We start from the raw sequence: 55,522 nt of genomic DNA, 5'->3' as shown, positions 1-55,522 counted from the left end.
TCGGCGGGGACTGGGTCGAAGACGTTGTCATGGTCGTGATTCCTTCCGGTAGGCGCCATTCCAGCCGAGGCGCGGGGCCACCTTCGTGGCGATGAGTTCGATCGAGTGCAGCGTCGCCGCCTGGTCCGGGTCGATCGGATGAACCTGGAAGATCAGATCGGTCGACTGCTGCGCAGCCGGGTCGGCCGCGAGCAGGTCGGTGACCTCGTCCGGGGTGCCGACGACGGAATCGCGCAGAATGTCCTCGGCGCTCTCGCTGCCGTCGGCGAGGCCGAGCCGCTCCAGGTATCCACGGAAGCGCAGCGCACCGCGCCGGGCGAGCTCGAGGGCCACCTCGTGGTCGTCCGCGACGAAGACGCTGCGCGAGACGCCGATCCGCGGCTTCGCACCCGCCGGGAGCGCCTCCCGGTACGCCTCGATCAACGGCTGCTGGACCTCCCCGAGGGTCGCGCCCTCGAGACCCGGTTCCCTCGGCTGGGTTCGAGACAGCAGGAGACCGTCTCCGGATTCGCCGGCACGGACGGCCCCCGAGACCGAGAAGGTCGCCTGCCAGCGACGCTCGAGCAGCCCGGTCGCCCGCGGGTAGAGCCGCTTGTCGTCGACGATCTCGGATCCCGACAGCGCGGCCGTCAGGCGACTGATCTTGTTGTCGTACAAGGCCCGTCGGTCCGCGTCCGCCTGAGCGAACAACGCGAACGCGCTCGCCGACCCGCCGGTGCCGAGACCCAGTTCGAGCCGGCCACCGGACAGCGCGTCGAGCACCGCCGCGTCCTCGGCGACCCGGACCGGGTCCTCCAGGCCGAGCGTGACGATGGCCGTGCCGAGGCGGATGACGCTCAGCCTGGCCGCCGCGTGCGCCAGGAACACGAACGGTGACGGCAGGCCGCCCTCGGCGGGATCGACGTGATGCTGGGCCACCCAGCCGACGTCGAAACCCAGTTCCTCGGCGAGGACGAACTGTGCCAGTGCGTCACGATAGAGCTCGCCCGCGTCCCGACCCTCGTCACCGACCAGTCGGGTGAACCACCCGAGCCGCTTGTCCTCGGTCACGTCATGCCACCTTTCCCAAATATGCTTCGCGAACTGCGGGATTTCCCAACAGGTCAGAGGCCTTGCCGTGCAGCACGATCTGGCCGCCCACCAGGACGTTGCCGGTGTGCGCGATGGACAGCGCGAGCTCGGCCTGCTGCTCGACGATGAGGATCGCGAGCCCGAACCGCTCGTTGAGCCGGACGATCTCGTCGAGTACCCGGTCGACGAACAGCGGGGACAGCCCCATCGTCGGTTCGTCCATGCAGATCAACCGCGGCCGGCTCATCAGTGCACGCGCGAACGCCAGCATCTGCTGCTCGCCGCCGGAAAGCGTCCCCGCGTGCTGTCCGCGCCGCTCCGCCAGCCGCGGGAAGTGATCGAACAGCTCGGCGGCCCGTTCCGCCAGCACCGAGCGCCGCTCGCGATGCACGTAGCCACCGACGTACAGGTTCTCCTCGACCGTCATCTCCGGAAACACCCGGCGCGCTTCGGGAACCGAGGCCAGTCCGGCCTTGATCCGGCCCGCGGGAGCCACCGCGGTGGCGTCCTCCCCGTCGATCAGCACCCGCCCCGTCGCGGGGGTCAGCAGCCCGAGGGCGGTCTTCATCGTTGTCGACTTACCGGAGGCGTTCCCCCCGAGCAGGGACACGATCTCGCCCGGCCGGACCCGGATGGACACCTCGTCGAGCGCGCGCGAGCGCCCGTAGTACACGCTCACCCCGTCGAGTTCGAGGATCGGGGCCGCGTTCTCATCGACCGCCATCGGAGTCCACCTGTCCTCCCCCGCCGACCGTCGCGGGCCGCAGGCGACGCCTCCCGAGATAGGCCTCGATCACTCGCTCATCGGCCTGCACCTGTTCCGGGGTCCCGACCGCGATGATCGAGCCCTCGTCCATGACGATCACGCGATCGGAGAGCTGGTTGACGAGCTCGAGCTTGTGCTCGACCAGGATGATGGTCTGGCCGTTCGCCTTGAGCTCGGCCAGTTGACGTCCGACCTCGGCGGTTTCGCTCTGATTCATGCCCGCCGCCGGCTCGTCGAGCAGCAGCAGGACCGGGTCGAGGGCGAGGGCGCGCGCGATCTCGGTCCGCCTCCGGTTCGCGTACGACAGGGTGTAGGCCGGGTCCCCGGCGCGCGGCGAGAGCCGTTCCCCGAATCTCGCCAACCCGGAATCCACCTCGGCGCGCAGGATTTCCCGCTCGGCACGCACCTTCCGGGTCGGCAGCAGCGCCAGTGCCAACTCCGCGAGAATCGGCACCCAGCGGAGCACGGGATACCGGACCAGGGAACGGATCGGTCGCGCGGCCCCGAGGGTGGTGTGCAGCCCCACCTCTATGTTCTCGGCAACGGTGAGATTTCCGAAGACCCGGCCGTTCTGGAAGGTCCTCGCGATCCCCGCCTCGGCCGCGTCCTCCGGGGAACCGTTCCGTACCGCGCTGCCGCGCAGCAAGATCCGGCCGGAATCGGGGCGGAGGACGCCCGACACCAGGTTGATCGTGGTGCTCTTTCCCGACCCGTTGGGCCCGATGATGGAGACGAACTCACCCCTGTTGACCTCGAAGTCGATCCCGTCGACTGCCCGCACTCCACCGAAGGATCGGCGCAGTCCCGTCACCGACAGGATCTGCTCAGGCTGCTGCGCTGACACGGTCCCTCCTCGTCCAGATTCCCTGTGGCCTGAAACGGATGATCAACAGCAGGATCACCCCGTAGAGCAGAATGCGGACCTCCGGCGCCAGCCGGAACAGCTCCGGGACGCCGATCAGGACCACCGAACCGAGGATCGCGCCGTAGGGCGACCCGGTCCCGCCGAGCACGATGATGGTGACCACGAGTAGCGAGAGCCCCAGGTTGAACACCGTCGGATCGATGTACGAGTACTGGTGCCCGAGCAGAGCTCCGCCGATGCCGGAGAAGACCGCGCTGATCGCGAAGGCGAGCGCCTTGTAGTCGCGCACCCGGACGCCAGACGATCTCGCCGCCACCTCATCGGAGCCGACCGACCTGAGCACCGTGCCGAGGTGTGACCGCTGGATCGCGACCACCGCCGCCACGGTCACGGCCAGGAATACCAGATCGAGGCGGAACAAGTCGGCGGCCGTGGAGAACTCGTATCCGAAGATCCGCGGCGCCGGGATCCCGAACAGTCCGTAGCTGCCGCGGGTCACCGATTCCCAGTTGCGGATGATCCCGACCGTGACGACACCGATCCCGAGCGTGGCGATGGCCACGTAGTGGCCGTTGAGCGTCCACAGCGGAGCCGCAAGCACCGAGGACACGATCGCCGCGGTCAGCGCGGCCGCCGCCACCGCCGCGAGGAAGGGCCATTCGTAGCTGATCGTGAGGATGGCCGAGGTGTACGCCCCGATCGCGATCGGCCCGGCCTGGCCGATGGTGAGCTGGCCGGCCGAACCCGCCACCAGCGTCATCGAGACCGCGATGATGGCGTAGGCGATGATCTGGGTCCCGACCACGAGGCCGTAGCTGTTGGAGACCAGCGGCACCCCGAGCCCGACCACCACCAAGACGGCCGCCGCCTGCCACCACTGCACCCGGATCTGTCGACCCGCCCCGAGGAAGGTGCCGGTCAGCGGTTCACTCGCGATGGACGGCGCCCTCCCCAGCAGTCCCCCCGGTTTCAACACGAGGAGGGCGATGAGCACCCCGAAGGTGATCAGGTCTCGGTATCCGTCCCCGAACTGGTAGATCCCCACTGCCTCGACGATGCCGAGCACGAAGCCCCCGAGAACCGCACCGGGAATCGAGCCCAGCCCGCCGATCGTCGCCGCGACGAATCCGCTCATCCCCGCGATCGTGCCGCTGGTCGGTGAGATGTTCGAGTTGTACAGTCCGACAAAGATTCCCGCCAGACCACCGAGGCCCGATGCGATGATGAACGCCAGGTTCTGTACGCGAGGAACCGGGATCCCCATCTGGAGGGCGGCATCGGGGTCCTGCGCCGTCGCCCGGATCGCCAACCCGTACCGTCCGTACTTGAGAAAGCCGGCGAGGGCGGCCATGACCACGATCGTGATGGCGAGCATCACGACGTCCGAGGTCCCGAACCGCACGCCGCCGATCTGCCAGTTGTTGGTCGGCAGCACCGCAGGGAACGGTCGCGTCTCGGGTCCGAAGACCATCTGGACGAGATTCTCGATGATCATGCCCGCGGCGACGGTGGCCAGGAGGGCCGCCACCGCCGGACCACGACTCAACGGGCGCACCGCGACGATGTTGATGACGAATCCGAGCAGACCCGAGACGGCGACCACCACCACGATGGTCGTCCACAGTGACAGCCCGAGTTCGGCGATCAGCCACCAAGCGAAGATCGATCCGAACGCGAACACCGCGCCGTGGGCGAAATTGATCACGTTGGTCACGCCGAAGATCAGGGTGATCCCGACGGCGATCAGCGCATAGGCGTTGCCGTGGATCAGTCCGGCTATGAGGGTGTCGATCATGTGGTGGGTACGAACTTCCCGTTCTGGAGCACCAGCTCGCGGGGCGAGACCCCGTCGGGACGGCGAGACTTCTGGTCGAAGGTGAACTGGCCCAATCCGATTCCGTTGAACTCGGATTCCTTCAGGCCCTTCAGGACACCCTCCCGCGTCGCACCACCGTGGTTCGCGGCGTCGACGAGGACCTTCAGTGCGTCATAGGCGTAGACGTTGAAGTCACCGGGATCGACCCCGAACTTCGCCCGGAACTTGCCGACGAAGTCCTGGATCCGGGGATCGGTGTCCGCCGGGCTGAAGATCCCGTTCACGATGTCGCCCTCTGCCGCGGGGCCGGCCAGCTTGATGAACTGTGGCGTGTTCTGGCCCCCGAAGAACTGCTTGTCGAACCCGACGTCCCTGAGCTGCTTGACCACCAGGGCGCCGTCGGGTCCGTAGCCGAGGTGCACGAATGCCTCCGGCGCCGCCTCACGACCCTTGATCAGGATCGGCTTGACGTCGGTGGAGTCAGGGAGGATCGGCGAGGAGTAGACGATCTCGACACCCTTCTCGGCCGCGAACTGCGAGAAGTACTTGAATGCCTGCTTACCCCAGTCGGTTTCGAGATAGACGACGGAGACCTTCTTCGCCTTGCGGGAAACCCACTCGGCATTGCGCTCCTGGAAGACGTCGAGCGTGATCGATGGACTCCACGAGTACTCGCCCCCGTTGGTGAACTCGACCGCGGAGTTGGTGAATCCGTACTGCACCAACTTGCCCCGGTTGTACACCGGGGAGGCGGCGATCGAGGCGGGCGAGGAGAAGTCGCCGAGCTCGGCGATCACCGTCTGGTCGTCGACGAACTTCGTCGCGATCGGGACGGTCTGCTTCGGGTCGGACTGCGAATCCTCCCATTTGAGCTCGACCTTGCGCCCGTCGACGCCGCCGTTCTGGTTGATCTCCTCCAGCGCCAGGTCGAAGCCCTGCTGCCAGAGACGCCCGTATTCCGCCGACGGCCCCGTCTTGGGGCCCGACACACCGAAATAGACGGTGCCGGCGGTGGCCGCCTCCGAATCGCTGCATGCGGCGGTCAAACCGAGTAGCGACACCGAGGCGACCATTCCCGCCACTAGCCTGCGGGTGCGTCCTCGGACGGCTGGATGGGTACTCATTCTGCGAATTCCTCCGGGTGTTCATCCACGCGAGCTCGCCGCGACAGACGGGAAGCCTTCACCCGCGACCTCGTTGTCGCGGACAAAGGGGAATGGACGTTGAAATAGAGAGACGGGGAATGCGAAATACACCGATCGCCGATACCGGCCCTTCATACGACGAGGGGTCGACGTCGATATCCGTCTCTTTGAATTCTCTACTTGCCTGCGCGATGCAACGGCAGCGCTCGACTCGAATACCGATCAGTTCTCAGACTGATCGGCTTCTACACTCCATGGTGATCATCAACGTGTTCGGCTTTCACAACAGTAGGGGCGCTTGCCGTATCCGCATGGATACAGCCCGGTCCTCACCCGGGGCACCCCACCGCTCCGCGAGGGTTGCCGATCAGCAAGCCGGGGCTGTCAGCTGATACTCATGACCGTTGGGAGAGAAGGTATCCGGGCCTCCACCAGGTGTCAACCGTTCGGTTGGGCTGGCAGGCCGCCACGGCCCGCGCCGGCCTTCCCGCGACCATCCAGCCCTGCACATTTACAATTCCGAAACGGTTCACAATAATTCGGATCACCGTGAAAACAATGGACCCGAACACAATTCAGTAGTGTCGGACCGTGAACGAATCCAGACCGGCGCCGGTCAACCTGAACGTATCCGACGCCCGAATACTCGTCATCGGCGCGAGCAGCGGCATCGGCCTCGCGGCCGCCGCGATGGCATACCGGGCGGGGGCCTCCGTCGTCGGCGTCGCCAGGGGTGAGGCGAGCCTGAAACGGTCCTTCACCACGATCGGCGGACCGGACGCCGCCCGCTTGGTCCCGATCGCGGCGGATGCCCGCGACCCGGCCGGGCTGGAGTCGATCTTCACCCACGCGGGCCCGGTCGATCACGTGCTGCTGACGGCGGGATTCGCCGCGACCGGCCCCGCACGGACCACCCCGTGGCCGGCCCTCGAGTCGGCGTACCGCGACCGCCTCGCGACCGCATATGCCGTCGCACAACGCGCGGCACCCACCCTGGCGGCCGGGGGTTCGCTCGTCTTCACCTCCGGCGGATTCGCGATCCGGCCTGCGGCCGACACCAGCGTCGTCGCGGCCGGGCTGGCCGCACTCGAGACGTTCGTCAGGGGGCTCGCGCTCGAGTTGGCGCCGAGAAATCGCGTCAATGCCATCCGGCCGGGGCGGATCGACACCCCGATGCTGCGCGGCGCCCTCGCCCGCACCGCAGGCGGCCCCGTCGACGACGAATCGGTTGCGGCCGCGGGACGTTCCATCCCGCTCGGGCGAATCGGCGACGCCCGCGAGGCCGCTCACGCGGCGCTGTTCCTGATGGCGAACTCGTACATCACCGGTGTCACACTCGGCGTCGACGGCGGCCAGGGCCTGCGCTAGCAGCCGATCGCACGCTTGCCGAGCTCGATGATCGAGGCCCGAAGGGTGGCCTCGTCCACCGCCTCGGCTCCACCGGTCACCATCGTCAGCAGGTGCGGCACGGTGGACGGCCATGCGGCGATCCCGATCAGTGTGAACAGCGAGATCGCGGTGCGGACGTCCGCCTCGCGGCCGAGCAGGCCCGAGAGGCTCTGCACCTTGTCGAGGTACACCTGGCTGCGCGCCTCGACGCTCGGCAGATCCTCCTCCCGGTAGTGCAACGACTCCCACATCAACAGCCGCAGCAGATCCGGGCGCGCGCGATGGAAGTCGAACACCGCGCCGATGTACTCCTCGATGTCGGTCTCGGGTGTGAGCGGATGCGCCTGACCGAGCTCGGTGAGCGCCTCCATGATCACCGCGTCGAACAGCTTTTCCTTGCTCCCGAAGTACCCGTAGATGCGTTCCTTGTTGACGCCTGCCCGCTCGGCGATCCGGTTGACCCGTCCGCCCGCGATGCCGTTCTCCGCGAACTCAGAGCGCGCCGCGTCCAGGAGTTTTCGTCGCGTCGATGATCCGTCGGCTTGCCCATCCATGCGCGAATCCTATCCGCAACACTTCCGGGTTTCCCGAACCCTTGTGCGCCAACCAACTGGTTGGTAGAAGTAGGGCCTGCCCACACAATGGAAGGACCTTCGATGACCAACGCCCTGCACATCAACGCCTCCGCGCGCGGCAAATCGAGCGACTCGCGCGGCATCGCCACGACGTTCCTGGACGCCCTTGCCGCCCAGGACCCAACGCTCACCGTCGACACGCTCGACCTGTTCGAGGAGCGGCTGCCCGACTTCGGCACCGCCGCCGCGGGCGCGAAGCTCGCCGTCTTCACCGGCCAGGAGCAGACGCTCGAACAGCGTCGGGCCTGGGAGCAGGCCCGAGAGGTCTTCGACCGATTCGCGGCGGCGGACCTCTACGTGCTGAGCATCCCGATCTGGAACTCCGGAATCCCGTACATCCTCAAGCAGTGGATCGATCTCGTCACTCAGCCGGGGTGGGCGTTCGAGTTCGATCCGACGCAGGGGTACACCGGTCTGCTCGCGGGCAAGCGAGCCGTCACCGTCTACACCAGCGGCGTCCACAGCCCCGGCGTCCCCCTGGAGTTCGGAGCCGATTTCGCGACCCCGTTCGTCGAGGACTGGCTGCGCTTCGTCGGCATCGAGTCGGTCTCCGAGATTCGCTACGCCCCGACGGTTCTGACCTCCGACCCCGGGGCCGGCCTTGCCCTCGCGCAGGAGCGGGCGCGTGAGCTCGCAGCTGCCTTCTGATCTCGCGGCGGCGCCCGCCGCCGCGACGGCGGAACCACACTGGGCGCCGACGGGACGAACGGTCGGCCTGATCTGTCTTGCCGGTGTCCTCGTCGTCGGGCAGCTGTATGTCGTTCTCCCACTCCTCGACGCCCTGGCGCGGGAGTGGGAGGCGGCGCGCTCGGCCGTGACGTGGACGACGACGTGCTTCGGGCTGGCCTACGCGCTGGGCTTTCTCGTCACGGGTCCGTTCTCCGACCGCTGGGGCAGGCGCCCGGTGATCGTCGGCGGGCTGCTGGCGACCTCGGTGACGACCCTGCTCGTGGCACTCGCCCCGAGCCTCGAACTCGGGCTGACGGCCCGGATCGCGCAGGGTGCGACCGCCTCCCTGTTCGCCCCGGCCGCCTTCGCCTACCTCGCCGAGCACATCGAGCCGCGGCGGCGGGTACTCGCGCTGACCTGCCTGACCAGTTCCTTCCTCGCGGCAGGCGTGCTCGCCCAGGTGGCATCGCAGGCGGCCGCGGCCGCATGGGGCCCGAGCGCGATCTTCCTGCTGAGCAGCGTGGGATTCGTGCTGGTCGGCGCGGCAGCCTGGTTCGTGCTCCAGCCGCGGGCACCCTCCCCAGACCCGCGGACGAACGAGCCGTCCGGCCTCCGCGCCTCGTTCCGGCCGTTCGCCGGTCTGCTGCGGAACCCGGTGTTGGCCTTGCTGTTCACCAGCTGCATCAGCGTGCTCGGCGTGTTCGTCGGCCTCTACACCGGGATCCAGCTCAGCCCCCCGGACGGCATCGGCGACGGGGCGATGCTGGCGCTTCGGGCCAGCGCCCTGCCCGCGATGATCGCGGTGCCGCTGCTGGCGGGCCGGCTGGCCGGGGTGGCCCCGACGACCCGGGTCGTCGCGGCCCTGCTCGCCGCGGCGATCACCGCCGCGGCCACGATCGCGCCGTTCGGGGGCGTGTGGGTCGCACTGTGCCTGTTGCTGTTCGTGGCGGCGATCGCGGTCGCCGCTCCCGCGCTGGTTCAGGCCATCGCGGAACGGTCGGGACCCGCCCGCGGCGCTGCCACCTCGTTGTACACGTTCACCCTGTTCCTCGGCGCGAGCACCGGTCCCCAGTTGGCCAATCTGCTCGCCGGGGCCGGCTACTGGGCGGTCGCGGGCGCGATGTCCGCGGTGGCCCTCGTTGGCGCAGGCCTCGCCTACGCGTCGGCAAGAGTCGGCTGAGAACGACCGAAGCCCAGAGCCCCTGTCCCGTTGCGGGACAGGGGCTCTGGTGTGAGCGCCGGATTCATTCCCTTGTGGTGAAATCCTCGAAGCCGGGGACCGGGATCTTCAGTTGCGCATGGATGTCGCCACCGAGCCCGAACTGACCGATCGCACCCCCGTAGTTCTGCTGGTAGCTCTGCCACAGCACCACGACGCTGACGATGCGGTTGGCGCCGGGGCTGTCCGCGGGCGGGAACGCGTTCGGCAGTGAGGCCCGGTACGTCGCGCGTCCCTCCGGATCGGTGACGAACACGTTCGGCACACCCAACGGCCCCGGTCGCGTGGGCGCGGCCGGGTCGAGGTCCCGCTGGCGCAGCGACATCACGGTGTACAGCGACTCCGGGATCAGGCCCGAGAACTCGAAGTCGAACTCGCCGTGCCTGCCGTCAGCGCTGACTCCGACCCGCACGGTGCCTCGCGCCCGCAGCCAGTTCCCGAGGGTGACCGGTTCGGTCAGGCGCCTGCCGTCCTCGTGCCGCAGATCCGGGATCGGCGTCTCGTGGAAGGCGTAGCTGGGCCGCCGGACCTTCGCGGCCTCCGGCACTTGGTCGGGCGCGAAGACGATCGGATAGTTGTTGGCGGGCAACGGTAGCGGCAGGGTGTGCAGCACCGTCGCCTCGTCCTCCGCCGACAGCTGCGCCCCGAGCTCGCGCACGATCGCGTACGGCTCCACGCCCCCGAACACCGGAACCGGGGTGCCCGCATCGACGATCGCGCTCCCCCACTCCCGCGTCACGGAGCCGTCACCCGCGTCCCGGGCGATCCACCCGACCACGATGAAATTGCCCTCGTCGTCGACCGCCTCGCTGGGCGGATAGAGCGGGCCCTGCGTGGTGGGGGTGAGCTCGTAGACCCTGGATCCGACCGAAACCTGTTTCGTCACAGGATCCCTCGCTGCGCGAGCCCGGCGGAGGCGGAGCCCGCGAGCGGGCCGGCTCCGGCGAGGCCGGTGGTCTCGCTCCCGAGTGACCGCCACCGATCCCGGGCAGCGCGCGCCAGGAGCACCTGGTCGTCGCCGCGCAGTCCCGGGTGCCCGACCGCCTCGAGGAAGGCGAGATCGCTCTCGTGGTCGCCGTATCCGTAGCTGTTCTCGGCGTCGACCCCGAGTTCGGCCTGCACCGAGGTGACCGCCTCCGCCTTCGCCTGCCCGATCATCGGCCGCTCGACCTCGCCGGTGAGCACTCCCCCCTGGTCGGTGACCGGGCGGCTCGCCACGATCCGGTCGGCACCGACGGCCTCTCCGATCGGAACGAGGGCGGGCGCAAACGAACCCGAGAGCAGCACGATCGCGGCTCCGGCCTCGCGATGGGCGTGCAGTGCGGCCAGGGTGGCCGCGTAGTACGGCGCGTTGGTGGATTCGAACTCCCGGTACCACCGGCGGCCCGATTCCTCGAGCTCGACGAGCGGCACTCCTCGGAACGTACGGTAGTAGCTCCGGTTCACCTCCTCCCTGGGGGCACCCTCGTCCGACTGCCGCCGCAGCGCGCCGAGCAGCCTCGCGTACTCGCTTCCGTCGTCACCGCGTTCCCAGAGCCAGTGTTCGAGGAAGGCGAACATGCTCTTGACGGTGATCAGCGTCTCGTCGACGTCGAAGAAGGCGACCTGCCCGGGCCGTGGGCCGGTGCCCGTCACGCGGTGGCCCCGAGGAAGGCCTCGATCGCCTTCGCCGCCTTGCGCCGCTCGATCTGGCTGATCGTCGAGTTCTCCAGCGCGGCAAACGAGATCGTCGCGGTCGCGACGCTGCGGCCGAACTGGGTCACCTCGATGTCGATCGTGAACTGCAGCTTGGCCGGGTCCTGGATCGACACGGCGCCGAACCGGGCCTGCAGCGAGGCGGGCAACGGGAACAGGAAGGTCTTGAACGAGAGGTCGATCGAGTTCCAGACCACGTAGTAGTGCCGTTCGGGCCAGCGGTTGCCGTACTCGAGCTCGAACGCCCCGAGGAACAGCTGCCGCGCCGCCTCGACGATCACCAGCCCCTGGACGTGCTCACCGGTCTGGTGGTCGATGAGCAGCTCGTTGTCCCCGTCGATCCGGAGGTCGGAGGTGAAGCTCCCGTCCTCGGCACGCGTCAGGTTGGCGATGAGGACGTTCGTCTCCTGGTACTTGTGCACGTGATGGCGTGGCGCCGGGGCGTCGATGTCGCCGAGCAGGCGAACCTCCGCGGCCGGGGCATGGATCGACGCGACGTGCTCGACGTATTCTTTGTCGTGCCGCTTGATCCCCTGCCCGAGCCGGATGGTCAGGTCGGGGTCGATGTTCCGGAACGCGCCGCCGCGCAGCGCGGAGACGAGACCCGACACTGTGTGGACGCGTGTGCCATCGGCGAAGCCGCGGAATCGATCGGCGACGACGACCAGATCCGTGAGCGGGACCTCGGCGACGGCCTCGGCGACCGGGAGCTGCGACGAGAGAGCCGGGGCGAGCTGTACTGCGGACATGGGTATCCCCTTCGAGGACTGAATTGAGCGCTTATGGCGTCGGATGACCGCCATCCGGTCGTCACCCGGAGCACCCCGCCGCACTGGAGGGTTGCCGATCAGCGAGCCGGGGCTTGACGCTGATACTCATGACCGTGGACAGAAAATTAGGTCCACCCGAATCGCCCGTCAACCCAACCAACCGATTGGTTGCTGTGAGGTGAGGCTCAAGTTTGCGATCGGGTAAGGGCGTCGGACGGCGTGCCTGGTCGGGCCGCTACGACACCGGACCCGCCCTGGCCGCCGCGACGGCCTCACCACCTCCGACGGCCGGTAGCGGCAGCCGGACACCGACGGTTACCACCACGTCCCAGCCCTCGACCCGGCAGTCGCGGACCACCGCCCGCATCCGCGCGGCGATCGTGGTCGCCGACGCGCACGCCGCCTCGGCGCCTCGCTCGAGGGCGGCCGCGGCCGCGAGCGCCGCCAGGTCCGCCGCCGACTGGGCCCGGTGCCGGGCCGACACCGCCGAGCCGAGGTGGATCACCAGGGCCGCCACCGCGATCAGCGCGAACATCGCCCAGCAGGCGAGAACGGTCGCGGAGCCGCGCTCGTCCCTCACCTTCCCGCTCCGGTCGCCGCGGGAGGCGGCGAAGCGACGACGGAGGCCTCGGCGACACCCGAGTCCTCCATCGCGGCAACCGCTTCCGCCGAGATGTCGAGCGCGGGCAGCAGTGGCACCGCGGCCTCGACCACCGCGGTGGCGAACCCGTCGACCTCCCGCACCGTGATGCGCGCACCGCGAGGAGCCACCCGCTGCGCCGCGAGGACCGCCTCAGCCCGATCGCCGCGCGCGACGAGCCGGGCCGCCTCCCGCGCGGCGTCCACGCAGCGAACATGCGCGGACACCGCGAGGAAGGAACCCAGGCACAACACCACGACCACCGTGATCGAGGCGATCGCGATCGCGGCCTCCACCGTCACCGCCCCGGCCTCGTTCACACCGCGGTGTTCAGCGCCTTGTCGATGATCCCGGTCAGCGCCGTCACGATGGAGTCGCCCGTCACCACCGAGTACAGCACTGCCCCGAATGCCGCCGCAGCGATTGTCCCGATCGCGTACTCCGCGGTCGACATGCCCTCCTCCGCGGCAGCGGCGAGCAGCAATCGGGTACGCAGCACACCAATCCCCTTGGTCACCATGATGTTCCCCCTTCTCGATCACCGCCGCGGCGTCTCCGCGGCTGGTCCTCTCGGTCCTTCGGCTGCGCGGACTCACAGCACACCCCCGCTCAGCACCCGGGTGGCCAGGCCGACCACAACCGGGACGATTCCGAGGCAGAGGAACGCGGGCAGGAAGCACAGCCCGAGTGGACCGCTGATCAGCACACCCGCCCGTTCCGCCGCGGCCACCGCCCGGTCCTCGAGCGCGAGCCTGCGCTGCGCCGCCAACTCGGTCACCGCAGCCGCGAAGGCCGCGCCGGACCGCGAGGAGCGACGAGCCATCCGCGCGAGCCCGTCGGTCTCCGAGTGCGCCGCCGCACGCTCCCAGGCGATCTCGGGCTCTGCGCCGAGGGTGAGCAGGTTCGCGGCCGAGTCGAGCGCGCTGCCCAGCGGCTCCGGAGCGGACACCGCGACCGCCTCCGCCGCCACGGCGACGGGCATTCCCGCCTGCAGGCACGCCGCCAAGAGGTCGAATCCGGCCGCGATCGCCATGGGATCGGTGACCTCGCGATGCCGCGCGCGCTGCGCCCGCCCCCGCGACGCCGCCGCCGGTCCCCGGAGTCGCGCCGCCGCCGAACCGGCACCGGGAGCGGCGAGCGCGGCGGCCGCGAACAGCACCGCAGCCCCCGCGCTCATCGGGTCACCCGCCCGGTGATGCGGTCGGTCCAGAGCAGGCCGGCGCAGGCGAACACCGTGCCGAGTACCAGCAGCATCCCCCCGAGACCGCCGGACAGCAGCACCCGCAGCGGGCTCGCGCCCATCAGCTGGCCCAGCGCGATCCCCAGCAACGGCAGGCAGGCGAGCACCGCCGCCGTGGCCCTGGCTCCCGCCAGCCCGGCCTCCACCCGGTCCCGGAACCTGATGCGCCCCACCAGGTCCGCGCGGACCGCATCGAGCAGGTCCGCCAGCGCGACACCGTACCGGTCGGCCACCCGCCATGCCGCCGCCACCCGCGCCAACTCGACGTCGATCGCGCTCCCTTGAGCCTGCAATCCGTCGGCGGCACTGCCACCGAGCCGCGCGCGGGCCGCGGCGGTCCGGAACGCATCCGCCGCCGCACCGCTCGATTCCCCGGCCGCGGTGGTGCAGGCGTTCGCCGGATGTGCCCCCACCCGCAGCTCCCCCGTCGCCGCCTCCAGGCAGCCGAGCAGCCCGCGCAGGTCCGCGTCACGCGCGCACTCGCGGCGACGGCGAGCGCGGCGATAGGCCGTCGTCAACGCGAGCGCGGCGCCCGCACATCCCGCCGTCGGCGCGTAGATCATCACGGCCGCAATCAATCCGAGCGCCACCGCCGCCCGCAACCGGGCATGCCCCCACGGCCCCGCGACGCGACGCGGCGGGCTCAGTCTCGTCATCGACCTGGTGGTGGGCGCGACGATGAGCGCGAGCGCTGCGGCCGTCGACGCCGCGATCACCACGCCCCCACCCCGACGCCGCGTCGCTCGAGCAGGTCCGCGAGACGGTCCGCGCCCGGACAACTCCCCGCCGCCGGGGTCCACGCGGGCAGCACGCCGACCTGCCCGCCCTCGTCCCGGTCCAGCACACCGATCTGGGCGAGCCTGCGCCTGCCGTCCGCCGCACGGTGCACGTGCAGCACCACCTGCACCGCCGCCGCGAGCTGGCTGTGCAGGGCGGCACGATCCAGGCCGCCGAGCGCCGCCAACGCCTCCAAGCGGGCAGGCACCTCCTCCGGCGAGTTCGCGTGCACGGTGCCCGCCCCGCCGTCATGACCGGTGTTCAACGCGGTGAGCAGGTCCACCACCTCGCCACCGCGCACCTCGCCGACCACGATGCGATCAGGCCGCATCCGGAGCGCCTGCCGCACCAATTGCCGGACGGTCACCTCGCCGACCCCCTCGACGTTCGGGGCGCGGGCGACCAGCCGCACCACGTGCGGGTGGGTCGGCGCCAGCTCGGCCGCGTCCTCCACACAGACGATCCGTTCACGTCGGTCGACCTGCGCCAGCAGCGCCGCGAGCAGGGTGGTCTTACCGGCGCCCGTCCCGCCGACGACCAGGAACGCGAGTCGGGCGGCGACGATCCGCACCAGCAGTTCACGGGCCTCGGCGGGCACCGTGCCGCCCGAGCAGAGGGCGTCGAGTCCCTGTGTCGCGGGGCGCAGCACCCGCAGCGACACGCAGGTCCCGCCCTGCGCGAGCGGCGCGAGCACCGCGTGCAGCCGAACGCCGAAGCCGGACCCCGCCGCCGCGGGGAGGCGGCCGTCCACCCAGGGCTGGGCGTCGTCGAGCCGCCTCCCCGCCGCCAGCGCGAGGCGCTGTGCGAGCCGCCGCACCGCGGCCTCGTCGGCGAACCGGACCGGTGCGCGCTCCAGGCCTGAGCCCCGGTCCACCCAGACCTGGTCCGGCGCGGTGACCAGGACGTCGGAGACATCCGGCTGTGCGAGAAGCGGTTCCAGTGCTCCTGCACCGGTCAGTTCGGTCTGCAGGACCTGCAGCGCGTCGAGCAGGTCCGTGTCCCCGAGCACCCCGGAGGCCTCCGCCCGGATCGCCGCGGCCACCATCGCCGGGCTGGGCTGCGCCGACGTCCTCGACAACCGCTCCCGAACCCGGTCCAGGAGTTCGGGCGAGACCAGGGAGCTCATCCGGCCCGCCCCCCGGTACCCGTCCCGAGCACCTCGAGGATCGCGCCCGCACCCGCGGCCAACGGCGATCGCCTTCGCAGCCTCAGGCCGCCGCGCTCCAGGGCGGCCGACAGCCGCGGCTGCGGCCTCATCACCGCGAGCACGGGAAGCCCGAGTAGCTCGGCGACATCCCTGCCACGCAGCCCGCCGGGCGCCGGACCTCGCACCACCACACCCACATTCGGATTCCTGGTGCGCGCCGCGGCCACCACGGATTCGGCGGCAGCCGCCGACCGCACCTGGGCGGGCACGACGACCGCCACCAGGTCGGCCAGATCGAACACCGCGGCGGCCAGGTCGCCGAGCCCCCGTCCCACGTCGCACACCACGAGATCACCGGCACCGCAGCCTGATTCGATCATCGCCCGCATCGCCGCCGCGGACGGCCGTCCGGCCTCGCCGCCGCGCCCGCAGGACAGCACCGCCACCCCGGCGCCCGCACCGGGCAGGGCGTCGTGCAGGGCGGCCGCCGACACCCGGCCGCCCTCGACGACCACCGCGGGCCAGCGCAGCCCCGGCCGATCCTCCAGACCGAGCAGCAGGTCGAGGCCGCCGCCGTGCGGATCGGCATCCACCAACAGCGAGCGGCTCCCGGCCCGACGTGCGGGGCCGGTCAGGGCGATCGCCGCGGCCAGCGTGGATGCCCCGGCGCCCCCACAGCCGCCGACCACGGCGATCACCGAGCCGCCTGCGACGGTGCGGTCGCGCCGCTGCGCAAGCGCTTGGACCAGGGCGGGTTCGTCGGCAGGCAGGACGAGAACGGACTCCGCCCCCACCGCCGCGGCGGCCTGCCATTCGGGCAGGCCGGGCGGGCCCTGGCACACCACATGGACGGCCGACCTGCGCGGCAACGCGTCGGCGGCGCAGGCTAGGGCGGCGGCGGGATCCAGCGCGATCGACGCGGCGCCGTCCCATACCTGTCGGGGAATCGGGAGCACCCGCTCGTCGAGGGCGCGGTCGGCCGCGGCCGCGGCACGGCGCACGCTCAGGGACAGGCCGTCCTCGGCGAGGACCGCGAGGACCGGCCGGACATTCGACGGACGAGGGGCATCCGATGCATGTGGGGGTTCCATACCGACGAGCCTGCGCGACCGGACGGGACCGCAGGCCTGGGATCTCGCCGAATGTGGACAGAATCCGGCCTGGGGATGGATTCCGGTACCCGCGAACCGTTCCGGCGTCGATGTGCCATGCGGAACCGATCGCGCTGTGTGGGAGCGGAGGAGGCCCGAACGAGCCAGAAAATGGAGGAAGACCCCCGCCAGGGGGGGAGGAGGCGGGGGTCTTCAGAGTTCAGCCCCGGGGGGTCGGGCTGAACACACCCAGATCAAGTCCAGGTGATTTTGATACTACACCCGCCGCGATCCGAGTTTGCAAATTCGAATTTCCTGTCGGAGATCCGAAGGTGAACACTGAGAATCGTGCTCGGATCCACGATTCACCCGGGGGCTCTATCCTGGATTCCGTGACCGCAGAGGCGAACAGACAGCCCGGGAACGGCCGGGTCGCGGCGTTCTTCGACCTGGACAAGACCATCATCGCAAAGTCGAGCACGCTGGCGTTCAGCAAGCCCTTTTTCGACCAGGGCCTGATCAATCGACGCTCGGTACTCAAGAGCAGTTACGCCCAGTTCCTCTTCCTGCTCGCCGGCGCCGACCACGACCAGATGGAGCGGATGCGCACCCACCTGACCAATATGTGCGCAGGCTGGGACGTGGAGCAGGTCCGCGCGGTGGTCGCCGAGACGCTGCACGACATAGTGGACCCCCTCGTGTTCGCCGAGGCGGCCGATCTGATCGCCGACCACAAGCTGCGCGGCCACGATGTCATCGTGGTGTCGGCATCCGGCGAGGAGGTGGTGACGCCGATCGCGGACGCCCTCGGAGCCGACCACGCCGCGGCGACCCGGATGGAGGTCAAGGACGGGCGCTTCACCGGCGAGGTCGACTTCTACTGCTACGGCGAGGGCAAGGTCGACGCGATCCGCGAACTGGCGCGGCGGGAGAACTACGATCTCGATCGCAGTTTCGCCTACTCGGATTCGGTGACCGACCTGCCGATGCTCGCCGCGGTCGGCCACCCGACCGCCGTCAACCCGGACCGCGCCCTTCGGAAGGAAGCCGCCGGAAACGGTTGGCCCATACTGACTTTCTCCAACCCGGTGTCCCTCCGCGCCCGCCTCCAGCCACCGTCGAGGACGACCGTCGCGACGACCGCGGCGCTGAGCTTCGGGGCGCTCGCGGCGGGCGCGCTGACGTACGGATTGCTGCGTCGTCGGCGCTGACGGACCCCGAAGACTGGTATCAATCCAGGTGTCCGAACCCCTTGAAGCGAGTGCTGTCACAGGGTACAAAGGAGTTACGGATTGAACGGCAGGCCAAGGTCGCCCCGGAAGAGAAGGATCGGTCTCCCGGCCGCAAAATCCCAGCACGGACACCAGGCACCCACGCGGAGCCGCAAGCCACTATAAGGGCAGCAGCGTTGTGGGCCTGCGTGACTCGAACATTCGGCAGCGAGGACCTTGCACGAGTTGCAGAGGCGAACTGACGATGCTCGAGCCTACGCCGAGGCCGGACACACAACCCACCAAGCACGCTTGGTAACCCGGCGATCCGTGCTAGCGGGCGGCGAAGCCGACGAGAGTCGGCAGCGCCGCTCGCATTGCGTCCGGGGCCGTTGACGCACCGAGCCCAGTGCCGTTGCGCCGCAGACGAAGTCCGTCCCCGATCGGATCAGCCCGCGGCCGCCGCGTCCGCGATCGACGTGGCTTCCCTCGCCCCGGCTTCCATCGCGCCGCAGCACAGGATCACCCAGCTGCCGACACCCTCCGGGGTTCCCGACGCGAAGCCCTTGACACCGTCGCGATACGCCTGCTGCCGCCGCAGCCAACTCACCTCGGGCACACCCAGATTGTGGGGATCCAGCCCGGTCGATGCCGCCACCAGCCGGGACGCGGCCCTGGCGACGATGCCGTCGGCGGTGCCGAACGGGGCCAGCGACAACAACTCCCCGTGCACCACGGCCGCCAGGACCGGTGCGGGCGCCTTCGTTCCACCGGTCACCAACTGCGCGAGACCGTCGAGTCGCTCGGCCACCCCTTGGTCCGTCCGCGGTCGGCCCAACGTGGACTGGTCGGTGACGAGGTCGGCCGCCGCGAGCAGGTGCAGCCGGGCCAGCGCCTGGAGCGGCGCCCGCTGCCAGGTCGGCACCATGATGGTGAGCGCGTCCCCGTCGATGGCCTGAGCCACCCGCAGCGCGCCCGCCAGGATCGGATCACCCTCCTGGCCCTCGGCGGGCAGTTCGGTGCTGCCCCCGTCGATGGACGCCGACGCCCGGGCGGCCCGGATGGCGGCCTCGGCCGCCGTCGTCGGCCAGCCGCGGCGATTGGTCTTGTGCCGGTGCACGTCGCCGAGCGCATCGCGTGCCCGGTCGGCGGCCTCGCGCACGCCGGGTAGGTCCACCAGGGGCTGCAAGGGGTCGTTCACGCTGCTCAACGCTACCCGGCGCCGCTATCGCTCACCCCGCACCCTCGGGGTCGGCCTCCCCGAAGGCGACGCGGCCGTCCTCGTGCACCACAAGACCCGGGTTGTACGCGATCTCCCAGCGGTAACCGTCGGGATCGGTGAAGTACCCGCTGTACCCACCCCACGCCCGCCGGGCGCCCGCCACCAGGACCGTTCCTCCCGCTCGCGCCGCGGTCGCGAGGACGTCGTCGACCTCCCCCTGGCTGCCGACGTTGTGACCGAGCGTGATGGGGGCCCTGCCCTGCTCACCCGCGACAGGCGCCGTCGGGCCTGCCTCCCGAGCCATCTCGTCGACCGACCACAGCGAGAGCACGATGCCGGGCCCGACCTGGAGGAACAGCACCTCGCCCTCGACGTACAACGTCGGCATCCACCCCAGACCCCCGACGTAGAACGCGTGCGATCGAGCCGGATCGACGACGCCGAGGGTGAGCACGCTCAGATGCTGATCCATCCCCCCACTGAACCACGTGCGCGGGCTCGAGCCCGGCCGTTCCACGGCCTCAGACACCCGGCACGAGGTCGCGGCCGGGGATCGCCTCGAGCAGCTTCCTGGTGTAGTCGTGCTGTGGGTTGTCGAACACCTCCACCGTGGTGGCTGCCTCGACCACCCGGCCCTCGCTCATCACCACCACGTCGTCGGCGATCTGCCGCACCACCGCCAGATCGTGCGAGATGAACAGGTACGACAGGCCGAGTTGGGACTGCAGGTCGCCGAGCAGGTCCAGGATCTGCGCCTGCACGAGCACGTCAAGCGCGGAGACCGCCTCGTCGCAGACGAGCACCTCCGGTCGCAGGGCCAGCGCCCGCGCGATCGCCACCCGTTGCCGCTGGCCACCGGAGAGTTCGTTGGGGTACCGCCGCAGCACCGAGCTCGGCAGCGACACCCTCTCGAGCAGGTCGCGCACGATCAGCTCGCGCTCGCCCCTGTCCCCCACGCGGTGGGTGCGCAACGGCTCCTCGAGGGTGCGGTAGATCGAGTACATCGGGTCGAGCGACCCGTAGGGATTCTGGAAGATCGGCTGCACCTGGCGCCGGAACGCGAAGGTGGCCTTCGCGTCGAACTCCGCCAGGTCGCGACCCTCGAACGTGACGGTTCCCGAGGTCGGCTTCATCAGGCCCAGAACCATCTGCGCCACAGTCGATTTACCCGATCCGGACTCCCCGACGATCGCCGTCGTGGTGCCGCGTTCGAGACGGAAGGACACGGTGTCGACCGCCGCGAAGTCGGCGTGCCGCCACGGCGCGCCGCCCCGGATCCTGAACCTCTTGACCAGGTTCGAGGCCACCAGCACGTCACCGCCGACCGTCCCGGTCCCGTCGTCCGCCGCCGCCTGGCCTGCCACCGGGACCGCGCGCGACCGAGCCCGCGCGCGGGCCCTCACGGGCTCGAGTTGCTGCGAGGCCAGGGACGGCGCGGCGGACACCAGTTTCCTGGTGTACTCGTGTCGCGGATCGCGAAGGATCTGGCGGGCGGGCCCGGACTCGACGACCCGGCCGCGGTACATCACCACCAGATGCTCGGCCCGTTCCGCCGCCAGGCCCAGGTCGTGGGTGATCAGCAGCACCGCCGTGCCGAGTTCACCGGTGAGCCCGGCGAGATGGTCGAGGATCTGCCGCTGCACCGTCACGTCGAGGGCGGAGGTCGGCTCGTCCGCGATGAGCAGCTTCGGCCGGCAGGAGAGCCCGATGGCGATGAGCGCACGTTGGCACATACCGCCAGAGAACTCGTGCGGATACTGATCGACCCGACGTCCCGCGTCGGGCATGCCCGCCTCGGCCAGCAGCTCGACGGCCCGCGCCTTTGCCGCCTTCCCCTTCGCGATCCCGTTGGCCGCCAGTGTTTCCGCGATCTGAAAACCTATCTTCCACACGGGGTTCAAGTTCGACATCGGCTCCTGGGGGACCAGCCCGATGCCACGCCCGCGGAGCGTCACCATGTCCGCCTTCGTCGCCCCGACCAGGTCCCGGCCGTCGAAGCGGATCTGTCCCGAGGTGACCTTTCCGGTGCCAGGCAGCAGATCGATGATGGCGTGTGCCACGGTCGACTTGCCCGAGCCCGACTCCCCCACGATCGCCACGGTCTGGCCCGGGTAGGCGGTCAGGCTCACCCCGCGCACCGCGGGTACGGCGTGGCCGCCGGAGCGGAAGTCGACGCTCAGGTCGCGGAGTTCGAGCAGCGGGGGCGGATCGTCGATCATCGTTTCCTCGCTTTGGGATCCAGCGCATCACGCAGGGCGTCGCCGAGCATGATGAAGCCGAGGACCGTCACCGCAAGGGCCGCGGCGGGGTAGAAAATGATCCCCGAACCGGACCGCAGCCTGCTCTGCCCCGTGCTGATGTCCCCGCCCCACGACACCACGCTCGGCGGCAGCCCGATACCCAGGTAGGACAGCGTCGCCTCGGTGACGATGAAGACGCCGAGCCATATCGTCGTCACCACGATCACCGGGCCGATCGCGTTGGGGAGCACGTGCCGCAGCAGGGTGCGGAACCGGGAGACGCCCAACGCCGTCGCCGCGAGCACAAAGTCGTTGCCGCGCACCGAGATGACCGAGCCCCTTGCGATTCTGGCCACGTACGGCCAGGCGAACAGTGCCAGGATCAGCATCACCGTCCAGATGCTCCGGTTCCGGAACAGTTGCATCATCACGATCGCGGCGAGGATCAGCGGGATGCCGAAGAAGACGTCGGTGATCCGGGAGACGATCGCGTCGAGCCTGCCGCCGTAGAAGCCGGCGAGCGCACCGACGGTGCCTCCGATGAGCAGGAAGATCGCGGTCGCGCCGACGCCGGTGAGCACCGAGGCCCGCGCGCCGTACACGGTGCGGGCGAAGATATCGCAGCCCTGCAGGTCGAACCCGAACGGATGCCCGGATCCCGGGCCCCGCATGCTTTTCTCCCCCATACACATTCGGGGGTCCTGACCGGTGAACAGTCCGGGAACGGCAACGACAATGAGGACGAAGAGGATGAGCAGGGTCGAGACGAGGAACATCGGGTTGCGCCGCAGGCCGCGCCAGGCATCGCGCCACATGCTGGTCGGCGGTGAGGCCTCGTCGAGCCGATCGACGCCGAGCACCTCCACCTCATCCGGTCCGGCGACGAAGTAGCCCTGCCCCCCTCGCTCCTCCGGGGATGCGCGATCGGGTGCCGCGGGGAGGTCCGGATCAGGCATAGCGAATCCTCGGGTCGAGCGCGGCATACAGCAGATCCACGAGCAGGTTGGCGACCAGGAACACGACCACCAGCACCGTCACGAAGGACACAACGGTCGGGGCCTCGCCCCGGATCACCGCCTGGTAGATCGTGCCGCCGACGCCGTTGATGTTGAAGATGCCCTCGGTGACGATCGCGCCCGCCATCAGCGCTCCGAGATCGGCACCGAGGAAGGTGACCACCGGGATCAGCGAGTTGCGCAGGATGTGTACCGCCACCACGCGGCGACGACTCAATCCCTTGGCGGTGGCGGTACGGACGTGATCGGCGTCCTTGTTCTCCGCCACGGACGTCCTGGTCAGCCGCAGCACGTACGCGAAGGACACCAGGCCGAGCACGAAGGCGGGCACCAGGAGCCTCGAGAACCCGGCATCGGCACCGACGGTGACCGGGGCGATCCCCCACTTCACGCCGAGGAAGAACTGGGCGAGGAAGCCGATCACGAAGACGGGAACCGCGATGATGAGGAGGCTGAGCACCAGCAGGGTCGCGTCGAACGCCCTTCCCTTGCGCAGGCCGGCGATCACGCCGAAGAAGATGCCGAACACGGCCTCGATGACGATCGCCATGAACGCGAGCCTGATCGTGACCGGGAAGGCCCTGGCCAGCACGTCCCGCACCGGCTGGCCGGAGAACGAGGTGCCGAAGTCGAGGGTGAAGATGCCTTTGAGGTAGAGCAGGTATTGCACGACGAAGGGCCGGTCGAGGTGGTATCGCTCGCGAAGCTGGTCCGCCACCGCGGGGCTGAGCGGCTTGTCGCCCGCGAGCGCCTGGATGGGGTCGCCGGGGATCAGGAACACCATCGCGTAGATGAGCAGCGTCGCCCCGATGAACACGGGGATCATCTGCAGCAGTCTCCGCCCGATGTACCACCCCACCAGGTCACTTCCTTCCGGCCGTGCGGCACGGCGTCAGGACTTCTTGATCGCCTCGTACATGGGCAGGCCGTTCCAGCTGATCTGCACCTCGCTCACCGCCTCGGAGTGTCCGGCGGCCGCGATGTAGTCCCACAGCGGGAGCACGGGCAGGTCACGGAGCAGGATCTCCTGCGCCTGCCCGGCGAGCGCGAAGGACTCCTCCTGTCCGGCTGCGGCCTCGGCCCTGCGGACCAGGTCGTCGAACGCCGGGTTCGAGTAGTCCTCGTCGTTCGAGCCGGCACCGGTCACGAACTGCGGCTCGAGGAACTCGAGGATCGACGGGTAGTCGCCCTGCCAGCCCGACCGGAACGCCGACCCGATGGTCCGGTTCGTGATCTCGGTCCTGATCTGTTGAACGTCGGATACGGCGCGCCGACCGCGTCGATACCGAGCGTGTTCCTGATGCTGTTGGCGGCCGCGTCGACCCACGCCTGGTGTCCGCCGTCGGAGTTGTAGGCGATCTCGAACCGGCCGCTCCACGGGGAGATGGCGTCGGCCTGCGCCCACAGGGCCTTCGCGGCCCCCGCGTCGTACTCGAGCGCCGTGACGCCGGGCAGGTTCGCGTTGAACCCGGGCAGCGAGCTCGCCGTGAAATCGCGCGCCGGCGTGCGCAGGCCCTGGAATATCTGCTGGGTGATCTGCCCGCGGTCGATCGCCCGCGACAGTGCCTGCCTGCGCAGACCACCCTCCGGCCCGGCGAAGTGCGGCAGGTCTCCCGGGATGCCGATCTGCCCGTTCTGCGCGGTCGGGGCCTCGAGGGCGCGGCCACCGAGGTCGGCCCTGAAGGTGCTCAGTGCGCTCTCCGGGACGGTGTCGAGGACGTCGAGGTTGCCGGCCTGCAGATCCGCGTAGGCGGTGTCGAGCGAGCTGTAGAAGACGAAGCTGATGCCGCCGTTGTTCGGGGTCCGGTTGCCCCGGTAGTCGGGGTTCGGCACCAGGTCCAGCTTGACGTTGTGCTGCCACGCGTCGCCGTCCGCGAACTCGTAGGGGCCGTTTCCGACCGGCCGCTGACCGAATGCCGCCATGTCGAGGAACGCCACCTCGGGCAGCGGATAGAACGGTGTGAAGCCGAGCCGCAGCCGGAAGTCCGCGGTCGGCTGCTTGAGGTCGACGGTGAAGGTGGTGTCGTCGACGATCTTGAGCCCGGACATCGTCTGCGCGGTCGGCGGGCCGGCTGCGACCTCGTCGTAGCCGACGATCGGCTCGAAGAAACTGGACTGCAGCTGGGCGTTCGTCGAGAGGGCGCCGTAGTTCCAGGCGTCGACGAACGACTTCGCGGTGACCGCTGTCCCGTCGGTGAACGTCCAGCCGGGTTCGATCTTGATCACGAACGACTTCGAATCCGTGGTCTCGATCGACTGGGCCACCTCGTGCTGGATGTTCCCCCGCGCGTCGTAGGACTCCAGTCCGGCGAAGAGACGGTCGACGATGCGTCCGCCGCCGTTCTCGTTCGTGTTGGTCGGGATCAGCGGGTTCTGGGGTTCGCTGCCGTTGGCCGTGACCATGTCGCTGCCGCCGCCGGAGGTCGATGAGCACGCGGACAGCACCAGCGCCCCGGACAGCGCGAGCGCTGTCAGTGCGGTCAACCTGTGGAACTTCAAGAGTCGCCTCCTGTTCGTTCACACCGAGACGCCGACGTCGACCGCGCCGGGTGGGCGCGGCGCGCACGCGGCCGACCGTGGATGCCGCGAAGAGTAACCACCGGGCGTCCGGGTGTCTGGCGATTGTCTCGGTCGGGACCAAGTCGTCGGGCAATCGCAACGCCTCGGATACCTGGCGGAACGATCTGTCACCGCGCGATCGCGCGCGGCCTGTCCCCCCGTCAGGACCGTTCGTCGCCCACCTCGACCGTCGGTCGCGCGGAGACGACCGATCGCCGCAGATCCGAGGGTTGCAAGCGCCTGCAACGATGCGCCCACCGGGACATGTGACTACCCTCACAAAGGCGCGAACAGCGCCCAAGGATCACCGAAAGAGGGCACGGGCGACATGACCAGTACCGCCGATACCAACGCAGCCGAGCACGCGACGAGCTACCCGCCGAGCGCGGAGTTCGTCGCGACCGCGAATGCCGGGCCGGAACTCCAGGCCGCAGCGGATGCCGACCGGCTGGGGTTCTGGGCCGACCAGGCTTCGCGTCTGCACTGGCACGAGCCGTGGAGCCAGGTCCTGGACTGGTCCGACGCCCCGGTCGCCAAGTGGTTCGTCGGCGGCAAGCTCAATGTCGCGTACAACTGCGTCGACCGGCACGTCCAGGGCGGCCACGGCGACCAGGTCGCCATCCACTGGGAGGGCGAGCCGGGCGACAGCCGCGACGTCACCTACAACGACCTGCTCGCCGAGGTGAGCAGGGCCGCAAACACTTTCACCGAGCTCGGCCTCGTGGCAGGCGACCGCGTCGCCATCTACATGCCGATGGTGCCCGAGGCGATCGTCTCGATGCTGGCCTGCGCCCGGCTCGGCCTGACCCATTCGGTGGTCTTCGCCGGTTTCTCCGCGTCCGCGCTGCGGTCGCGGATCGACGACGCCGAGGCCAAGCTAGTCATCACCACCGACGGCCAGTGGCGCCGCGGCCAGGCCGCCCCCCTCAAGACCGCCGTGGACACCGCGGTCGACGGAGCGGAGTCCGTCCAGAACGTGCTGGTGGTCAAGCGCACCGACATCGACGTCGAGTGGACCGAGGGCCGCGACCTCTGGTGGCACGAGACGGTGGCCACGGCCTCGCCCGAGCACGAGGCACAGGCCTTCGACGCCGAGCACCCGCTGTTCATCCTCTACACCTCCGGCACCACGGGTAAGCCCAAGGGCATCATCCACACCTCCGGCGGCTACCTCACCCAGGCGTCGTACACCCACCACAACGTCTTCGACCACAAGGCGGGCAAGGACGTCTACTGGTGCACCGCCGACATCGGCTGGGTGACCGGACACAGCTACATCGTCTACGGGCCGCTGTCGAACCGGACCACGCAGGTGGTCTACGAGGGCACCCCGAACTCCCCTGACGAGCACCGGCACTTCAACATCATCGAAAAGTACGGCGTCAGTATCTATTACACGGCACCGACGCTGGTCCGTACCTTCATGAAGTGGGGCCGCGAGATCCCCGACGCGCACGACCTGTCCTCGCTGCGGTTGCTGGGCAGCGTCGGCGAACCGATCAACCCCGAGGCGTGGCGCTGGTTCCGTGACGTGATCGGCGGCGGGCGCTGCCCGATCGTGGACACCTGGTGGCAGACCGAGACCGGCGCCATCATGATCTCCCCGCTGCCCGGCGTCACGGCCACCAAGCCGGGCTCCGCGATGGCGCCGCTGCCGGGCATCTCCGCGAAGATCGTCGACGACGACGCCAAGCCGCTCGGCGCGGGAGGCAACGGCTACCTGGTGCTCGACCAGCCGTGGCCGTCGATGCTGCGCGGCATCTGGGGTGACATGGAGCGCTTCAAGGACACCTACTGGTCCCGGTACGCCGTGGAGGGCTGGTACTTCGCCGGGGACGGCGCCCGCTACGACGAGGACGGCGACCTCTGGGTGCTCGGCCGGGTGGACGACGTCATGAACGTCTCCGGCCACCGGATCTCCACCTCCGAGGTCGAGTCAGCGCTGGTCGGCCACCACAGCGTCGCCGAGGCCGCGGTGGTCGGCGCGGCCGACGAGACCACCGGCCAGGGCATCGTCGCCTTCGTGATCCTGCGGGAGGGGGCCGAGAACACGGGCGAGACCCTGATCGCCGAGCTCAAGGTCCAGGTGTCGACGGAGATCAGCCCGATCGCCCGGCCGCGCCAGATCACCATCGTCCCCGAGCTGCCGAAGACCAGGAGCGGCAAGATCATGCGGCGACTGCTCCGCGACGTCGCCGAGGGCCGCGATCTGGGTGACACCTCGACGCTGGTCGACCCCAAGGTGTTCGACGCGATCCGGGGCAAGTAGCCCTTCACCGCCTCACCACCGACGGTGCCCCCGTGCGACTTGTTCGCACGGGGGCACCGTCGTCTCCGGTGTGTGGCCCCGCCGGCGGCCGCCGCGCACCTTCCCGGCCGTGCCGGATTGGCCTACCATGGGTCCGTCAGCGATGGCCCACAGTCCCATTCATGACGAGTGCCGAGCCGAGTGACGCTCACGGGTTAGCCGCGGGTCCGAGCTCGAACGGAGACCGTCATGCCCGATCGGCATCGGCGAACGAGGTTCGCCGCCATACTCGTGCTGCTGCTCGCGGCGCTCATCGGCTCCCCCGCCGTCGCGCTGGGCGACCAGGACTCCCCCGAACGTCCCGTGCCGAGCCAGGAGCAACGCGCGGCCGCGCTCGTCACCCCGTCCGTCGTCCTGGTCAAGGCGGAGGCCAGGGGCTGGGTCCGCTTTCCCGACGGCCCGCCGATCAAGGTCGACCCATTCGTAACAGGCTGGCGCTGTAGCGGATTCGTCGTCAACCCGGATGGCTGGGTGGCCACGGCAGGCCACTGCGCCGAGGGCGCCCGCGAGGCACTCCTGCGTACCGCCGTCGACTGGGCGGTCCACGTGATCCCCACCCTCGATCCCGCGCTCGTGACCGAGACCGCCCAAGCGAACTGGCGGGTCGAGGGTGACGAGCCGGGCTCGCCCCCCTCGCTTGCCATGACCGTGATCGCCGGTGGGACCGCCGACGGCGAGGCACTGGGCGCGGAGGTCGCCGGCCTGGTGCCGCTCACCGAGGGGGACGTCGCGCTGCTCAAGGTCCAGCGGGGCGGCCTGGCCGCCGCGGAGCTGAGCACCGACACCGGCGTCGACCTCGGCACCCCGGTGGTGTCGGCCGGTTTCCCCGGCACCACCGACACCGCGGCCGAACCGACGCTGCGACCGGTGGTCGCGGGCGGCGAGATCAACGCCAAGAAGGCCACGGGGACGGTCCCCGTCTACCAGACCGACGCGGAGGTGTCCGAGGCCATGAGCGGAGGCCCCACCGCAGACCTCAAGGGAGTGGCGATCGGGGTGAACAGCGTCGGAATCCACGGGCAGACACAGCCGTTCGCCTTCGTCGCCCCGGCCCGCGGCCTCACGGACCTGATGCGGGAGAAGGGCGTCACCCCGGCACTCGGTCCGGCCGACACCGCCTACCGCGCGGGGGTCGAGCACTACTCCGACGGGAACTACACCGCCGCCATCGCCGACTTCGACCAGGTGCTGTCCCTCGCACCCGGCTATCCGGGGGCTGCGGACCTCCGGACCAGCGCCGAACAGGAGCGGGATCGGTACGGCGACGCGGCGCCGTCGGACTCGGGCCCCAACTGGTACCTGCTCGGCGCCCTTGCGGTGCTGCTCGCGGTGGGTGCGGGCGCGGTGGTGGTGATCCGGCGGGCGGATCAGGCCTAGAGCTCGGCCCCGCGCTGATCGAGCTCGGGCGCGTCCAGCGAGGCGTCCTTGGTCTCGCGCATCACCAGCAGCGCGATGAACGTCAGGGCGCTCGCCGCCAGCAGGTAGATGCCAACCCACCCGACGCCGTAGCTGGTCGCGAGCCAGGTCGCGATGAACGGCGCGACCGCCGCACCCAGGATGCTCGCCGTGTTGTAGGCGATGCCCGAGCCGGTGTAGCGCACATTGGTCGGGAACAGCTCCGGCAGCACCGCGCTCATCGGACCGAAGGTGAAGCCCATCAACACCATTCCGATGATGAGGAAGACCAGCATGCGGGCGTCGGTCATTTTCTCGGGGTCCAGGGTCACCGAGAAGGTCAGCCCGAAGACCATGATCGCGCCGGTGGTGACCAGCAGGGTGATGCGCCGCCCGTACCGGTCCGCGAGCCAGCCTGTGACGGGCACGCCCGCCGCGAAGAACAGCACGGCGATCAGCTGCAGCACAAGGAAATCCGAGTACTTGAAGCCGAGACCCGTGCCCCCGGCGGCAACGGTCTTGCCGGTGCCGTAGCTCAGCACCCAGGTGGTCATGATGTAGAAGAGGGTGTAGGTCGCGAGCATCACGAAGGTGCCGATGATCAGCTGGCGCCAGCTCGTCTTGAACACCGTGGCCAGCGGGGTCTTGACCTTCTCGCCGCGCTCGACCGCGCGCGCGAACACCGGGGTCTCCTCCAGCTTGAGCCGGACGTACAGGCCGATGATCACCATGATCGCGCTGAGCAGGAACGGGATTCGCCATCCCCAGGTCAGGAAGGCGCTGTCCAGATCGGGGTTGGCGTTGTCGTGGCCCATGAACAGGGTGATGATCAGGAACAGGCCGTTGGCCAGGAAGAACCCGATCGGCGCACCGAGCTGGGGCCACATCGCCGCCCATGCCCGCTTGCCGGACTTCGCCGTCTCGGTCGCGAGCAGCGCCGCGCCGGACCATTCGCCACCGAGCCCGAGGCCCTGGCAGAAGCGCATCAGGGCCAGCAACGCCGGGGCGATCAGCCCGACCGAGTGGTACGTCGGGAGCAGGCCGATGACGAACGTCGCGATGCCCATGGTGAGCAGCGATCCGACCAGGGTGGCCTTGCGGCCGATCCGGTCGCCGTAGTGGCCGAACACGATCGAGCCGAGCGGACGGGCGACGAACGCGAGACCGAACGTGGCCAGCGAGGCCAGCAACGCGGTGGTGCCGTTCCCCTTGGGGAAGAACAGGTGCGGGAAGACCGAGACGGCCGCTGTCGCATAGATGTAGAAGTCGTAGAACTCGATCGAGGTACCGATCATGCTGGCCACCACGATCCGACTGCGGGGCACCGCATCCTTCGCGGCGACCGCCTCGTCGACCAGCACGTCCGGGGCTTTGCTCATCCGATTCTCCTGCACACCTGTTCCACGGAATGGACATCCGCCGCCCAAACCTCAGGAAGCAGATCACCCCCGCCGTTTCCGGGGCAATCCAGCGCGAGGTGTTTGCGCCGAGCGGTATCAAGATCGCGTTAAGCTGCTAGCGGAGCGCCGGGAAGTCTGGTCGGCACATGGCACACCTGTACGCCCGCGACCATCTGGAGAAGCCTGACGTGATCCAACCGCTCCGCTCCGAACTGACCCGGTATCTGCGCACGGAGACCGTCGGCGGGTCGATCCTGCTCGTGGCGGCCGCCGTCGCCGTCATCTGGGCGAACTCCCCGTGGGCCGACGCATATACCGCCCTGCGGGACTGGCAGGTCGGGCCGAGCGCGATCCACCTGAACCTGAGCCTGAACACCTGGGCCCAGGACGGCCTGCTGGCGGTGTTCTTCTTCGTCGCCGGCCTCGAACTCAAACGCGAACTGGTCGTCGGCGAGCTGGCCGACCGCAAGAAGGCCCTGCTGCCGATCATCGCGGCGGTCGGCGGCGTGATCCTGCCCGCGCTGATCGCGCTCACGGTCGGCTGGGGCACCCCCGGCATCGAGCAGGCCTGGGCCATCCCGGTCGCCACCGACATCGCCTTCGCCCTCGGCGTGCTCGCGCTGACCGGATCGAGGATCCCGGCCAGCGCCAGGGTGTTCCTGCTCAGCCTCGCGGTCGTCGACGACCTGCTCGCCATCATCATCATCGCCGCGCTGTTCACCACCTCGATCGCGATGCTGTGGCTGCTCGGTGCGGTCGCCTGCCTGGCCGCCTACGCGTACGCGCAGCACCGGAGGATCACCACCCCGCTGCTGTACGTCCCGCTGGCGCTGCTCGCCTGGTACTCGATGCACGAGGCGGGCATCCACGCCACCCTCGCCGGCGTCGCCCTCGGCTTGCTGACCAGGGTGCGCAGGGACCCGGGCGAGGCGGAGGCCCCCGCGACCCGGCTCGAGCACCGGATCCAGCCGTTCTCCGCCGGGTTCTGCGTGCCGGTGTTCGCCCTGTTCGCCTCGGGGGTCCCGCTGGGCCGCGAGGTCCTCGAGTCGATGTTCACCGACCGCATCGCACTGGCGATCATCCTCGGCCTGCTCGTCGGCAAGACCGTCGGCATCTTCGGCGTCTCGTGGGTCGCGGTCCGGCTGGGCCTGGCCACGAAGCCGGGAAACCTCGGCTTCCGCGACATGTTCGCGCTGTCGGTGCTCGGCGCGATCGGGTTCACCGTTAGCCTTCTGGTGGCCGAACTCGCGCTCGAAGGAGCCGAGGCGGAGACGGCGAAGGCTGCGGTCCTGTTGACCTCGCTGACGGCGTCACTGATCGGCTCGGCGCTACTGTTGCGCCGGGGGCGCGTCCACCATGCGCGCGCCAACGCGGCCGGTTCCGCGACCGGTCAGAAACGACCACACTCCGGCGAGCCGGAGGACGACACACTCCGGCGAGCCGGACGACGACACACTGGAGGGGCGCAGACGTGAGCATCAGTGACCGCAACGGCGACAGGTACGACCGGCTGACCGGGGACGGGGTGCCGAACACCATCACGTCGATCCCGCTCACCGATGTCGATGCGCACGCCCCCGGCACCGCCAGCATCGGGAACCTGGTCAAGGACGCGACCACGCAGGTCTCCACCCTGGTCCGCGCCGAGGTGGCGCTCGCCAAGGCCGAGGTGACCAGCGAGGTCAAGAAGGGCCTGCAGGGCTCGCTGTTCTTCATCCTCGCCCTCACCGTCCTGCTGTTCAGCTCCTTCTTCTTTTTCTTCTTCCTCGCCGAGACCCTCGCCGTCTGGACGCCGCGCTGGCTCGCGTTCCTGATCGTGTTCCTGCTGATGGTGGTCGCCACCGCGGTGCTGGCGCTGTTCGGCTACCTGCGGGTCCGCAAGCTCCGGGCCCCGGAGAAGACCATCGACTCGCTCCGCCAGGCCGCGACGGTGCTGCCGAACGCCGCGGAATCGAGCTACAAGCACGGCGACTACACGCCGGGCGAGTACGCCCGCCGGACCGCCCCCTAGCGCCGGCGTCGAACCGAGAGCATCACCCTTCCCGTGACCTACCCGGATCCCTCCACAGTCCGATTCGACGGCCCGTGGCAGCACCGCGACGTGCACGCCAACGGCATCCGCTTCCATGCGGTCGATGCGGGCCCGTCCGACCCCGGCGCACCGCTGGTCGTCCTGCTGCACGGATTCGCCGACTTCTGGTGGTCCTGGCGCCACCAGCTGACGGCCCTCGCGGACGCCGGCTACCGCGCGGTCGCGTTGGACCTGCGCGGCTACGGGGACAGCGACAAGCCGCCGCGCGGATACGACGGCTGGACCCTGGCCGGTGACGTCGCCGGGCTGATCCGCGCCCTCGGCCACACCGAGGCCACGCTCGTCGGCCACGCCGACGGCGGCCTGGTGTGCTGGGCGACGGCGGTGCTGCATCCCCGGCTGGTCCGGTCGATCGCCCTCGTCAGCTCGCCGCATCCGATCGCGCTCAAGCGGTCAGTGCTGGCCGACAGGGCCCAGCGGTCCGCCTTCCTGCCCGCGTTCCTGCGCTGCCAGCTGCCGTGGCGGCCCGAGCGAGTGTTGACCAGGGACGACGGCGCCGAGGTCGAGCGGCTGTTGCGCGGGCGGTCCGGTCCGGAATGGCCGCAGACCGAGGAGTTCGCGGAGGTGGTCGAGCGCGCCAGGTCCGCGGTCCAGATCCCTGGCGCCGCGCACTGTTCGCTGGAATACCAGCGCTGGGCGTTCCGCAGCCAGTGGCGACCGGACGGCCGCCGGTTCATGAAGGCGATGAACCAGGTGATGACCATCCCGGTGCTGCAGATCCACGGGGACCAGGACCCCTACGTGCTGGCCGCCGCCCTGCGCCGGGACACCCGATGGGCCCCGGGGCGACGCCTGCACACCGTCGCGGGCGCAGGCCACTTCGCCCACCAGGAGCGACCCGCCGAGGTGACCGCCGCGCTGACGGAGTTCCTCACCCGCTGACGCCTGTGAGTCCTTCTGGCCCGCACGTGGGCCAAAAGGACTCACGGGCGGCGAAGCCGCTAGAGGATGCAGCCGCCCGTGTTGACCGCGCTGCTCGCCGCGGAGGCCGCAGACAGCTGGCGCGAGACCTCCTCGGCGGTGAGCACGAAGCCGGTGTCGCTGTTGTCGACGGCGGCGCCGAACACCACGCCGAGGACCCGACCCTGCTCGTCGACGAGCGGCCCGCCGGAATTGCCCTGGCGGATCGAACCGCGCACCGTGTACACCTCGCGCTCGACCTCGGCGGCGCGGTAGATGTCGGGGCCGGTCAGGTCCAGGGTCTCGCGCACCCGGGCCGCGCTGGCCGTGTACGGACCGCCACCCGGGTAACCGAGGACGATCGCGCTGTCCCCGCTCCCGGCCGGCTCGGGCGCGAACGGCAGCACCGGGGCCCGCAGGCCGGGCACCGCCAGAACCGCGACATCCACGGCCGGATCGAAGAGCACCACCTCGGCGTCGAGCGGCCCGTCCGCTGTGTCCACCGAGACCCCGGTCGTCCCCGCGACGACGTGCGCGTTGGTCATGACGCGCTCCGGCGACACCACGAAACCGGACCCCTCGAGCGCGCGCTGGCAGCTCGGTGCCACCCCGCGCACCCGCAGCACGCTGGTCTGCAGTCGCTGCGCCACGGGACTGCGCAGCACGCCGGGGTCGGGCGCGTCGACGACGGCGATCGGGGTGCGGCCGAACGGACCGATCACATCGGGCAGGCCTGAGGTGTCCAGCAGCGCCGAGAACTCGTCCGGCAGCCTGCGCATCCAGCTCGGGGCGTACTCGTCCACCTGCGTCAGGACCCGCGACCCGCGCACCGCGCTGGCGACCTCCGGTTGCGAGGACGCGGTCAGCGGGATGGCCAGCAGCCACGCGGCGACCAGGACGGCGGTGCATTGCAGGCCTGCGCCGATGACGCTGTCCACCGACCGCGCGACCGGGCTGTGCATGCCGCCCCTCGCGGCGCGGCCGAGCACCATGCCCGCGACCTCGCCGACGACCACCAGCACGACGATCAGGGTGATGCCCGCGAGCACGCGCATCCGACCCTCGTCGACGTGCACCAGCACGTGCGGCGCGATCAGGATCCCCGCGACCGCACCGAGCACAACGCCGAAGAAGGCGAGCGCGGACGCGACCGCCCCGTGCCGCCACCCTGACGTCGCCGCCAGGATGGCGATCGCGAGGATCGCGAGGTCGATCCAGGCTGAACCGGTCATCGGTCGTGTACCTCCACGATCCCCGCGTCCACCTCGGCCAGCGCGACCTCGAGGTCGCGGATGTCCGATCGGTCCCACTCGATCTCCCAGCCGGAGATCGCGATCAGCCCGGCCAGCACGCCCGCGGTGAAGCCCCACACGAGCATGTCGTCGACGAGGAACGCCGGGCCCTGGTAGCCGAGCCGGTGCCGGACCTGAAAACGGTTGTCCGGGTCGAGCAGGGTGCGCATCGGCACCCTGGCCACCCGCTCGGTCTCGGCGAGGTCCACCGCCCGGACCGGGGTCGGGCGGTCCCAGTACCCGATCACCGGCGTGACGTCGAAGCCCGAGGGCGGGACGAAAATTCCAGGGAGCACCGCGAGGGTGCGCACCCCGGCCGGGTCGAGCCCGGTCTCCTCTTCCGCCTCCCGCAGCGCGGTCCCGACGGGCCCGTCGTCCCCCGGATCGCTGGCGCCGCCGGGAAAGGCGATCTGGCCGCCGTGCTGGCGCAGGGTGGAGGCGCGCTGGAGCAGCAGCAGGTCGGCGTCCTCGGGCAGGCCACCGACCGCGATGGGATCGGCCTCGGGGGACCCGCCGAAGAGCACGAGCACCGCTGCCTCGCGCGCCGCCACGCCGCTCGGCGCCCGCCGCAGCAACACGGGGTTGACGGAGTTGGATTCCGACGGCGGCAGCGTCGAGACCCGACGCAGCCATTCTGGCGGCAGGTGGTTGGTCTCGCTCACGCGCTCACGCCCAGCTTCTCGCGCACCGCGTCGGCGATCTGGTCGGCGCTCTCGAACGGCACCGGCAGGACCCCGGCCACGGTGCCGTCGGCCCGGACCAACACGGTCACGGGCAGCACGTTCGGAGCCCCGACGGCCGCGGCGATCTTGCCCGTGCCGTCCTGGACCCCCGGCAGGTGCACGCCGAACTCGGTCAGGGCGGACAACGCATTCCCTTCCTTCGGGTCCTGGTGGACGGTCAGCACGGTGACGGCGTCTCCCGCGCGCTGCGAATACTCCTGCAGGGCGGGCAGTTCCCTTGCGCAGGGCCCACACCAGTAGGCCCAGAGGTTGACCAGCGCGGGCTTGCCAGCCAGCGCGGCACCGACGTCGATCCTGCCACCGTCGGAGAGGCACTCGAGCCCGATCCCGGCCAGCGGTCCGGCCGGGACCGCACCGGGCGTGGGAGCCGGGCAGGCGCTCAGGGCCGCTTCGGCGCGCACCCCGGCCAGCGCCTCGGGGGTGTCGCCCGCCGCCCGCTCCTGCGGCGCAGCGGTGGGGACGCCGTAGTCGGCGTAGCTGCGCGAGCCGGTCTCCTCCGAGTCGCCGCGCGGCCAGATCGCGACGATCAGGGCCGCCACCACCACGAGCGCGGCCAGGCTCCATCGGCCGGTGTTCGACAATCGCACGTTCAGCTCACCGACCCGCCAGCTCGAGCAGATGTTCGGTCTCGGGGCCCTTCACCAGCGCGGCCGCCGCCACCGGATCGGTGACTCCGATCCCGTAGGAGGGACAGTCCTTGGCCAGCAGGCACACCCCGCAGGCCGGCTTCTTCGCATGGCAGACCCGGCGGCCGTGGAAGATCACCCGGTGCGAGAGGTCGGTCCACTCCTTGCGCGGGATGAGTTCGCCGACCGCGCGCTCGACCTTCACCGGGTCCTCCTCCTGCGTCCACCCCCACCGCCGGACCAGCCTGCCGAAGTGGGTGTCGACGGTGATCCCCGGCACACCGAACGCGTTCCCGAGCACCACGTTGGCCGTCTTCCTGCCGAAGCCGGGCAGCGTCACCAAACTCTTCAGGTCGCCGGGGACCTCGCCGTCGAACCGTTCGAGCAACGCCTGCCCTAGCCCGATGATCGAGTTCGCCTTGTTCCGGTAGAAGCCGGTGCTCCTGATGTACTCCTCGAGCTCCGCTCGGTCCGCCTCGGCGTAGTCGCGGGCGGTGCGGTAGCGGGCGAATAGTGCTGGCGTCACCTGGTTAACCCGCACGTCAGTGCACTGTGCGGACAAAATGGTCGCCACCGACAGCTCGAGCGGTGTGGTGAAGTCGAGTTCGCAGTAGACGTGCGGGAACGCCACGGTCAGCGTGCGGTACATCCGGCGTGCCCGGCGCACGAGGCCGAGCCGGGTCTCCTCCTTCGCCGGTCGCACGGTCGGCGCCGCCCCACGCGGGGCCGGGGTCTGCGATGCGGTGGTGGACACCGGACCAACTCTACGGACGGTGCCAAACGGAACTGGACATCGTTTCGCTTCTGAGACAAACGCCGTGTTTACTACCCGGTATGCAAGGACTGGCTGTGGTGCTCTTCCCAGTGCTGCTCATTCTTTTTGCACTGGCAATGGAGCGGGTGGAGTTCCGGCTGCGCCGGCTGACCGTGCGCGAGCAGGAGGTCCAGGAGTTCCTGGACAAGGCGAGTCATGCCGACGTCGCCACCCTGGCCAACGAGGGCCTTCCCCGGGCGCTCGCCCGGTTCCACCTCCGCCGCAAGCGCGGCGCCGAGGACGAGGACGACGACGAATCGCAGGCGCAGGCGCAGGAACAGCGCGCCAGCTGACCCCTTCCGGAGTGTCGGACCCTGTTCGGCGTGCGACGCGTGGCGTCGGTCACTAGTCTTCGACGTCGGGACGATAGACTTCCATCGAGTACTCAACGATAGGTCGACGCGAACGTGCGTCGATCACGTCGGGGGAGACCACACGATGGCGTCCCCCAACGACCCGAAGAAGGAGCACACGTGGACGAGATCCTGGCCAGAGCCGGAATCTTCCAGGGAGTCGAACCGTCGGCGGTGGCCGCGCTGGTCAAGCAGCTGCAGCCGGTCGATTTCCCTCGCGGGCACGTGATCTTCAACGAGGGCGAGCCCGGTGATCGGCTGTACATCATCGTGTCCGGCAAGGTGAAGCTCGGACGCCGCTCCCCCGACGGTCGCGAGAACCTGCTGACCATCATGGGCCCCTCCGACATGTTCGGTGAGCTCTCGATCTTCGACCCGGGCCCCCGCACCTCCACCGCAACCACGGTGACCGAGGTCCGCGCCGTGCAGATGGACCGCGACGCCCTGAAGTCGTGGATCGATCAGCGCCCCGAGATCGCGGAGCAGCTGCTGCGCGTGTTGGCCCGTCGCCTGCGCCGCACCAACAACAACCTCGCGGACCTGATCTTCACCGACGTCCCCGGCCGTGTCGCCAAGGCGCTGCTGCAGCTCGCCCAGCGCTTCGGCACCCAGGAGGCCGGGTCGCTGCGCGTGACGCACGACCTCACCCAGGAAGAGATCGCCCAGCTGGTCGGCGCCTCCCGCGAGACCGTGAACAAGGCGCTCGCCGACTTCGCGCACCGTGGCTGGCTGCGGCTCGAGGGCAAGAGCGTGCTGATCTCCGACTCGGAGCGCCTGGCCCGCCGCGCGCGGTAACCCACAGCGACAACAAATCGGCCATCCCGTCATGCGGGGTGGCCGATTTTGCGTTGCGGCCCCTTCATATAGGCGCAAGGGCATATCCGAGAGCGGAATTCGCATTCGACAGGCATATGACCGAGACCGCAGTATCGAGGGATGAGATCCGTTGCAGCACGGGCATCCCGGAATGGGCATCCGATGTCCGATCCGCAGACCGACGTCGAGTACAACGTCCGGAACACCGTCTCGCCGGAGCTCTTCGACGAGATCATCGGCGAGTACCTGGCCCGATCCGAGAGCGCGGTCCAGGGCCTGCGCGGATTCACCGATATCTACTACGACCCGCACAGCCAGCAGAAACTGGACGTGTGGGGAACCTCCGACGAGCCGAGGCCGGTGTTCGTCGCCATCCACGGCGGCTACTGGCGGGCCCTGTCCCGACACCACACGGCCTTCATGGCGCGCGCCCTCGACACCGAGGGCATCGCCACCGTCACCGTCGACTACGGCCTCGCGCCGGAGACGCCACTCGAGGAGATCGTCCGCCAGGTCCGAGCGGCGGTCGCATGGGTCTACCACCACGGCGCCGACCATGGGCTCGACCCCGATCGGATCGTCGTCGGCGGCAGCTCCGCAGGAGGGCACCTCACCGGCACCCTCATGGTCCCTGGCTGGCAGCAACCGCTCGGCCTACCCGAGAACGTCGTGCGTGGCGCCATGCCGATCAGCGGACTGTTCGACCTCCGCCCGCTCGTCGACTCGTTCGCGAACGAATGGCTCGGGCTCGACATCGAGCGAGCGCGTGCGCTGAGCCCACTGCTACTCGCTGACGGACCCGGACCGACGGCCGTGATCGCGGTTGCGGACCGCGACGGCGCCGGGTTCCGCACGCAGACCGAGCGGTTCCACGACGCCTGGGCCGAACACTCCCCCTGCGCCCTGCTCGTCGTTCCCGATCGCAACCACTACGACATCTTTCTCGATCTGGCCGACCCCACGACCACGCTCAACCGCGCCCTCGTCCGGATGATCAACGGGCTCGCGGAGCGGCACCCCGCCGCCCACGCCCTGCCATAGCCGAAAGGGCATAGCGCGGACCGAGAACTGTCGCATCCAGCTATTGCCAGGGGTCCAGATCCCGATAGGCTCGGCCGCATGGACATGCCCAAACTGCTCGACGGGCGGCTGAAGCTGCGACACCTCGTGCTCGTCGATGCGCTGACGAAGCAGGGCAGCGTGGTCGGTGCCGCCGCGGCGCTCCACGTGACCCAACCGGTGGCCACCCGCAGCCTGCACGACCTGGAGTCGATCCTCGGCGTGGAGCTGTACGAGCGGGGCCCGCGCGGCATCACCCCGACGATCTTCGGCGAGGCCTTCACCGCACACGCGAGAGCCGTCATCGCCCAGCTGACACTGGCAGGCAGGCACGTCGTCGAGCTGGCCGAAGCGGATCGCGGGACCGTGGTGGTCGGCACCCACCTGGCCGGTTCGAACGTCCTGCTCCCCGGCGCGATCGCGCGACTGAAGGTGGAGCGGCCCCTGCTCACGGTGATCGTGCGCGAGGGCACCCCCGAGACCCTGCTCGTCGAGCTCGAGGCCGGCCGGGTCGACCTGATCGTCGGCCGGCTCACCTCCCCCACCGACCAGTCCGCCATCCGCGACACCCTCTACGAGGAATCGGTGGAACTCGTCACCCGCGCCCGCCATCCGCTGGCCGAGCTCGACAGCCTGACGCTCGCCGACCTGGCCGACTACCCCTGGATCCTGCCCGGCACCGAGACCTCGCTGCGCCGCGAGCTGGAGGAGTTCTTCGCCAGGAACAGCATGCCCCTGCCCGCGAACCGGGTCGAGGCCACCTCGTTCCTCACCGTCCGCCAGCTGCTCATCGAGACCGACATGATCGCCGTGCTGCCGAGCCTGATCCCGCGCGACGACGCCCGGCTGACCACGCTCCCGGTGGCGCTGGATCCGATCGGGCACAGCGTCGGGATCACCCTCTCCCCCGGCCGCACCCTCAGCCCGTCCGCCGAGGCACTGGTGGGCAATCTGCGCCGGATCGCCGCGGAGATCGCCCCGGCCCGTCGGTGAGCTCGGCGCCAACGCGCCGACCCGCGACGAGCCGCCCACCCGTCGGGGTGAGCGGCTCGCCGAGAGTGCGATGACTCGCCGGCCCTACGCGTGCGCGTGCTCCTGGGCGGCCGCGGCCTGCGGCCCGCGCGACGTCGACGGCACGAGCCGGAACAGCGCGATCGCACCCGCAAGGCTGATCGAGCAGATGATCACCAGGTACCAGGTGACGCCGACCGAGGATCCCGTCGCGTTCAGCAGCGCCGTCGAGATCATCGGTGCGAGGCCGCCACCGAGGATGGCTGCGGTCTGCAGGATCAGCGACGAGCCCGAATAGCGCACCCGCGCCGGGAAGGTGTCCGCGATGATGCTGCCCTGCACGCAGTGCGTGACGGGGACGATCAGGCCCATGCCGAGGAACGCGATGACCGCGAGCACCGGGTTCTCGGTGTTGAGCAGCGGGAGGAACGCGATGCACCACAGCAGGATCGCCGCCGATCCGGCGATGAACATCGTCCGCCTGCCGTAGCGGTCCGCGACCATCGTCCAGAACGGGATGCTCGCGAACCACAGCACGGCCGCCGCGGTCACGCACAGCACCAGGAACTGCTTGTCGTATCCGAGGTGCTGGGTGCCGTAGGACAGGGTGAACACCATGAAGGCGTACGCGACCGCGGAGTTGGCCACCACCGCGAGCAGGGTCAGGGAGAGTCGAGGGAACCCGACCTTCAGCGACTCCCGCAGCGGGAAACGGACCACATCACCCTTCTCGAGAACCCCTGCGAACGAGGGTGATTCCGTCACCCGAAGCCTGATCACCAGGCCGATCGCGACGAGCACGAAGCTCAGCAGGAAGGGGATACGCCAGCCCCACGACGCGAAGGCCTCGTCCGGGAGCACCGCGTTCGTGGTCAGGAAGATGGCGTTGGCGAGCACGAGACCGGCAGGCGTCCCCATCTGCGGGAAGCCGGCGTAGAGGTTCTTCTTGCCCTCGGGCGCGTGCTCCATCGACATCAGAGTGGCGCCCGCGCCCTCCCCGCCGAGGCCGATGCCCTGCACGATCCGCAGCGCCACCAGCAGCACCGGGGCCCAGAACCCGATCGCGTCGTAGTTCGGGATCAGTCCGATGAGCGTGGACCCGATGCCCATCATCACGAGCGAGACGACAAGGGTGGCCTTGCGGCCGATTCGGTCACCGAAGTGACCGAACACCAGGCCGCCGAGGGGGCGGGCGACGAAGCCGACGGCGAAGGTACTGAAGGCCGCGAGGGTGCCGACCGACGGGCTCAGGCTGGGGAAGAACTGCTTGTTGAAGATGAGCGCGGCCGCGGTGCCGTAGAGGAAGAAGTCGTACCACTCGAGGGTCGTGCCCGCGAGGGTGGCCATGGCCACCCGACTGCGGGCCGTCGCGGCGGGGCCGGGTTCCGGATTCTCGTTCATCGTGGGACCTATCATGTTGGGAGACAGAGGATGTGGGGCCGATGGTGACGCAAACAGGGTGCGTGGCGGTGCTGATCACAGTCTCACCGTGTGAGCCATGACACACAAATGCCGATTCGCCGATCTTCCATGCCCATTTGGTCATAGCCGGCACACCGGACCGCCCCGACGACCCGGGCACCGATACGATCAGCCCAGCCCCAGGAACCGCTCGGCATTTCCACGGGAAATCAATTGCCGCGCAGCGTCATCGAGGCACTCACTCTTGCGCACCACTTCTCCCACCGGCCGTTCCCCCAGCGGGTAGGGATAGTCACTGCCCACCATCACCCGCTCGACGCCGACGGTGTCGACCAGCAGACGCAACGCTCGTTCGTCGAAGACCACGGAGTCCACATAGAAGCGACCGAGGTAGTGCGACGGCGGGAACTCCGACGTGCCGATCACGTCGTTCCGACCGTGCCAGGCGTTCTCCATCCTCCCCAGCCAGAACGCGAAAGATCCACCGCCATGGGCGAATCCGATCTTCAGGCTCTCGTCGATCCGGTCGAACACGCCGCCGAGGATCAACGCCAGGATGGAGAGGTGGGTCTCGGACGGCATCGCGGTCAGCCACTGCGCCATCCACCGATCCAGCCGAGGGGAGCTCGCCATGTCCCACGGGTGCACGAACACCGGCACGTCCAGCGACGCGCAGTGCTGCAGGAACGTGACCACGCCCTCGCTGTCGAGGTCCAGGTCGCCGACATGGTTGCCGATCTCCACGCCCCGGTGCCCGTTGGCGATGCACCGCTCGAGCTCACGGCACGCGGCATCGGTGTCCTGCAACGGGACCTGGCAGAACGGGATCAGACGATCCGAGGCAGGTGCGACGATCTCCAGGGCGAGGTCGTTGAAGATCCGCGCGATCCGCTCCCCCTGCGCGCCGGTGCGCCCGTAGTTGAAGAACGCCGGGGTCGGCGAGACCACCTGCGTGTGCACACCGTCCGCGTCCATGTCCCGCAACCGGGTCTCGGCGTCCCAGGCGTCCGCCTGGATCCGGCGGAACTCCTTGGCGCCCATCATGATCATCGCCTCGGACTCGGATTCGATCCGCAGCCACGGCGCCTCCGGTCCCGCCTCCGACGTCAGGTCGGGCCACCCTTTCGGCACGTAATGGGTGTGGACGTCGATCATTCCGCTCACGTCTCACCCCTTGCCCGGATGGAGGGTTCCGCAGCGCGCGCAGGTACGGGCGTCGACGTTGTCGTAGAACTGGGTGAAGACCGGGGGCAGGTCGGCGACGATGTCCCTGACCTGCAGTTCGACCTCGTGGATGAGCGCGTTGCAGTTCAAGCAGTACCACTGGAACTTCTCCAGGGTTCCCTCTTCCCGCACCCGCTCGATGACCAGACCGATCGAGCCCGCGGTCGGGCGCTGCGGCGAGTGGGGCAGGTTCCCCGGCAGCAACCACGTCTCGCCCTCGCGAATGTGCACCCTCTCGGGGCCGTTCTCGGTCATGACGTCGACGTGGATGTCGCCCTTGATCTGGTAGAACCACTCCTCGTACGGGTCCAGGTGGTAGTCCGTGCGCTCGTTCGGCCCACCGACGACCTGGACGATGAAGTCGCTGCCGAGCGCCATGGTCTGGTTGTTCACCGGGGGCTTGAGCAGGTGCTCGTTGTCGGCGATCCATTTCTGGAAGTTGATGGTCTGCGGGACTCGGGTCATGACAGGGCCTCCGATGCGGTGGTTGGGTGCGGCGGGCGAGCGACGGGTCGGTATGCGACGCCCTGCATTTCGATGAGCAGGTGCGGATGCGGCAACTGGTGCACCGCAACGGTGGTACGGGTCGGCCCGTTCTCGTCGAACAGTTCGGCGTAGACCTCGTTGTAGCCGCCGAAGTCGTTCATCGACACCAGGTACGAGGTGACCTGGACCAGGTCGCCGAGCTCTGCCCCGACCTCGGCGAGGATGGCGCGCATGTTCTCGATGACCGCGCGTGTCTGTGCCCGGATATCGAGTGCGGTGGTGCCCATCTCGTCGACCTCGACGCCGACGAACGTATTGTCCTGGCGTCGCGAACTGGTTCCCGAGACGTAGACGAAATCACCTACGACCTTCACGTGCGGGAACCGGCCCCGCGGTGTCGCGAGCCGGTCGATCACTTTGGCGTCGGTCATCTCGTCCCCTTCACGCTGACTCGGCCGAGACCGGCGATGTGGCACTGCGCGACCTCGGCGGTCAGCGCGACCGCCGCGGTGGCCGCCCCGGCGAGGATCACCTGCCCCGCGCGCAGCGGGATCGCGCGCCGCCGGGCCATGTCGACCAGCGCGTGCAGCGCTCGGACGGGATCGCCCAGGATCGCCGACGTGGATCCCAGCACGGCGTCCGCGCCCACCTCGAGCCGTACCGCGCGGTCGTCGACGTCCTGCATCCGCTGCCAGGGTCCGACGACATAGCCTGCGGCGGAAGTGTTGTCGGCCACCACGTCGGTGTAGGTGAAGCGGAAGTCCCGGTACCGCGAATCGATGATCTCCATCGCGGGCGCGACCGCGTCCACACAGGACACGACATCCACGGCCGGATCGCCCGGATCCACGTCGCGGGCGAGCCGGTAGGCGATCTCCGGCTCGATCTTCGGGTGGATGAACCGGGTCAGGTCGACGTCACCGCCGTCCTCGATCCGCATGGCATCGGTGAGCTGCCCGACGATCACGTCGGAGACACCCATTTGCGCCATCTTCGCCTTGCTGGTGAATCCCAGCTTCACCCCGACAATCGATTCGCCCCGGCCGAGCCTGCGGCCGATCAGCGCGTTCTGGATCCGGTAGGCATCGTCGATGTCGACCTCATGGCTGTCCGCGAGGCTGGGCGTGTCGGTCACGGTCTGCTGGGCACGGTCCAGACGATCGGCGAGGTCTTCGATATCGATCATGCTGAGCGGCATCACTTCTCACTCTCGCTGTTTACTGTCGATCCCGATGTCACAGTCACAGTTGCACGCACACATTCGTGGGTTCGGTATAGAAATGGAGGGAGGATTCGCCACCCTCGCGGCCGATCCCGGACAGTCCCACGCCGCCGAACGGGGAGCGGAGTTCGCGGGTGAACCAGGTGTTCACCCAGGAGATGCCGACCCGCATCTGCTGCGCGACGCGGTGCCCACGGCGCAGGTCATTCGTCCAGACCGCCGCGGCGAGTCCGTACTCGGTGTCGTTGGCGAGCGCGATCGCCTCCTCCTCGGTGTCGAAGGGGATCAGCGCCGCGACCGGACCGAAGATCTCCTCGCGCACTGCGCGATCGGCGTTCGTCAGCCCGGTCCACAGCGTCGGCTCGATCCAGGAGCCGCCTGCGAGGCCCTCGCCGAGGGCGGGGATCCCGCCGCCGGTGAGCACCTTGGCCCCGGCCTGCTCGGCCAGCTCGAAGTAGCCGCGAACCTTCTCGCGGTGCGCCTGCGAGATCAGCGGACCGGTCGTGGTCGCGGTGTCGGCAGGCGCACCGAGACGAAGCCCTTCGGCACGCTCGACCAGCCCGGCCGCGATGTCGTCGAACACGCCGCGCTGGACGTACACCCGCTCGGTGCACAGGCACACCTGCCCGGTGTTGGCGAAGACCGACCGGGTCAGCCCGGTGAGGGCCTCGTCGATGTCGACGTCGTCGAACACCACGGCGGCGTTCTTGCCGCCGAGCTCGAAGGAGACCGGCCGGACCCGCGGCGCCACGGTCTTCATCACGTGCGAGCCGGTCGCGGACGACCCGGTGAAGGTGACGCCGTCGATGCCCGGATGATCCGTGAGGAACTCCCCTGCCGAGTCTCGGCCGAAACCGTGCACGACGTTGTAGACGCCGGCCGGGAGTCCGACCTCCTCCAGTACCTCCGCGAGCAGCGTTGCGGTGGAAGGGGTTTCCTCGCTCGGCTTGACGACGACGGCGTTGCCACAGGCCAGCGCGGGCGCCACCTTCCAGGTGAGCAGCAGCAGCGGCAGGTTCCACGGCACGATCACCGCGACCACGCCCAGGGGCTTGCGCACCGCATAGTTCAATGCCTGCCGACCACCGGCGAGGTCGGTGAGAAACGACTCCTGGCCCGCGGCGGCGACCACGTCAGCGAAGGTGCGGAAATTGGTCAGCGCGCGGGCCACGTCGAGCTCGCGGGCCTGCGTGATCGGCTTACCCGTGTCGGCCATCTCGGCCGCGACGAACTCCTCGAACCGCTCCTCGATCCGGTCTGCCGCCCGCCGCAGCAGGGCCGCCCGTTCCCGCACGGGGGTGTCGGCCCAGCCGTTGTCCAGCGCGCGCCGCGCCGATCGCACGGCGCGGTCGACGAGGGCGATGTCCGCCTCGTGCACCCGGGCCACCAGCCGGCCGGTGGCCGGGTCGAGATTCTCGAAACTTCGCTCCTGGTCCGGGTCGACGAAGCCGCCGTCCACGTAATTGCGAATCCAGGCTTCGCGCGATGTGGTCATGGACCCATGATTGGCCGTCGATCCATGCCGAACAAATGCGAAATTCCTCGCACCCTATAGCTATTTGGGCATGTCTCGATGCCGGGCGACCGCCTCGCGAACCGCCGGGACCACCTCCACCGCCCACTTCCGATGCTGGTGCGGGTCGTCGCCCTCGGCGCCGAACACGAAGGTGTCCATGCCTGATTCGAGCACCAACGCGGTCAGCTCGTCGACCCACTGCCGCACCGGCCCGTTGAGGAACCCACCGCTCGGCCCGTCGGTGATGGCCCCGAAGACGTTGTAGATCCGCTGAATCGCCGCCGGGTCGCGGCCGGCCGCCGTCGCGGACTCGTCGATGCGCGCGTGCAGGCCGGGCAGCACCGGCGGCGGAAAGTAGCTGACCGACGGGACCCAGCCGTCGGCCTCCCTGCCGAGCACGCCGAGCATCCGTGGGCCGCCGACCCCGAGCCACAGTCCGATGTCGTGGGCGGGTCGCGGTCCAGGGTGCACCCCCGACAGCTGGTAGTGGGCGCCCTCGTAGCGCACCGATTTCTCGCCGGACCACATCAGTCGGATGACGTCGAGGGCCTCCGTCAACGCGCCAGCGGCCTCGCCAGGGGTCCGTTCGGGCCCACCCATCGCACCGATCGCCTGCCAGAACGCGCCCGCACCGACCGCCAGCTCGAACCGCCCGCCCGAGATCACGTCCAGACTCGCGGCCGCCTTCGCCATCACGGCAGGCGGCCGCAGCGGCAGGCTCGCCACGTCGGGGAACACGCGGACCCGGGTGGTGCGCGCGAGCACGACGGCCATCAGCGACCAGGTGTCCAGGAATCTCTTCTGATACGGATGGTCCTGGATGCCAACGAGATCCAGGCCCTCCTCGTCGGCCATCCGGACGAGGTCGAGGATCTCGTCGACCCGGTCGGCGTCCGGGGTGGGGAACATGCCGAACTGCAGTGGACGCCCGTAGTCGGTCATCGCCGCGCTCCTCGGTCTCGACTGCGCCTGATGTCAACAGTCGTCGACCCCGCCCGAATGCGCAACGGTCGCCGCAGGATCGGGCCGGGATGGACCGATCGCGCGGCGACCGTCGGTGGGGTGCGCGTGGAGCGCAGGGACTACTTGGGCTCGACCGGGCTCAGCGAGCCGCCGGCCAGGTTGCCCAGCAGGTCCCCGAGGACCGGTACGAGGGCCTTGAACACGTCGCCCAGATCGGAAACAGATCCCATGGTCATACTCCTAGAAGTCGAGGGTGCCGCCGGCGGTCCGGCGTTACGGGTTGGGGGTCTCGCCCGCGCTACCGGCGCCGGCCGAGGCCGAGTTGAGGCCGGTGAACAGCGTGGTCAGCGAGTTGACCAGCTCGGTGAGGTTCTCGACAGATGTCATCGTCGTCTCCAGTTCGTGATCGGTCGGTCAGTTCGCCGCGCTGACGGAATCGAGGCCCTCGATTGCCTTCATCAGCGGGAGAAGCTTGAGCATGTCGAGCAGGCCGAAACCGGCGCCGTTGGCGTCGAGCAGGTTCTCAACGGATCCCATGGGGAACTCCTAACATCGCGTTGTGACGTGGCACACATACCGTGCCGGAGGTCAAACTATTAGTTAGGCGTAGCAAGTGTCTAGTCGTCCGTTACGCGCAGTTACACAGAAATCCGAATCCTCTGCCCGAAACGCGCAGGTAGGCCAATGCAAAATGGGTCACAAGACAATCAGTCTTGTGACCCATCTCACTTTTGGAGCTCAGCGGCGCAGGTACTCCAACTGCACCCGCACGGACTGCTCGGCCACCGGCCACAGGCTCTGATCGACGTCGGAGTAGACGTGCTCGACCACCGCACGAGGGCCGGCGTCGGCCCCGAGGACCTCGAGCGCCGCACGCACCTGATCGAGTCGCTCCTCGCGATGACTCAGGTACTGCTGCGCCACCGTCTGCAGGTCCGGTAGGTCGGGTCCGTGCCCTGGCAGCACCGCACGGCCCGTGCCCAGGTCGATGAGCGCACGCAGGGAGGCCAGGTAGTCACCGAGATCGCCGTCGGAGGCGTCCAGGACGGTGGTGCCCCGACCGAGGATGGTGTCGCCGGTCAGCACCGACCCCTCCCCCTCGATCACGAACGAGGTCGAGTCCTTGGTGTGCCCGGGAGTGCGCAGCACCCGGATCGCCAGACCGACCTCTTCGATGAGCTCGCCGTCCGGCAGGCCCGCGTCGGTGTGCGTGCGGAACCGCGGGTCAACGGACCGGACCGGACTGCCGGTGAGCGCGGCGAACCGCTCCACGCCGCCGGTGTGGTCCCCGTGCCGGTGCGTGATCAGGGTCAGCGCCACCGGGCCGACGGCCGCCACCCGCAACAGGTGCTCCTCGTCGGCGTCACCCGGATCGATCACCACACATTCCTCACGGCCGGGCGCCCGCAGGATCCAGGTGTTGGTGCCGTCGAGCGTCATCATGCCCGGGTTGTTCTCCAGCATCACCGCCGCAATCGGGGTGACCTGGCGCAGCTGGGCGTACGCCGGATGTGCCGTGGTCATGGGCTCACTGTACGACCCCGGCGTCGCCGCGGGCGTTGGGCCGCATGCGGATTGAATCCACCCGCCGACGCCCGCGCGCGGGCCCACCGATTTGTCGGGCCGATCGCGCGCGGGCGCACCGCGGCTAGCGGACCTCGACGATGACCTCGACCTCGACCGGCGCGTTCAGCGGCAGCTCGGACACGCCGACCGCAGACCGGGCGTGCACGCCCGCGTCGCCGAACACCTCGCCGAACAGCTCGGAGGCGCCGTTGATGACGCCGGGCTGGCCGGTGAACCCCTCCGCGGAGGCCACGAAGCCGACCACCTTGACGATGCGCACCACCGAGTCGAGCCCGACCAGCGCGTCGATCGCGGCGAGGGCGTTGAGCGCGCAGGTCCGGGCGGCGATCTTGGCGAAGTCCGCGCCGACCGCGCCGCCGACCTTTCCGGTCAGCTGCAGTTCACCGTCGATGAAGGGCAGCTGGCCGGAGGTGTAAACCAGGTTCCCGGTCCGCACCGCGGGAACGTAGGCCGCGACCGGCGCCGCCACCGCGGGCAGCTCGATCCGCAGCTCAGCGAGCCTGGAGGTCCAGTCGGTCATGGCCGATCAGCCCTTCGGGCGCTTGAGGTAGGCCACGTGCTGCTCGCCGGTCGGGCCGGGCAGCACCGACACCAGTTCCCAGCCGTCGCCACCCCACTGGTCGAGGATCTGCTTGGTCGCGTGGGTCAACAGCGGAACGGTGGCATATTCCCAGGTAGTCAATTCGCTCATGCCGCTGAGCCTAGTCGGCCGACGCGGCGCTTCCGCGACTTATAGGCTCGGGGGGTGGCAGCACCCGCGACAGCACCCGTATACGAGTGGCCCGCCAAGGCGGACAAGGCTCGGCTGCATTTCGTCTCAGGCAAGGGCGGCACCGGAAAGTCCACGGTCGCGGCCGCTTTGGCGCTCGCGCTCGCCGCGGGCGGGCGGCGGGTCCTGCTCGTCGAGGTCGAGGGCAGGCAGTCCATCGCGCAACTCTTCGACGTGCCCCCGCTGCCGCCCGAGGAAACCAAGATCGCCACGGCCGATGACGGCGGCGAGGTCTACGCGCTCGCCCTCGACATCGAGCACGCGTTCCTCGAGTACCTGGACATGTTCTACAACCTCGGCTTCGCCGGGCGGGCCATGCGCAGGATCGGCGCCATCGAGTTCGCCACCACCATCGCGCCCGGCCTCCGGGACGTGCTGGTCACCGGCAAGATCAAGGAGTGCGTGGTGCGCACGGACAAGTCGGGCGCCCGGATCTACGACGAGGTCGTCGTCGACTCCCCGCCCACCGGCCGGATCGGCAGCTTCCTCGACGTCACGAAGGCGATGGCCGACCTCGCGAAGGGCGGGCCGGTGTATTCGCAGTCCGAGGGGGTGGTCCGGCTGCTGCACTCCGACGAGACGATGGTGCACCTGGTGACGCTGCTCGAGGCGCTGCCCGTGCAGGAGACCACCGACGCGGTGGTGGAACTGGAGGCCGCCGACCTCCGGCTCGGCACGGTGATCGTCAACCGCAGCGGCACCGCCTACCTGCCGACCAAGACGATGGCGCAGGCCGCGAACGGCACCATCGACGCGGACGCGGTCCGGGACGGGCTGGAGGCCGCCGGGATCTCGCTGTCCGAGGCCGACTTCGCGGGCCTGCTCACCGAGACCATCGAGTACGCCGCGACGCTGCGCGCGCAGGACGACAGCGCCGCCACCCTCGACGAGTTGGACGTCGCGCGACTGCACCTGACGGCGCTGACCGACGGGATCGACCTCGGTGCGCTGTACGAGCTGGCCGAACAGCTGGCCGAGCAGGGCGTCCGATGACCGCGACTCTCGACATCGACGCGATCCTCACCGACCCCGCGTCCCGGATCGTGGTGTGTTGCGGGGCGGGCGGCGTCGGCAAGACGACCACCGCCGCATCGATGGCGCTGCGCGCGGCCGAGGAGGGGCGCCGGGTCGTGGTGCTCACCATCGATCCCGCCCGCAGGCTCGCCCAGGCGCTCGGGGTGCGCGAACTCGACAACTCACCGCAGCCGGTGCAGCTGGCTCCCGGCGCCACCGGTGAGCTGCACGCGATGATGCTGAACATGCGTCGCACGTTCGACGACATGGTGCTCGAGCACTCCGCCCCCGACACCGCGCAGCAGATCCTCGCCAACCCCTTCTATCAAACGGTGGCCACCTCCTTCTCCGGCACGCAGGAGTACATGGCCATGGAGAAGCTGGGTCAGCTGGCCGCCAGCGACGAGTGGGACCTGGTGGTCGTGGACACCCCGCCCTCGCGCAACGCGCTCGACTTCCTCGATGCCCCGCAACGCCTCGGCGCGTTCCTCGACGGCCGGATGATCCGGATGCTGTCCGCTCCCGGCCGCGGGATCGGCCGCCTGGTGACCGGCGCGATGGGCCTGGCGCTCAAGGCCGTGAACACCATCGTGGGCAGCCAGATGCTGTCCGACGCATCGGCGTTCGTGCAGTCCTTCGAGTCGATGTTCGGCGGGTTCCGGGAGCGGGCCAACCACACCTATCAACTGCTGCGCGCGGAGGGCACCCACTTCCTGGTGATCGCGGCCGCCGAGCCGGACGCGCTCCGCGAGGCCTCGTTCTTCGTCGACCGGCTGTCCACCGAGGGGATGCCGCTGGCCGGGCTGGTGCTCAACCGGACCCATCCGACCCTGAGCTCGCTGTCGGCCGATCGGGCGACGGCCGCGGCCGATCAGCTGAAGGACCGGGGCGAACACCCGTTGGCGGCGGCGGTCCTGCGGATCCACGCGGAGCGGGCCCGTACCGCGCAGCGAGAGCTGCGGCTGCTCGGCCGGTTCACGGGCGCCCACCCCCGGGTGCCGGTGGTCGGCGTGCCGTCGTTGCCGTTCGAGGTCTCCGACCTCGAGGCGCTGCGGGCCGTCGCCGATCAGCTGACCGGCCGGGGCTGACCGACCTCGCCGCCCGGCTCGGCCCCCGCCCGTCGGGGTTGCCGCACGACGAGCGCGGCGCCGCCCGCGGCGACCAGGCAGGCGGCCGCGCCCATCGCGAGGGCGACCCGGCCGCCGAACTGCTCGGCGACGGCGCCCGCGATCGGACCGCCGATCGGCGTCGACCCGAGGAACGCCACCGACCACAGGGCCATCACCCGGCCGCGCATGCCGGGTTCGGCCTCGAGCTGCAGGGTGCTGTTCCCGATGGAGAGGAATCCGACGCTCGCCGCCCCGACCAGAACCAGGATCACCAGCTCGAGCCAGAGGGTCGGGGCGATGGCGGCGGCAGCGATCAGCACCCCGAACAGCGTCGCCGCCGCGACCAGCGCGGGGATCCCGGTCTTGCCGCGGGCGGCGACGAACAGCCCGCCGACCACCGCGCCGAATCCCATCGCCGCGGTCATGAATCCGTAGACGCTCGCGTCGCCCCCGAAGGTGTCGCGCGCGAGCACCGGCAGCACCACCTGGAACTCGTAGGCCAGGCAGCCCACCAGCGCCATCATCAGCAGCGGGACCAGCAGTTGCGGGGTGCGCCGCACGTACCGCAGGCCCTCCCGCAGCTGCCCCGGCCTGCGCTGCGCGGGCGGCGCGGGACGCAGCGCGCCGAGGTCGAGGGTGACCAGCGACACGACCACCGCGACGAAACTGACCGCGTTCAAAAGGAAGCACAGTCCGAGCCCGCCTGCCGCGATGATGATGCCTGCGGCCGCAGGCCCGACCGCGCGGGCCACGTTGACCAGGACCGAGTTCAGGCTGACCGCGTTGCGCAGGTCCTCGGGCCCGACCATCTCGAGAACGAATGCCTGCCGTGCGGGATTCTCGAAGCTGTTGTTCACCCCGAGCAGGAATGCGAGCAGGTACACCTGCCACAGCGTCACCGCGTTGGTCACCGTCAGGATCCCGAGCACAAGCGCGAGCACGCCCATCATCGACTGCAGCCCGATCATCAGCCTGCGCTTGTCCATCCGGTCGGCGACGACGCCGCCGTACGGCCCGAACAGCAGTACCGGGAGGGTCTGCAGCGCGATCACCAGGCCGAGCGCGGTGCCCGACCCGGTCAGCTGCAGCACCAACCATGCCTGTGCGACGGCCTGCATCCAGGTGCCGACCATCGACACCGCCTGCCCGCCGTAGTACCGGCGGAAGTTCGGAGTGGCCAGGGATGCGAAGGTTCGGTGCGCGGCCGCCGCGAGCGTGGTCACGGCCGGCCGCGCGCGGCGGCGCCCGTTCCGGATCCGGCGGGCTGCGGTGCGATCTCCGTCGCCAGCGATTCGAGCGCGGGCAGTGCGGATCGAAGGGCCTGTGCCTGCTCCTCGGGGAGCCGGGCGAGTGCATCGGTGAACAGTCGGGTCCGTTCACGACGGAGCCTGTGGTGCAACAGCTCGCCCGCCTCGGTGACCTGTACCTGCGCGACCCGTCGATCCGCCGGGTCGGTGGAACGCTCGAGCAGACCGTCGGCCTCGAGCTTGCCGACCACGCGCGAGAGCATGGTCGGGTTCAGTCCCTCGGTCTCGGCGAGCGCACCCAACCGCAGCGGGCCGAGTCGGGCGACGGTGCCGAGCACGGAGAGCTGCGTCCGGGTCATGCCGTCGCCCGAGACCTGCCGGTCGACGAGTCGGGCGATCCGGGCGAGGGCGATCTTGAGGCGGGTGACCTCGTCCTCCGAGTACACCGTCGCCATCGCTGCCCCTCCCCGAATTGATTGCCTATCGGCAAGCATATAACTCGGAGGGAGGCGTGTCGACGCGTGACGGGAACACCCGACGCTGCAATGATCGGTGTCATGACGGAGCTGCCCGACTGGGCGCGCGAGCTCAACCTCGCGCCACACCCGGAGGGCGGCTGGTATCGGGAGACCTGGCGCAGCGACATCACCGTCCCGGCGACCGCCCTGCCCGGCGACTATCCCGGCGCCCGCGCGGCCGGGACCGCCATCCTGTTCCTGCTGATGCCGGGCGAACAGTCCGCGTGGCACACCGTGCGCAGCGAGGAGATCTGGCTCCACCACCGCGGCGGCCCGCTCCAGCTGGACCTCGGCGGGGACGACGACCGGCCCGGCCAGGCGACCGAACACCTCCTCGGCCCCGACATCGTCGCCGGTCAGGCGCCACAACTGGTGGTACCTGCGCGGCACTGGCAGCGGGCCCGCCCCGCCGGAGACGAGCCGACGCTGGTCAGCTGCGTGGTCGTACCGGGATTCGACTTCGCCGACTTCCGCCTGCACGGGGACTAGCGCCCCTGGCACGGCCGGACCCCTGCAGATAACAGCACGGTCACGTGGCCATTCGGTCCACGGGCAAAACCGGCAGGAATATCTGCGGGTGAAATGAATCGAGCGGGTTCTTACAGCCGATATCGCGGGGTGTCGTTACCTCCGCCAACCGGCCCGGCCGGGGCATTCACCCCGGCCGGCGCGCCGGTGTCAGACGGCGTTGGACTGCGCGCGCTGGGTGTCGAAGAAGTCGGCCCAGGACTCGACCTCGGGATGCTGCTTGAGTAAGGCACGTCGCTGACGCTCGGTCATGCCACCCCACACGCCGAACTCGACCTTGTTGTCGAGGGCGTCGGCGCCGCACTGCATGAGAACCGGGCAATGCCGACAAATCGTGGCGGCCTTGCGCTGTGCCGCGCCGCGGACGAACAACTGGTCAGGATCAACAGCCCGGCATCTGGCCTGTGCGACCCACGCGATACGGGCCTCGGCTTCCTCGACGTCCAACCTGTGGGTCGTGGTGATAACGGTCATTCTGGTGCCCCTCTGCAGTCCAAGCGTCGCCCTCGCTGACGCTCTGGAATTACGTATGACCCGCCGTATCACAGCGAGTCACACCACATTCCTCAACGAGTGTTATCTCTATCACACTCAGAAGACAACTTAGGCATTGAAGATCGTCCAGCGCAAGATGCTGAGGCATTTTTTTGGTACGGACGTCCATCAAGTGCTGCACGCGGCCCACATCTGCAGGTCGCGGCCGCCCGCCCACGTAGGCTGTCCCCGTGCCGATCGCAAAAACTGTCGCGAAGCTCGCCGGATGCTCCGCTCTTGCCGGGGCTCTGCTCGCGGGCGTCATGTTCCCCCTGGCCGGCGGGTTCGGAATCCTCTCGAACCGGGCCGCCGATACCGTCGACAACGTCTCGGCCGAGCTGGTACAGGGCGATGCCCCCACCGTCTCGACCATGGTCGACGCCGCGGGCAACCCCATCGCCTGGCTCTACGAGCAGCGCCGATTCGAGGTGCCGAGCGACAAGATCTCCAACAACATGAAGCTGGCGATCGTCTCGGTCGAGGACAAGCGCTTCGCCGACCACCAGGGCGTTGACTGGCAGGGCACGCTGCGCGCCTTCCTGACGAACACCACCAGCGGCCAGGTCCAGCAGGGCGCGTCCACGATCGACCAGCAGTACGTGAAGAACTACCAGCTGCTGGTCGTGGCCAAGACCGACGCCGAGCGCCGGGCCGCCATCGAGACGACCCCGGCCCGCAAGGTGCGCGAGATCCGGATGGCGTTGACCCTGGACAAGAAGCTGACGAAGGACGAGATCCTCACCCGGTACCTGAACCTGGTGCCGTTCGGCAACGCCTCGTTCGGCATCCAGGACGCGGCACGCACCTACTTCGGGGTCGACGCGAAGGATCTCGGGCTCACCCAGTCGGCGATGCTCGCCGGCATGGTGCAGTCCAGCTCCGCGCTGAACCCGTACACCAACCCCGAGGGCGTGCTCGAGCGCCGAAACATCGTGCTCGACACCATGATCGCGAACATCCCCGACCGCGCCGACGAGATCCGCGCGGCCAAGGAGGAGCCGCTCGGCGTCCTGCCCGAGCCGAACACCCTGCCCCGCGGCTGCATCGCCGCGGGCGACCGCGGCTTCTTCTGCGACTACGCGCTGCAGTACCTGGCCAACTCCGGGATCAGTCGCGAACAGGTCAACAAGGGCGGCTACCTGATCAAGACCACCCTCGACCCGGTCCTGCAGAACTCGGCGCACAGCGCCCTGACCGCCACGGCCAACCCCAAGGTCGACGGGGTTGCCGAGGTGATGAACGTCGTGCAGCCGGGGCAGGACCAGCACCGGGTGCTGGCGATGAGCAGCAGCCGGACCTACGGCCTCAACGGCGAGATCAACGAGACCGTGCAGCCACAGCCGTACTCACTGGTCGGCAGCGGCGCTGGTTCGGTGTTCAAGCTCTTCACC

At 69.5% G+C, this 55,522-nt stretch carries 58 protein-coding genes, 1 pseudogene and 2 riboswitches (2 of these 61 running past the window's edge); of the genes and pseudogenes, 17 read left to right on the top strand and 42 right to left on the bottom strand.

Annotated features, from left to right (window positions below):
- The 6 genes in view from BR31_RS27745 to BR31_RS0107255 are tightly spaced (at most 1 nt apart) and all read right to left on the bottom strand, a layout consistent with a single transcriptional unit that may run on beyond the window.
- Window positions 1–31: the beginning of a hypothetical protein gene (locus tag BR31_RS27745; protein WP_156042385.1), read on the bottom strand. It extends 476 nt beyond the left edge of the window; only the first 31 of its 507 coding nucleotides appear in the window; the start codon lies at window positions 29–31; the stop codon falls past the left edge of the window.
- A complete protein-coding gene (locus BR31_RS0107275; protein ID WP_027500384.1) occupies window positions 28–1,050 on the bottom strand; it encodes an LLM class flavin-dependent oxidoreductase in 1,023 nt (340 codons plus the stop codon). The genes BR31_RS27745 and BR31_RS0107275 overlap by 4 nt, the downstream gene beginning before the upstream one ends.
- Before the next feature lies 1 nt (window position 1,051).
- On the bottom strand, window positions 1,052–1,795 hold the full coding sequence (locus BR31_RS0107270; protein ID WP_027500383.1) for an ABC transporter ATP-binding protein: 744 nt from the start codon (window positions 1,793–1,795) through the stop codon (window positions 1,052–1,054).
- Window positions 1,782–2,681: an ABC transporter ATP-binding protein gene (locus BR31_RS27740; protein WP_051637047.1), complete on the bottom strand. Its 900-nt coding sequence runs from the start codon at window positions 2,679–2,681 to the stop codon at window positions 1,782–1,784. The genes BR31_RS0107270 and BR31_RS27740 overlap by 14 nt, the downstream gene beginning before the upstream one ends.
- On the bottom strand, window positions 2,662–4,497 hold the full coding sequence (locus BR31_RS0107260) for an ABC transporter permease (RefSeq protein ID WP_027500382.1): 1,836 nt from the start codon (window positions 4,495–4,497) through the stop codon (window positions 2,662–2,664). Before BR31_RS0107260 ends, BR31_RS27740 begins: the two co-directional genes overlap by 20 nt.
- Window positions 4,494–5,642, bottom strand: a complete 1,149-nt coding sequence (locus BR31_RS0107255) for an ABC transporter substrate-binding protein (RefSeq protein WP_027500381.1) — start codon at window positions 5,640–5,642, stop codon at window positions 4,494–4,496. Before BR31_RS0107255 ends, BR31_RS0107260 begins: the two co-directional genes overlap by 4 nt.
- A gap of 310 nt (window positions 5,643–5,952) precedes the next feature.
- A riboswitch (SAM riboswitch) is annotated at window positions 5,953–6,066 on the bottom strand.
- A gap of 188 nt (window positions 6,067–6,254) precedes the next feature.
- Between BR31_RS0107255 and BR31_RS0107250 the strand changes: the two genes are divergently transcribed.
- A complete protein-coding gene (locus BR31_RS0107250) occupies window positions 6,255–7,031 on the top strand; it encodes an SDR family oxidoreductase (protein WP_051637046.1) in 777 nt (258 codons plus the stop codon).
- Here the strand turns inward: BR31_RS0107250 and BR31_RS0107245 are convergent.
- Complete coding sequence (locus BR31_RS0107245; RefSeq protein WP_027500379.1) at window positions 7,028–7,606, bottom strand: TetR/AcrR family transcriptional regulator; 579 nt, start codon at window positions 7,604–7,606, stop codon at window positions 7,028–7,030. The two genes, BR31_RS0107250 and BR31_RS0107245, sit on opposite strands and share 4 nt — an antisense overlap.
- 102 nt (window positions 7,607–7,708) lie before the next feature.
- On the opposite strand from BR31_RS0107245, the gene BR31_RS0107240 reads away from it, so the two are divergent.
- Together BR31_RS0107240 and BR31_RS0107235 are read left to right on the top strand one after the other, a co-directional pair.
- Complete coding sequence (locus BR31_RS0107240) at window positions 7,709–8,335, top strand: FMN-dependent NADH-azoreductase (protein WP_027500378.1); 627 nt, start codon at window positions 7,709–7,711, stop codon at window positions 8,333–8,335.
- On the top strand, window positions 8,313–9,536 hold the full coding sequence (locus tag BR31_RS0107235) for an MFS transporter (RefSeq protein ID WP_037175862.1): 1,224 nt from the start codon (window positions 8,313–8,315) through the stop codon (window positions 9,534–9,536). Before BR31_RS0107240 ends, BR31_RS0107235 begins: the two co-directional genes overlap by 23 nt.
- Window positions 9,537–9,600: 64 nt before the next feature.
- Here BR31_RS0107235 and BR31_RS0107230 read toward each other — a convergent pair whose 3' ends face one another.
- The 10 genes from BR31_RS0107230 to ssd form a co-directional block, all read right to left on the bottom strand.
- Window positions 9,601–10,461, bottom strand: coding sequence for a hypothetical protein (locus BR31_RS0107230; protein WP_027500376.1), 861 nt, complete (start codon window positions 10,459–10,461; stop codon window positions 9,601–9,603).
- Window positions 10,458–11,210 carry an HAD family hydrolase gene (locus BR31_RS27735; protein WP_051637045.1) on the bottom strand — a complete coding sequence of 251 codons (753 nt, stop codon included), beginning with the start codon at window positions 11,208–11,210 and terminating at the stop codon, window positions 10,458–10,460. Before BR31_RS27735 ends, BR31_RS0107230 begins: the two co-directional genes overlap by 4 nt.
- On the bottom strand, window positions 11,207–12,019 hold the full coding sequence (locus BR31_RS27730) for an AfsA-related hotdog domain-containing protein (RefSeq protein WP_051637044.1): 813 nt from the start codon (window positions 12,017–12,019) through the stop codon (window positions 11,207–11,209). Before BR31_RS27730 ends, BR31_RS27735 begins: the two co-directional genes overlap by 4 nt.
- A 22-nt stretch (window positions 12,020–12,041) precedes the next feature.
- Window positions 12,042–12,153, bottom strand: a riboswitch (SAM riboswitch).
- A gap of 122 nt (window positions 12,154–12,275) precedes the next feature.
- Window positions 12,276–12,620 (bottom strand): Rv3654c family TadE-like protein, encoded by a 345-nt coding sequence (locus tag BR31_RS0107215; RefSeq protein WP_027500375.1) that lies wholly within the window; start codon window positions 12,618–12,620, stop codon window positions 12,276–12,278.
- Window positions 12,617–13,000, bottom strand: coding sequence for a TadE family type IV pilus minor pilin (locus BR31_RS27725; protein ID WP_051637043.1), 384 nt, complete (start codon window positions 12,998–13,000; stop codon window positions 12,617–12,619). Before BR31_RS27725 ends, BR31_RS0107215 begins: the two co-directional genes overlap by 4 nt.
- Complete coding sequence (locus BR31_RS0107205) at window positions 12,997–13,200, bottom strand: DUF4244 domain-containing protein (protein WP_027500374.1); 204 nt, start codon at window positions 13,198–13,200, stop codon at window positions 12,997–12,999. The genes BR31_RS27725 and BR31_RS0107205 overlap by 4 nt, the downstream gene beginning before the upstream one ends.
- A 72-nt stretch (window positions 13,201–13,272) precedes the next feature.
- Entirely contained in the window at window positions 13,273–13,857 is a 585-nt protein-coding gene (locus BR31_RS0107200) for a type II secretion system F family protein (RefSeq protein ID WP_027500373.1), read from the bottom strand.
- A complete protein-coding gene (locus tag BR31_RS0107195) occupies window positions 13,854–14,636 on the bottom strand; it encodes a type II secretion system F family protein (RefSeq protein ID WP_037175933.1) in 783 nt (260 codons plus the stop codon). Before BR31_RS0107195 ends, BR31_RS0107200 begins: the two co-directional genes overlap by 4 nt.
- Entirely contained in the window at window positions 14,633–15,823 is a 1,191-nt protein-coding gene (locus BR31_RS0107190) for a TadA family conjugal transfer-associated ATPase (protein ID WP_027500371.1), read from the bottom strand. The genes BR31_RS0107195 and BR31_RS0107190 overlap by 4 nt, the downstream gene beginning before the upstream one ends.
- Window positions 15,820–16,935: a septum site-determining protein Ssd gene (ssd, locus tag BR31_RS0107185; RefSeq protein ID WP_027500370.1), complete on the bottom strand. Its 1,116-nt coding sequence runs from the start codon at window positions 16,933–16,935 to the stop codon at window positions 15,820–15,822. The genes BR31_RS0107190 and ssd overlap by 4 nt, the downstream gene beginning before the upstream one ends.
- Window positions 16,936–17,315: 380 nt before the next feature.
- On the opposite strand from ssd, the gene BR31_RS0107180 reads away from it, so the two are divergent.
- Window positions 17,316–18,146: an HAD-IB family hydrolase gene (locus BR31_RS0107180; protein ID WP_442970206.1), complete on the top strand. Its 831-nt coding sequence runs from the start codon at window positions 17,316–17,318 to the stop codon at window positions 18,144–18,146.
- 448 nt (window positions 18,147–18,594) lie between these two features.
- Here the strand turns inward: BR31_RS0107180 and BR31_RS0107175 are convergent, their stop codons facing one another.
- The 6 genes and pseudogenes from BR31_RS0107175 to BR31_RS27720 all read right to left on the bottom strand — a co-directional run bounded on the left by BR31_RS0107175 (window position 18,595) and on the right by BR31_RS27720 (window position 25,123).
- Window positions 18,595–19,347, bottom strand: a complete 753-nt coding sequence (locus BR31_RS0107175; RefSeq protein WP_027500368.1) for a Fic family protein — start codon at window positions 19,345–19,347, stop codon at window positions 18,595–18,597.
- Window positions 19,348–19,378: 31 nt separating this feature from the next.
- A complete protein-coding gene (locus tag BR31_RS0107170) occupies window positions 19,379–19,840 on the bottom strand; it encodes a VOC family protein (protein WP_027500367.1) in 462 nt (153 codons plus the stop codon).
- Between the two features lie 49 nt (window positions 19,841–19,889).
- On the bottom strand, window positions 19,890–21,587 hold the full coding sequence (locus BR31_RS0107165) for a dipeptide ABC transporter ATP-binding protein (RefSeq protein ID WP_027500366.1): 1,698 nt from the start codon (window positions 21,585–21,587) through the stop codon (window positions 19,890–19,892).
- Window positions 21,584–22,564, bottom strand: a complete 981-nt coding sequence (locus BR31_RS0107160; RefSeq protein WP_027500365.1) for an ABC transporter permease — start codon at window positions 22,562–22,564, stop codon at window positions 21,584–21,586. The genes BR31_RS0107165 and BR31_RS0107160 overlap by 4 nt, the downstream gene beginning before the upstream one ends.
- A complete protein-coding gene (locus tag BR31_RS0107155) occupies window positions 22,557–23,483 on the bottom strand; it encodes an ABC transporter permease (RefSeq protein ID WP_027500364.1) in 927 nt (308 codons plus the stop codon). Before BR31_RS0107155 ends, BR31_RS0107160 begins: the two co-directional genes overlap by 8 nt.
- A 33-nt stretch (window positions 23,484–23,516) precedes the next feature.
- Window positions 23,517–25,123, bottom strand: a pseudogene (locus BR31_RS27720) (peptide ABC transporter substrate-binding protein).
- 388 nt (window positions 25,124–25,511) lie between these two features.
- Between BR31_RS27720 and acs the strand changes: the two are divergent.
- Together acs and BR31_RS27715 are read left to right on the top strand one after the other, a co-directional pair.
- Window positions 25,512–27,452, top strand: a complete 1,941-nt coding sequence (gene acs / locus BR31_RS0107145) for an acetate--CoA ligase (RefSeq protein ID WP_027500363.1) — start codon at window positions 25,512–25,514, stop codon at window positions 27,450–27,452.
- 228 nt (window positions 27,453–27,680) lie between these two features.
- Window positions 27,681–28,868: a S1 family peptidase gene (locus tag BR31_RS27715; protein ID WP_051637042.1), complete on the top strand. Its 1,188-nt coding sequence runs from the start codon at window positions 27,681–27,683 to the stop codon at window positions 28,866–28,868.
- On the opposite strand, the gene BR31_RS0107135 is transcribed toward BR31_RS27715, so the two are convergent.
- A complete protein-coding gene (locus tag BR31_RS0107135) occupies window positions 28,865–30,265 on the bottom strand; it encodes an MFS transporter (RefSeq protein ID WP_051637077.1) in 1,401 nt (466 codons plus the stop codon). The genes BR31_RS27715 and BR31_RS0107135 overlap by 4 nt on opposite strands.
- A gap of 209 nt (window positions 30,266–30,474) precedes the next feature.
- Here BR31_RS0107135 and nhaA point away from each other — a divergent pair, with 209 nt between their 5' ends.
- The 3 genes from nhaA to BR31_RS0107115 are packed head-to-tail and all read left to right on the top strand — an operon-like array spanning window position 30,475 to window position 33,260.
- On the top strand, window positions 30,475–31,761 hold the full coding sequence (gene nhaA, locus BR31_RS27710; RefSeq protein ID WP_081830373.1) for a Na+/H+ antiporter NhaA: 1,287 nt from the start codon (window positions 30,475–30,477) through the stop codon (window positions 31,759–31,761).
- A gap of 2 nt (window positions 31,762–31,763) precedes the next feature.
- On the top strand, window positions 31,764–32,297 hold the full coding sequence (locus tag BR31_RS0107120) for a phage holin family protein (protein ID WP_037175924.1): 534 nt from the start codon (window positions 31,764–31,766) through the stop codon (window positions 32,295–32,297).
- Between the two features lie 33 nt (window positions 32,298–32,330).
- A complete protein-coding gene (locus tag BR31_RS0107115) occupies window positions 32,331–33,260 on the top strand; it encodes an alpha/beta fold hydrolase (protein WP_027500360.1) in 930 nt (309 codons plus the stop codon).
- A 59-nt stretch (window positions 33,261–33,319) separates the two neighbouring features.
- Here the strand turns inward: BR31_RS0107115 and BR31_RS0107110 are convergent, their stop codons facing one another.
- The 4 genes from BR31_RS0107110 to nth are packed head-to-tail and all read right to left on the bottom strand — an operon-like array spanning window position 33,320 to window position 36,588.
- On the bottom strand, window positions 33,320–34,510 hold the full coding sequence (locus BR31_RS0107110; RefSeq protein WP_027500359.1) for a MarP family serine protease: 1,191 nt from the start codon (window positions 34,508–34,510) through the stop codon (window positions 33,320–33,322).
- A complete protein-coding gene (locus BR31_RS0107105) occupies window positions 34,507–35,214 on the bottom strand; it encodes an NUDIX hydrolase (protein ID WP_027500358.1) in 708 nt (235 codons plus the stop codon). Before BR31_RS0107105 ends, BR31_RS0107110 begins: the two co-directional genes overlap by 4 nt.
- 14 nt (window positions 35,215–35,228) lie before the next feature.
- Window positions 35,229–35,900: a TlpA family protein disulfide reductase gene (locus BR31_RS0107100; RefSeq protein WP_037175858.1), complete on the bottom strand. Its 672-nt coding sequence runs from the start codon at window positions 35,898–35,900 to the stop codon at window positions 35,229–35,231.
- A gap of 7 nt (window positions 35,901–35,907) precedes the next feature.
- Window positions 35,908–36,588 carry an endonuclease III gene (nth, locus tag BR31_RS0107095; RefSeq protein ID WP_081830372.1) on the bottom strand — a complete coding sequence of 227 codons (681 nt, stop codon included), beginning with the start codon at window positions 36,586–36,588 and terminating at the stop codon, window positions 35,908–35,910.
- Between the two features lie 185 nt (window positions 36,589–36,773).
- On the opposite strand from nth, the gene BR31_RS0107090 reads away from it, so the two are divergent.
- The 4 genes from BR31_RS0107090 to BR31_RS0107075 all read left to right on the top strand — a co-directional run bounded on the left by BR31_RS0107090 (window position 36,774) and on the right by BR31_RS0107075 (window position 39,974).
- A complete protein-coding gene (locus BR31_RS0107090) occupies window positions 36,774–37,046 on the top strand; it encodes a hypothetical protein (protein WP_027500355.1) in 273 nt (90 codons plus the stop codon).
- A 180-nt stretch (window positions 37,047–37,226) separates the two neighbouring features.
- Window positions 37,227–37,901 (top strand): Crp/Fnr family transcriptional regulator, encoded by a 675-nt coding sequence (locus tag BR31_RS0107085; protein WP_027500354.1) that lies wholly within the window; start codon window positions 37,227–37,229, stop codon window positions 37,899–37,901.
- A gap of 183 nt (window positions 37,902–38,084) precedes the next feature.
- Complete coding sequence (locus BR31_RS0107080) at window positions 38,085–38,963, top strand: alpha/beta hydrolase (protein ID WP_027500353.1); 879 nt, start codon at window positions 38,085–38,087, stop codon at window positions 38,961–38,963.
- 78 nt (window positions 38,964–39,041) lie between these two features.
- The gene (locus BR31_RS0107075) at window positions 39,042–39,974 is read left to right on the top strand and encodes a LysR substrate-binding domain-containing protein (protein WP_027500352.1); all 933 of its coding nucleotides are present in this window, start codon (window positions 39,042–39,044) and stop codon (window positions 39,972–39,974) included.
- Between the two features lie 84 nt (window positions 39,975–40,058).
- On the opposite strand, the gene BR31_RS0107070 is transcribed toward BR31_RS0107075, so the two are convergent.
- The 11 genes from BR31_RS0107070 to BR31_RS31410 form a co-directional block, all read right to left on the bottom strand.
- On the bottom strand, window positions 40,059–41,393 hold the full coding sequence (locus tag BR31_RS0107070; protein WP_156042383.1) for an MFS transporter: 1,335 nt from the start codon (window positions 41,391–41,393) through the stop codon (window positions 40,059–40,061).
- Window positions 41,394–41,582: 189 nt separating this feature from the next.
- The gene (locus BR31_RS0107065) at window positions 41,583–42,578 is read right to left on the bottom strand and encodes an amidohydrolase family protein (RefSeq protein ID WP_027500350.1); all 996 of its coding nucleotides are present in this window, start codon (window positions 42,576–42,578) and stop codon (window positions 41,583–41,585) included.
- Between the two features lie 3 nt (window positions 42,579–42,581).
- Window positions 42,582–43,103, bottom strand: coding sequence for a 3-hydroxyanthranilate 3,4-dioxygenase (locus tag BR31_RS0107060; protein WP_027500349.1), 522 nt, complete (start codon window positions 43,101–43,103; stop codon window positions 42,582–42,584).
- Window positions 43,100–43,555 (bottom strand): RidA family protein, encoded by a 456-nt coding sequence (locus tag BR31_RS0107055; protein ID WP_027500348.1) that lies wholly within the window; start codon window positions 43,553–43,555, stop codon window positions 43,100–43,102. The genes BR31_RS0107060 and BR31_RS0107055 overlap by 4 nt, the downstream gene beginning before the upstream one ends.
- Window positions 43,552–44,310: a 2-keto-4-pentenoate hydratase gene (locus BR31_RS0107050; protein WP_027500347.1), complete on the bottom strand. Its 759-nt coding sequence runs from the start codon at window positions 44,308–44,310 to the stop codon at window positions 43,552–43,554. Before BR31_RS0107050 ends, BR31_RS0107055 begins: the two co-directional genes overlap by 4 nt.
- A 55-nt stretch (window positions 44,311–44,365) precedes the next feature.
- A complete protein-coding gene (locus tag BR31_RS0107045) occupies window positions 44,366–45,841 on the bottom strand; it encodes a 2-hydroxymuconic semialdehyde dehydrogenase (protein ID WP_027500346.1) in 1,476 nt (491 codons plus the stop codon).
- A gap of 60 nt (window positions 45,842–45,901) precedes the next feature.
- The gene (locus tag BR31_RS0107040) at window positions 45,902–46,804 is read right to left on the bottom strand and encodes an LLM class flavin-dependent oxidoreductase (protein ID WP_027500345.1); all 903 of its coding nucleotides are present in this window, start codon (window positions 46,802–46,804) and stop codon (window positions 45,902–45,904) included.
- A gap of 435 nt (window positions 46,805–47,239) precedes the next feature.
- Window positions 47,240–47,362, bottom strand: a complete 123-nt coding sequence (locus BR31_RS32365) for a hypothetical protein (protein WP_269321311.1) — start codon at window positions 47,360–47,362, stop codon at window positions 47,240–47,242.
- A 201-nt stretch (window positions 47,363–47,563) separates the two neighbouring features.
- Window positions 47,564–48,349 (bottom strand): MBL fold metallo-hydrolase, encoded by a 786-nt coding sequence (locus tag BR31_RS0107020; RefSeq protein ID WP_027500344.1) that lies wholly within the window; start codon window positions 48,347–48,349, stop codon window positions 47,564–47,566.
- A gap of 124 nt (window positions 48,350–48,473) precedes the next feature.
- Window positions 48,474–48,932 (bottom strand): RidA family protein, encoded by a 459-nt coding sequence (locus tag BR31_RS0107015; protein ID WP_027500343.1) that lies wholly within the window; start codon window positions 48,930–48,932, stop codon window positions 48,474–48,476.
- Window positions 48,933–48,938: 6 nt separating this feature from the next.
- A complete protein-coding gene (locus BR31_RS31410; RefSeq protein WP_072750449.1) occupies window positions 48,939–49,103 on the bottom strand; it encodes a Sp36 family protein in 165 nt (54 codons plus the stop codon).
- Between the two features lie 54 nt (window positions 49,104–49,157).
- On the opposite strand from BR31_RS31410, the gene BR31_RS0107005 reads away from it, so the two are divergent.
- Window positions 49,158–50,174, top strand: a complete 1,017-nt coding sequence (locus tag BR31_RS0107005; protein WP_027500342.1) for an ATPase BagA — start codon at window positions 49,158–49,160, stop codon at window positions 50,172–50,174.
- Window positions 50,171–51,283 carry an ATPase BagB gene (locus BR31_RS0107000; protein ID WP_027500341.1) on the top strand — a complete coding sequence of 371 codons (1,113 nt, stop codon included), beginning with the start codon at window positions 50,171–50,173 and terminating at the stop codon, window positions 51,281–51,283. The genes BR31_RS0107005 and BR31_RS0107000 overlap by 4 nt, the downstream gene beginning before the upstream one ends.
- Here the strand turns inward: BR31_RS0107000 and BR31_RS27705 are convergent.
- Together BR31_RS27705 and BR31_RS27700 are read right to left on the bottom strand one after the other, a co-directional pair.
- The gene (locus BR31_RS27705; RefSeq protein ID WP_051637041.1) at window positions 51,262–52,527 is read right to left on the bottom strand and encodes an MFS transporter; all 1,266 of its coding nucleotides are present in this window, start codon (window positions 52,525–52,527) and stop codon (window positions 51,262–51,264) included. The genes BR31_RS0107000 and BR31_RS27705 overlap by 22 nt on opposite strands.
- Entirely contained in the window at window positions 52,524–53,006 is a 483-nt protein-coding gene (locus BR31_RS27700; RefSeq protein WP_197023570.1) for a MarR family winged helix-turn-helix transcriptional regulator, read from the bottom strand. Before BR31_RS27700 ends, BR31_RS27705 begins: the two co-directional genes overlap by 4 nt.
- Window positions 53,007–53,108: 102 nt before the next feature.
- Here BR31_RS27700 and BR31_RS0106985 point away from each other — a divergent pair, with 102 nt between their 5' ends.
- Window positions 53,109–53,558: a cupin domain-containing protein gene (locus BR31_RS0106985; protein ID WP_027500340.1), complete on the top strand. Its 450-nt coding sequence runs from the start codon at window positions 53,109–53,111 to the stop codon at window positions 53,556–53,558.
- A gap of 189 nt (window positions 53,559–53,747) precedes the next feature.
- Here the strand turns inward: BR31_RS0106985 and BR31_RS0106980 are convergent, their stop codons facing one another.
- Entirely contained in the window at window positions 53,748–54,071 is a 324-nt protein-coding gene (locus BR31_RS0106980) for a WhiB family transcriptional regulator (protein WP_027500339.1), read from the bottom strand.
- A 251-nt stretch (window positions 54,072–54,322) separates the two neighbouring features.
- On the opposite strand from BR31_RS0106980, the gene BR31_RS0106975 reads away from it, so the two are divergent.
- Window positions 54,323–55,522, top strand: the 5' portion of a protein-coding gene (locus tag BR31_RS0106975; protein ID WP_027500338.1) for a penicillin-binding protein. The gene runs 1,173 nt beyond the window's last position; the window shows 1,200 of its 2,373 coding nt (coding positions 1–1,200); it begins with the start codon at window positions 54,323–54,325; the stop codon falls past the right edge of the window.

Source organism: Rhodococcus sp. UNC363MFTsu5.1, assembly GCF_000686785.1.
GTDB lineage: Bacteria > Actinomycetota > Actinomycetes > Mycobacteriales > Mycobacteriaceae > Rhodococcus_G > Rhodococcus_G maanshanensis.
The sequence above is the reverse complement of the archived record's forward strand: the minus strand, read 5'-3'. Positions and strand labels throughout refer to the sequence as shown.

What these genes read in the sequence shown, in the direction of transcription:
- BR31_RS0107165 (WP_027500366.1), bottom strand. Translation starts at nt 21,587, where the DNA reads ATGATCGACGATCCGCCCCCGCTGCTCGAACTCCGCGACCTGAGCGTC.
- BR31_RS27730 (WP_051637044.1), bottom strand. Translation starts at nt 12,019, where the DNA reads ATGTCCGCAGTACAGCTCGCCCCGGCTCTCTCGTCGCAGCTCCCGGTC.
- acs (WP_027500363.1), top strand. Translation starts at nt 25,512, where the DNA reads ATGACCAGTACCGCCGATACCAACGCAGCCGAGCACGCGACGAGCTAC.
- BR31_RS0106980 (WP_027500339.1), bottom strand. Translation starts at nt 54,071, where the DNA reads ATGACCGTTATCACCACGACCCACAGGTTGGACGTCGAGGAAGCCGAG.
- BR31_RS0107075 (WP_027500352.1), top strand. Translation starts at nt 39,042, where the DNA reads ATGGACATGCCCAAACTGCTCGACGGGCGGCTGAAGCTGCGACACCTC.
- BR31_RS0107050 (WP_027500347.1), bottom strand. Translation starts at nt 44,310, where the DNA reads ATGATCGATATCGAAGACCTCGCCGATCGTCTGGACCGTGCCCAGCAG.
- BR31_RS0107090 (WP_027500355.1), top strand. Translation starts at nt 36,774, where the DNA reads ATGCAAGGACTGGCTGTGGTGCTCTTCCCAGTGCTGCTCATTCTTTTT.
- BR31_RS0107020 (WP_027500344.1), bottom strand. Translation starts at nt 48,349, where the DNA reads ATGACCACGGCACATCCGGCGTACGCCCAGCTGCGCCAGGTCACCCCG.
- BR31_RS0107245 (WP_027500379.1), bottom strand. Translation starts at nt 7,606, where the DNA reads ATGGATGGGCAAGCCGACGGATCATCGACGCGACGAAAACTCCTGGAC.
- BR31_RS0107045 (WP_027500346.1), bottom strand. Translation starts at nt 45,841, where the DNA reads ATGACCACATCGCGCGAAGCCTGGATTCGCAATTACGTGGACGGCGGC.
- BR31_RS0107240 (WP_027500378.1), top strand. Translation starts at nt 7,709, where the DNA reads ATGACCAACGCCCTGCACATCAACGCCTCCGCGCGCGGCAAATCGAGC.
- ssd (WP_027500370.1), bottom strand. Translation starts at nt 16,935, where the DNA reads ATGGAACCCCCACATGCATCGGATGCCCCTCGTCCGTCGAATGTCCGG.
- BR31_RS0107200 (WP_027500373.1), bottom strand. Translation starts at nt 13,857, where the DNA reads ATGAGCGCGGGGGCTGCGGTGCTGTTCGCGGCCGCCGCGCTCGCCGCT.
- BR31_RS0107270 (WP_027500383.1), bottom strand. Translation starts at nt 1,795, where the DNA reads ATGGCGGTCGATGAGAACGCGGCCCCGATCCTCGAACTCGACGGGGTG.
- BR31_RS0107205 (WP_027500374.1), bottom strand. Translation starts at nt 13,200, where the DNA reads ATGGTGACCAAGGGGATTGGTGTGCTGCGTACCCGATTGCTGCTCGCC.
- BR31_RS27715 (WP_051637042.1), top strand. Translation starts at nt 27,681, where the DNA reads ATGCCCGATCGGCATCGGCGAACGAGGTTCGCCGCCATACTCGTGCTG.
- BR31_RS0107000 (WP_027500341.1), top strand. Translation starts at nt 50,171, where the DNA reads ATGACCGCGACTCTCGACATCGACGCGATCCTCACCGACCCCGCGTCC.
- BR31_RS0107070 (WP_156042383.1), bottom strand. Translation starts at nt 41,393, where the DNA reads ATGAACGAGAATCCGGAACCCGGCCCCGCCGCGACGGCCCGCAGTCGG.
- BR31_RS0107190 (WP_027500371.1), bottom strand. Translation starts at nt 15,823, where the DNA reads ATGAGCTCCCTGGTCTCGCCCGAACTCCTGGACCGGGTTCGGGAGCGG.
- BR31_RS0107080 (WP_027500353.1), top strand. Translation starts at nt 38,085, where the DNA reads ATGTCCGATCCGCAGACCGACGTCGAGTACAACGTCCGGAACACCGTC.
- BR31_RS0106985 (WP_027500340.1), top strand. Translation starts at nt 53,109, where the DNA reads ATGACGGAGCTGCCCGACTGGGCGCGCGAGCTCAACCTCGCGCCACAC.
- BR31_RS0107160 (WP_027500365.1), bottom strand. Translation starts at nt 22,564, where the DNA reads ATGCCTGATCCGGACCTCCCCGCGGCACCCGATCGCGCATCCCCGGAG.
- BR31_RS0107110 (WP_027500359.1), bottom strand. Translation starts at nt 34,510, where the DNA reads ATGACCGGTTCAGCCTGGATCGACCTCGCGATCCTCGCGATCGCCATC.
- BR31_RS0107170 (WP_027500367.1), bottom strand. Translation starts at nt 19,840, where the DNA reads ATGGATCAGCATCTGAGCGTGCTCACCCTCGGCGTCGTCGATCCGGCT.
- BR31_RS0107255 (WP_027500381.1), bottom strand. Translation starts at nt 5,642, where the DNA reads ATGAGTACCCATCCAGCCGTCCGAGGACGCACCCGCAGGCTAGTGGCG.
- BR31_RS0107260 (WP_027500382.1), bottom strand. Translation starts at nt 4,497, where the DNA reads ATGATCGACACCCTCATAGCCGGACTGATCCACGGCAACGCCTATGCG.
- BR31_RS31410 (WP_072750449.1), bottom strand. Translation starts at nt 49,103, where the DNA reads ATGAGCGAATTGACTACCTGGGAATATGCCACCGTTCCGCTGTTGACC.
- BR31_RS0107040 (WP_027500345.1), bottom strand. Translation starts at nt 46,804, where the DNA reads ATGACCGACTACGGGCGTCCACTGCAGTTCGGCATGTTCCCCACCCCG.
- BR31_RS27700 (WP_197023570.1), bottom strand. Translation starts at nt 53,006, where the DNA reads ATGGCGACGGTGTACTCGGAGGACGAGGTCACCCGCCTCAAGATCGCC.
- BR31_RS0107015 (WP_027500343.1), bottom strand. Translation starts at nt 48,932, where the DNA reads ATGACCGACTGGACCTCCAGGCTCGCTGAGCTGCGGATCGAGCTGCCC.
- BR31_RS0107135 (WP_051637077.1), bottom strand. Translation starts at nt 30,265, where the DNA reads ATGAGCAAAGCCCCGGACGTGCTGGTCGACGAGGCGGTCGCCGCGAAG.
- BR31_RS0107060 (WP_027500349.1), bottom strand. Translation starts at nt 43,103, where the DNA reads ATGACCCGAGTCCCGCAGACCATCAACTTCCAGAAATGGATCGCCGAC.
- BR31_RS32365 (WP_269321311.1), bottom strand. Translation starts at nt 47,362, where the DNA reads ATGGGATCCGTTGAGAACCTGCTCGACGCCAACGGCGCCGGTTTCGGC.
- BR31_RS0107055 (WP_027500348.1), bottom strand. Translation starts at nt 43,555, where the DNA reads ATGACCGACGCCAAAGTGATCGACCGGCTCGCGACACCGCGGGGCCGG.
- nth (WP_081830372.1), bottom strand. Translation starts at nt 36,588, where the DNA reads ATGTACCGCACGCTGACCGTGGCGTTCCCGCACGTCTACTGCGAACTC.